The following is a 57,671-nucleotide window of genomic DNA, read 5'->3' as shown; positions in this document are numbered from 1 at the left end:
CTCCTACAGTGCAAATTTTTTATATATGATTACAGGAAAAAAACCAACTGAACTTGAAACGAAAATATTCGACCGCTCGCTCATCGCTTATATCGAACATGAAATGCCAAACTCTACATTTGCCGCCCGCGTCATATCGTCTACACATGCAGATTTGTATGGCGCTCTCGCCGGTGCGGTTTCCTCTTTGAAAGGACACCTGCATGGCGGAGCCAATGAAGCGGTGATGTATTTAATTGAAGAAGCAGGTACAAAGGAAAATTTTGAACGATTGATTAAACAAAAATTAGCAAATAAAGAGCGGATCATGGGATTTGGCCATCGCGTCTATATGAAAAAAATGGATCCAAGAGCATTGCTTATGAAAAAAGCATTGCAGCAGCTGTCCGAACAACGGGGCGATTTTCGATTGCTTGAAATATGCGAAGCCGGGGAAACCATTATGAGAGAGGAAAAAGGATTGTATCCGAACCTCGATTATTATGCGGCTCCTGTCTATTACATGCTTGGCATTCCGATTGATTTATATACTCCTATTTTCTTCAGCGCTCGAACAGCAGGCCTGTGCGCCCATGTGATCGAACAGCATAATAACAACCGTTTGTTCCGTCCGCGCGTGAAATATACAGGAAAACGCTCTTTGAAAGTACAACAGTAATGGATAGCTTAGGAGGTTGTAAAAATGGCAGAAGTACTAGTAAAAAATAATGAAAATCGACAAACAGACAAGCTGCTTGAAGAAATTGCCGATTATGTTCTAAATAAAGAAATTCAAAGTAAAGAAGCGTTTGAAACCGCCCGCTATGTGTTGTTAGACACGCTGGGCTGCGGCATACTTGCTCTTCGCTACCCTGAATGCACAAAGCTTTTAGGCCCGATCGTTCCGGGGACGGTTGTTCCAAACGGGTGCCGCGTCCCTGGCACTTCATATGTATTAGACCCCGTGCACGGTGCATTTAACATCGGCTGCATGATTCGCTGGCTCGATTATAATGACACTTGGCTTGCAGCGGAATGGGGTCACCCTTCTGATAACTTGGGGGGAATTTTAGCTGCGGCCGACTACATAAGCCGAACGAATGTGGCAGAAGGGAAAAAGCCGCTCAATATGAGGACAGTTCTTGAAGCGATCATAAAAGCCCACGAAATTCAAGGGGTGCTGGCACTTGAAAACAGCCTGAACAGAGTCGGGCTTGACCACGTGCTGTTCGTAAAGGTTGCTTCAACTGCTGTCGTTACGAAGCTTCTTGGCGGCGGAAAAGATGAAATCATCAACGCCCTTTCCAATGCCTGGATTGACAATTCAAGTCTTCGGACATATCGACATGCTCCAAATACTGGTTCTCGCAAGTCGTGGGCGGCTGGCGATGCAACAAGCCGCGCTGTACGTCTTGCATTTATGGCCATAAAAGGTGAAATGGGATATCCTTCTGCCCTATCGGCTCCGAACTGGGGATTTGAAGACGTGCTGTTCCGAGGACAGAAACTGAAGCTCGCCCGTCCTTTGGAATCATATGTAATCGAGAATATTTTATTTAAAATATCATATCCAGCAGAGTTTCATGGGCAAACAGCTGCTGAATGCGCCATTGAGCTTCATCCTGAAGTAAAAGATCGCCTTGATGAGATCGAAGAAATCACGATCACGACGCATGAATCAGCCATTCGCATCATCGACAAAACGGGACCTCTTCTCAACCCGGCTGATCGTGATCATTGCCTTCAATATATTACTGCCATCGGTCTTATTTATGGCGATTTAACAGCGGATCATTACGAAGATGAAATCGCACAAGACCCGAGAATCGATGCGCTTCGTGAAAAAATGACAGTTGTGGAAAATAAACAGTTCAGCAAAGATTATCTCGATCCGGACAAACGGTCAATTGCCAACGCAGTTCAAATACGGTTTAAAGACGGAACGGAAACGCGCCAAGTTGTGCGGGAATATCCAATCGGCCACAGATTCCGCCGTCAAGAAGGTCTGCCTAAGCTGATCCAAAAATATGAAAACAATTTGGCAACACGGTTCCCAAACAAGCAGCTCAAGCAAATCTTAGACGTTTCGCTTGACCAGAACGTGCTGGAAGAGACGTTTGTACATGAGTTTGTAAACTTATTTGTTATATAAATCCGGGGCAGATCACACGTTGTTTTGCATCAGATGCATGTTACTTTGGCGCAATTTCATTGTTTGGCAAGAAAAAACATGTTATAAACCTTGTAAGAACATTTGAGATAACTATATCGAGCTGGTGTGGCAATCGGCCACACCGAAAAATGTTCTGTAAAGCGAAAATTTTTTGGGCAGTCAAAAAGAACGAAAGAATCGATTTTGTACCAAATGACGGAAGTTAACAGACAAAAGATCAGGGTACAAAACAGACCGTAAGCGAAGCGTGGATACAGGGCGGCACCCTCGAGTAGACTTGACGAGGGCAGCGCTCGTTTAATGAAAAACGCGGCTTGCCTCTAGAAACGTAATTAATGGTTCTGTAAAGCTAAGATGAAATGACAGAAAAGAAGGTGATTCCATGGTTTGGATCGTTGAAAAAGAATCGACACAAGAGGAGTTGGCCGATCGGTTTCGAACGTTAATGAACGCACCGGAAATCCTTCAAATTCCTGGAGCCCATGATGGAATGGCTGCACTTATAGCGAGAAAAGCAGGATTTCAAGCGCTTTATTTGTCAGGCGCCGCCTATACCGCGAGCCAAGGGCTTCCTGACTTGGGCATCGTCTCGTCAGAAGAGGTTGCCCGCCGGGCGCGGGAAATCGTGCGGGCGGCTGATCTGCCGCTTCTCGTTGACATTGATACCGGTTTCGGCGGTGTTTTGAATGCCGCCCGAACAGCTAAAGAAATGGCAGAAGCACGAGTAGCTGCTGTCCAAATCGAAGATCAAGATCTTCCGAAAAAATGCGGACATTTAAACGGCAAAAAGCTTGTGTCTGTAGAGGAGATGATGCAAAAAATTAAAGCTATTAAACAGGCAGCGCCGACTCTTGTCGTTGTTGCCAGAACGGATGCCTATGCAGTTGAAGGAATTGAAAGCGCCATTGAACGCGCCAAAAGATATGTTGAAGCGGGAGCAGACGCTATTTTTCCTGAGGCTCTTTCAACAAAAGAAGACTTTTTAAAGGTGAGCCGGGCAATTTCAGCTCCTCTTCTCGCAAACATGACAGAGTTTGGAAAAACTCCTTACTATACAGCAGAAGAATTTTCGGAACTCGGCTATTCAATGGTGATTTATCCTGTTTCATCTCTTCGCGCCGCCGCTAAAGCGTATGAACGCCTATTCCAAACCATTAAATCGTCTGGAACTCAAAAAAGCGAGCTCGAGAATATGCAAACTCGCAAGGAACTTTATGAAGTGATTCATTACGATGATTTCGAAGCGCTCGACCAAACGATTGCAAAAACAGTATTGCCTGAAGATTAACCATCCACGGGGTTTGCCCCGTGGATGAAAAAGTATTTACCGGAAAAAATAGTAGCTGCTCACATTTCTGATTCATAAAACTTTTTAATCCCACAATCCTTTTTTCGTGTCCTTCCATTCCCATTGCTCCAAAATCGTTGTTGTTCTTGAACCCCATCCTTCCAATGCTTCATTAGCAAACTCTCTCTGTATATAAAAGTACTGTCTGTTATGCTCGCTTAAATAAATCTCGCCCGTTCTCGTCTGCTCTACATTTTCATAATGAAAGGAACGGAGAGACCAATCAGGTATATTTCTTTTCTCTTCTTCTTCCGCTGATAAAACTTTATAAGAAACATTTCCCAGCAATTCATCTGTAATGTAATTTTCCGCCTCTCCTAAAGATGTCCCTTTTGGAAAAAACATGACATCAACTTCCCCATATTTTTCATTCACCGCTATCAGCTTTGCTCCGATCAAATTTTTTTCTTCAATATATTCTGCCTGCCAACGATCCGGAATATATGTGGTAAAAGGTAGTTGCTTTATGTTTACGAGGTGATACAGCTCCTTTTCTTCCATTCCTTCCAATGAAATTGTCATTTCGATCGATTCAGGTCGGTTGATATCTCCTTTTTCTTCTTCCTTTTCTGCATTTTGAGATTGTTGGGGAGACATTAGTATGCTTTGTTGATCTGAATGCTGGCCGCCTTCTTTCGTCTCATTTGTTTGAAAAGGAGGAAAAATCATTAGAAGGATGCATACAGCTGCTGCGGCCGCAAATGAGAATACAAGCTGAAGCTTGCTAGCGGCTTTTTTCCTTCTCTCTTTATTTCTAGCTAATTCAATTCCGGCTAAAGCTTTTTGAAAACTTTTTTCTTTAAATTCATCTGTCGGTTCTATATAAAAGTGATGAAAAAGCTGTTTTATTGACTCTTCACGCTTTTCGCTATTCGGCGGTACGAGTTGTTTTTTCATGATCATTCACCTCGCTTTTTAAATGGGCTGACAATTTCTTTTTAGCCCTTGTTTGCAGCGATTTAACCGCCATAACCGTTTTCGACATTACCTTGGCTGTTTCTTTTATAGACATTCCTTCAAAAAATCTTAAATAAAGGACCGTCTTTTCATCCGGGGACAATTTTTCCATACTGGCTATGATCTGTTCTCTGAGCGAATATTCCAGAATATTTTGTTCTACTAAATGTTTATCCTGTTTATGCCCTAAGTCCTCAGGGCTTAAATAGACTGTGTTATTTTCTTTTTTATACTTGCGATGGTAATCGATAACAACCCGCCTTCCAATTGTAAACAGCCAAGTTTTAAAGCTTGATCTTCCTTGAAAGTTCGCTAAATGAACCGCCATTTTATACATGACATCTTGAGCAATTTCTTCTGACCGATGATAATCCCCCGTCTGCATATATGCATAGCGGAGCACTTGGCCAATGTAGCGGTCATGAAGCTCACGGAAGGCTGAATCGTCCCCCTCTAAAGCCTTTTGAACCAAATCTTCATCTCGCATGCCGAGGTGCACCTCTCTTTCTCGTACAATCAATTAGACGAAATGCTGGAGAAAAAGTATCGAATCATCAGATTCTAGTTGCAGAAATAGATTGGAGGAATTCCCATTTTCTCACAAAAAGCAAGAACTCAAATTTTGGAGCTTTTTAGATGGCAAAGTTTTGTAAAATAAGCCAACGATCTGCCCTGCATCAGTGGATCGTTGGCTTATTATATGGGAAGTAGCTGAAATGTAAGACGCTTTCTCCACAGAAGCTCAACCTTTGAAAATAGTAATCTAAAAACAACGATCATTGAAATTTTAATGATCTCTCTTGCATTTCTAATTTATATACAAGCCGATTTTCCAACCCCTTCTTTTGGTAGATGTTCCTAAATGGATTGTAAGCGTTTCATCAATGAATCCCGAAAGCTTTCCGATAGTTCGTCCACACGAAGAATTTGTTCAATTCCTTCTTTATTTGTTTTATCATGAAACATGATTTGATTCGCAAAAGAAACCGTTATGTTTAGCGGATGTTTTTCAATGAGCTGCAAGCTTGATTGTGTCTCCACCCAGCCTTCTTTCAGCACCCGAAAATAAAAACCGGTATAACCAGTATTTTGAACACGAAGCGGCAAGTCATTCACCCTGTGCTTTTTGGCAATCTTATGGCATGGCTGCCGAGGCTGGCTAACTTGCACAACCGCTTCCCCTAATTGGAACGTATCACCGATGCAAACTTCTGTTTCCAACAAGCCTTTTACTGTCAAATTTTCACCAAATGCCACCACATCCAGCTTTCTTTCAAGCTCATGCTCCCAATAGGCATAATGATCATACGGATAAACGCATACCGCTTTATCTCTACCGCCATGATGAACAAGATCTGCCTGACCATCGCCTGAAAAATTAAGAAATGACAAAAAAACCGGTCCATCAACAGGCTGCTTTTGAATTCCAGTGACGAATTCTTTGCCGTTATATATGAAATTTTTCGGTTTTCCTACATTTATAGAAATAATTTCATAAGTTTTTGCTTCCATTTTGATCAACTCCATTAATTCTTTAAGATCTTCCAACTTCGTTTGGGAGCAGCAATAGATTATCGTTAAGCGGCAAGTCTGCAGTTTGTATGATTTTCAAAAAATCATACAGGATAAAAAAATCTATTCCAGTGCTGTAACCTCCTAAAATGGTTAAAAAGCTGAATTGGGAACAACAAAACAAAAACTAGCATAGTTTATAGTGAGCTTTTTTATTGTCTACTAGATAGATGCGCTCTTTTTGAAGAAACTTCCATTTTGTCTATTTTTTATTCATAATAAACTCGTTAATGAGACGCTTCACTTTTTCAGCAGATTGTTGAAATAACTCTTTTTCCTTTTGTTCGATTTCCCATTCAAGGATGCTTTGGATGCCTGTATGATTCACTGTTAGAGGTACACCTAAACTAATGCCAGAAACGTCATATTCTCCGTTTAATACCGCAGAACCGATTGCTGTCGACGTTTTTGGTTGAAGCAGCTGATCAATCAGCCTTTCCATACCGACGGCAGACGTCCACCCGGTTGTTCGGTTTATGCCTAGGTCATTGAAGTTTCGAAACCAATTTGTCAGCTTTTCTTTAACTTGAATTTTCTGATCTTCTGATAAAAGCAGCGGCTTATAGTTTACTTTGACTTGGCTGAAAAGCGGAACTTGTGTTTCTCCGTGCTCACCTATAACAGGGCTTGATACTTTATCATTCTCGTGTAGCTTTAGAACTCGGCGAAGCGCCCATTCAAACCTGTAGGAGTCATTCATGGTGTATCCGATTAATTTTTTCTTATCAATTGGAAGCGGTGATAATCAAAGCGTTTGGGGCATGTTTTGCGACGGCTTCTCCGATTTGACGAAACAATTGCAAGTTTCCTTCTAAAAACTCATCTCTAGAAGAAATATCGGTTCGGTTTGGGATGCCTGCCGTAATGATGACGATATTAGAGTGCTTTAAATCGTGAAAAGTCCCTTTATAAATCGTTTTGGACGGATAAGCATTTTCCATATCCATTAAATGATTGAGCAGCAGCTTTTCATTTTGATCGATGAGACAAATTTCATCGATCGCTTTTTTCCCTGCTAATTTGAAAGCGATGGCGGCTCCAAGAGTTCCTGCTCCGCCAATGATCGTAATTTTGCACATTTTCTTTTCCCCCTTTGCAGCCGTTAAGATTCTACTCCACGTCAAACAGGCAGCATGACCCGTTTTGACATTGAATACACAAATTTCCCCGTCTTGTCAATGGATCATCTCTGAAAAAGTGCACCGTTTTAAAACAAGCTCGTCTCTTTTTGACTAAAATCACAAAGTCAGGCACTACTGATTTTGAATACCACGGACGATATTATGGTATTTTCCGCAAAAGTCGAATTAAATCTTGAATTTCTTCTTCTGTAAATGCGTTGAATTTGGAACGCATATATTGAATCAAGTCCTGTTGAACCGCTATGATGGTTTCTTCTCCTTTTTTTGTTAAAGAGATTTGGACAATTCGGCGGTCCTTCTTTGATCTATTCCGTTCGATGTAGCCTTTTTCGATTAGCTGATCAGTAATACCTGTGAGGAAACTGGGAGATATATCAGATTCTTGGGAAATGGTAGATAGTTTTTGAGGGCCGTTTTTCAGCAAAAACTTCATAATAAAAAATTCATTTCTTGACAAGCCATATTTTTTCCCCATTGTATAAAAATTTCGCAAATCACGAAAAATCCTTATAAATTCGTTCTCTAATTCCGTCATGGAGGAGGATGTCGGATTCATAATATTGCTTTCCCTTCCTTTCACATATATAAAGGGTGTCCTCTGCCGGACATCCCCGTTTCATTCATTATATCTTTGTTTATAACTCTTGGGAAGATGCTTCTGTTTTAACTTTTGCTGTTTCGAACGAGCTTTCCTGGAGCGTTTTCTTTGGTGTTTTTAAGAAAAAGGAAAGAACTAGCGCGATGAATGCCAAAACGGTCGCAATGTAAAATGCATCGTTGATCCCTTCGATGGTTGATTGCTGCAATGCCTGCCCTAACAGTGCCTGAGCACCAATAGTTTGACCAGCATGTGCAGAAAGTCCGGCTGATTGAGCCATACTGCTGCCAAGTGCTTGCAGCTGATTCATCAACATTGGATCAGTTTTTGACACAAGATTCGTATAATCTGATAAATGATTTGTTGATTGCTGTGTCATAACCGTTACTAATAATGCGGTTCCAATAGATCCAGCCACTTGGCGTATCGTATTCGACATGGCTGTTCCATGGGAAATCATCTTTAATGGCAGCTGATTCATACCGGCAGTCATGATCGGCATCATGATCAATGACATTCCGAAAGACCGCAGCATATATATTCCTAATAAGGTTGTGTAGGGCGTATCGGCCGTCAGCTGCGTGAATTCATATGTTCCATATGTTGTAATGGCCAAACCGACAATTGCTAATCCTCTTACACCATATCGATCGAAAATTTTTCCTGCTATCGGCCCCATTAATCCCATGATCATTGCTCCTGGAAGCAATAATAAACCCGATTCAATCGGTGTAAAACCGCGAATATTTTGTAAATAAATCGGGAGAAGCAGCATTCCTCCAAATAATGCCATAGTAACAATCGAGTTGATAATTAATGTGAACGTAAAGAGGTTGTACTTAAATACTCTTAGTTCAAGCAGAGGTTTTTCCACATTCAATTGTCTTACGGCAAAGAAAATTAAAAAAACAACTCCGACCATTAAGCTGATGATAACTTCCGCGCTTGACCATCCTTTGCTTCCAGCCTCGCTAAACCCGTATAAAATGCCGCCGAATCCAATACTTGAATAAACAATCCCTTGGATATCAAACGTCGGGCGAGTTAATTCTTTTTCTAAACGGAACCAAGCAAAGGCGAAAAAGATATCAATTAAACCGATCAAAGCCATCGCGTAGAACAAAAAATGCCAATCATAATTTTGCACAACCCATCCTGAGAGTGTCGGACCAATTGCAGGAGCCAGAATCATGGCAATCCCCATCGTCCCCATGGCTGTTCCTCTTTTTTCAGGAGGAAAAACAGTCAAAAAAATGTTCATGCCAAGCGGCATTAAAATTCCTGCACCAATCGCCTGAATAATTCTGCCAATCATCACCAATGGAAATGTTGCTGATACGGCACAAACGAGCGATCCAATTGTAAACGAGATCATCGCTGTAATAAACAGCTTGCGAAAACCGAAATTTTCAACTAAAAATGCGCTGATCGGTATTAAAATTCCGTTTGCAAGCATAAAGCCTGTCATCAGCCATTGTGCTGTTGTCGCATTGACATTTAAATCCGTCATCATGACCGGAAGCGCTACATTTAAAATTGTTTGGTTCAAAATCGCAATGAACATTCCAAACATTAAAACGAACAGCACTTTTCCAACCGGCACTTCCTTATCAAGTGCTTCCTCTTTTTTTGTATGCCAGTTTTTCTTTCTGACAAGGAAAACATTCATGACGATCAGCACAATCAGAGTGAAAAACGTATAACTGATGATAAACGGCATGCTTCCACCTCCTTCAGTTTATATGGTTAAATCATTTATTTATGGATGCGTACTTTTGCATTCATTCCCGGCATAATTCCTAGCCCTTTTGCATCCGCAATAGATATTTTCACAGGAATCACCTGTGTTACTTTCGTATAGTTTGCGTCCGCATTTTCACTTGGAAGCAATGAGAAGACGCTAGCTGTTGCTTTTCCGATTTGCTCTACTTTTCCCGAAAGTTTAGACTCGCTGTACCCGTCGATGTAAATATCAACATCTTGACCAACTTTTACATCCCCAATAATGGTTTCTTTAATATTGGCAGTGATCCATAAATGATCGAAATCATATGCATATGCCAAAGGGGTACCAGCTGCCACAAATGAATTTTCTACCGCATTTGTTTGGACAATCGTTCCGGACTGGGGCATTTGAATGCTGACAGGTTCATCCTCCCCAGGTACGGCTAATTTTCCAATGACTTTATCTTTTTGAAATTGTGCTCCAACCTTTCCATCAAATTTTGTCAAGACGCCGGAAGCAGGGGCGGCGATCACTAATTGCTGTCCGTCCACTTTTGCGTAATCCGTTTTAATATAGTTGACCGACTCATTGTAATAATAGAATCCGGCAAAACCTCCTAAAACCAAAACAACGAGAACAACAATATTTAATATGACCAACTTTTTCACATTCATTTTTTATCCCCCTTACACAAAAAATATTCACTAAATAAATATTTCATTTTGTGAAATATTTATAAACTGCATTATTTATCATATGACAATCGTTTATCCGAGTCAATGTTTTTCGTGTACCGAAATATATATAAAAAATGACCCAGACAGTACAATGGACTGTTTGGGTCATTTTGTCCAAAAAGCATAATCATGCTCCATTCGATTTTTGATAAAAAGCTGCTGAAAACAATCATAAAAGTCCAAGACAAACGAACGAAATCTCAAAAGAAAGCGGTTTAAATAAAACACATTGTAAAAATGCTGCATGAAAAGGAAAAGAGCAGCTATGATAAAAGCGATTCCCATCCCAAGATTTATTTTTCCAACTAGTGTAAAATTTTTTATTTCAACTCCTCCAAACAATCACGTTTTCAAACAAACGTTACATGACAGGCGAATTTAAACTTGAAATATCGACTTTTTGTTTCCCTACTTTTAAGAATACCATAGTCATATCATCTTTTTGCGGAACGCCTTCTGTAAATTTATGAATCGATTCCAGCACTTTTTTTTCAATCTCCCCGGCATTTTTATCCTGATTTTGTTTTAACGTTTCGATCAGCCGTTCCAATGTAAATTGCTCACCGCGTTTATTCTGCGCCTCAATGATTCCGTCTGTATAAAAGAAAATTGAATCATGTTCAAATAATTGGATCGATTCTTCATGGTAAATTTGATTAGGAAGACCACCAATCATAATCCCTTTCACTTTTGGAAGCTCATGTACCGCATCGCCTCTTATAAACAGCGGAAGATGATGGCCGGCATTTGCATATGTAAACGTTCCCGACAGCGGATCCCAATCGGCACAGAAAACGGTAACAAAAGATTTTAACTTTCTCAAATCATTGTATAACGCTTTGTTCATTGCAGTCAGCGTCTTTCCGGGGCTTTGCGTGCTTTCAGCGGCTGTCCGAAAGGCGCCGCGCGTTAAGATCATGAGCATCGCAGCAGGAATCCCTTTTCCCATCACATCCCCAATAACGATGCGCACTTTTCCGTTGACAAGCGGATAAAAGTCGTAATAATCCCCGCCAATTAATCGGGCAGGTATAGAATAGCCAAATACCTCTCCCTCTTCGATCGATGGAGCATCCCCGTTCAATAACGTTGTTTGTATCGTCCGTGCCAAGTTTATTTCCCTTTGCAGCATTTGTTCCTTTCTCTTAACATCTTCTATCGTATAGGAAGATTGCTGATACGTTAAAAAGTCTCTTTGCATCAAACAACCTCCCCTTGAATCGATTTTAAAATTTCGTATAATCCAACTGTTTCAAATAAATGGTTTGTGAAATCATTCATACCTTTAAAAACTAATTTTATGTTTTTTTCTTGAGATAAATAAATTAAATCGATGATTTCACCAATTCCGGATGAATCAATGAATTCCAAATAGCTAAAATCAATCGTCAATACTTGAAAATTGCCGATTTCATTAAAATGAGCATGAAACACATGAGCCGTTGAAATATCTAAAACTCCTTTAATGAATAATGTGAGGCTTTGATCTTGAATTTCCTTTTGAACCGTAAGACCCATACATACCCTCCTTAGCAGAAAAACTGAGCAATCATTTTCACCTTTATGTGTTTCATGATTCTTGAACTTTAAATTTATTTATTTTATTTTCTAAATCCTTTGAAAGGTTGTCTAATTGAATAATAATTTCATTCAATTGCTGTATCGCATCAAAAGAAGATAAATTCATTTCCGTAACTTTTTTGACATTTTGTTTCATCAAATCATTCAGTCTTATGAGTTGATGACTTGATTGAATAATAAAATTAGAGACATGATGGAATTCAAAATGATTCGCTTCTTTTAGTTTTTCCAGTTGTTGATTGATATTTTCATAGTTTTGTCGTATTTCTTTCACTTCTAATTCTATTTCGTGAAAAATTTCCCGCGATTCCTTCGTCATGGTTGTTGAAACTTCGTCCATGACATGAAAGTAAGAGTGCACTGTCTCTGATAAAACGTTTGAAACGAGCCTTAATGTTTCAATATCGTTTTTAATATCGACAATTAATTGGCTGATGCGGTCAGTCATTTCATTTAAATGGGCAGCAATATCACCGAATTCATTTTTCTGATCGACATGAATTTCTTCGGTCAAATCGCCTGCTGCAATTTTATTAATATAACGGTGAATAGTAGGGATCGGTGTTAAATACTTTTTCGTAATGACCTGCAAAACGAAAAATATAATGACAAAGGCAGCAACAAATGACAGGACAAACAAAAAAATGATATTATGAAAAAACTTTGTGCCAGCGCTTAAGTCGGTGACAATCGTAATAACCCTGTCATTTGGAATTGGCAGATAATATTTCCGATAGTTTTCCCCCAGTTTCACCGACTCCATTTGATTCTCTTTCAGAACTTTTTGAATATAAAAATGATCTTTTTCATGCTTATATGAATTTTTTCCATATAATATCGGCGCATCTCTTTCCGGTTCAATAATATCTCGATTTTCGCTCCGAAGCAGTACATTGGCATTTATAACCGCAATTTCTTCGATTTCACTTTCTTTAAATTTTAAAATGGAATGAATAAGCGCTTCAGGATCCGAATGCTTCGTTGCATGATAAATTTCAGAATCAAGAATATACGGATTAATCATAAATTCAGTTGTTCCGTCATAATAATAGGCATATTTAAAATATTTGTTTTCCCAGTCTGATTTGGAGATCGGACCAACCCAATAATGTTCTTGATAATAACCTTTCCCTACTGTTACAGGCTTACCTGACATCAGTTGTTGAAAAGCATCATACCAATACCCCCACTCTTTTGTGCTTAAACCAATTTCATTTGGGTCTGAAGATTGGGCAATGATTATATCATCATTTCTTCTTACCAATAAAGAAATATTGTACACATCATATTTATTGCGCAATGCAAATAAATCTTGCTGAGTCACTTCCTCGATCGTTTTCCCGCGCAATTCTTTTGCAATCTCTTTTGAAATTAAATGCAGCTTTTCGTCAATTAAACGTTCAACCGTTTTTTTGGAATTTTCGCTGATTTCAATCGCGCTTTTTAAAATGTTTGCTGTTCGTAACACATCATTTCTATGAAAATGATCAAATTCTTTCTCCATCTGCCTGACAAAAATAAAGATGAAAATAGAACAAATAATAATCGGAATAAGCGCAATCATTGTAATAATTTGACCAATGATCGTTTTATTCTTTAAGAAATTCATCCGCATTCACTCCGAACGAAAGGATCAAGTACTTGATTGCAAAATGATCTTTATCATAATGGAATGTTTTTTCTTCTCTCTATGAGTCGATCCTTTAAATCTACTTCTAAAATAATCGTCGTTCCTTCTGTACTTGTATATATTGAAATTTTATCCATCATTTTTAACATAATGCTGAAACCGTGCCCAAATGACCGTTTGCTGGAATAACCTTCTAACAAAATTGATTTTGGCAGTTCGCTTAATTTGATGCCATTTCCTTTATCTTCTACAATCACTTTTAACCAATCATGGTTCAAATAAACTTTCATTTTTCCTTCAACCGCATGCTTTAATACATTTGTTACAGCTTCAGAAATAGATAAGAGCACATTATATCTTTTCTTTTCTGAAATATGCCGATCTTTTAACAACTGGTCAATAAATGTTCTACATGCCGCAACATCATTTTTTTCAGAAACAGGAAATTCTGCAATTTTCTCACCTTGATTAAAGCTTTTTAATTCTTCCCGTTCAATCAGAGTCAATTTTCCTTGTGTGACGGCGTATAAACAATCACGGTAAATTGTACGTATCCTCAATTCTTGTTTTCTCTCATATTCTCGTAAATGACTTACATCAAACAATAGACATAATATTTTCTTTTCCAAACAGATCCAATGAACGTTATACATTTTCCGACTTGGAACATCTTCAATAAATTCATGTGCATATCCATTTTGAATAGGATGATTCGTAATCAGGCTTTTGATTTGTTGTTCACAAGGAATCTGAACTTTTTCGCCATTTATATGATAGAAGCTGCCATTTTGATAAAATACAGCTTGTACAACAGAAAAATCTTTCAGAAGCTTCGAGCCTTTATATTTTATATCGTGAAAGTGCTGCTGATTTTGAGCCTGAATCAATCCCGGATGATGATCTTTGCCTGCCTTTTTGAAATCAGCTATTTTTAAAACAATTTCTACTAATTTTGGATCAAGTTTTGTATTCTTTAAATTTTGAAAAGCTTTCTTTTGATTGATAATTCCAGAAGAATGCATCAATTTGTCATACTCATTTGCCGCAGCAATAATGCGGGCTCCCAATGGAATTTCTTCTCCTTTTTTTCCATCCGGATAGCCTTTTCCATCCCATTGTTCGTGATGAAAACGGACATACTGGGCAGCTTTTTCGATTCCCGATATTGCTGAAACCATCTTTGCCCCTAACTCGGAATGTTGTTTATAAAGCTTTTCTTCTTCAAGCGTAAGAGCCCCTCGCTTCTGAAAAATTTCATGCTCCATTTGTATTTTTCCAATATCATGCAACAAGGCAGCGTAATGAACAGCATCAACATGTTTGGGGCTTAACTTTAACTCTTCTGCGATGCGGCGTGCTAAATCTCCTACCCTTTTAGAATGCCCCTTAGGCAAATGAACTTTTTGTTCCATATACTGTGTAATATTTTCTAAGGTCGTCAAATGGTTTTTTCTATGACGAACTTGTACTTGAGCAATGGATCGAGCGAATAGAAAAACAGCGACGGCAAAGATCGTTTCAAACCAAAATGGAAAAGGCTGTTGATCGTAATCAATAGCAGCAAGCCGAAATCCTAAAATAAATGTCACAGCAAATGCTAGCAATGTATCATTCATCTCTGTTTTCAAAACATCCGAAAAATTTTGAGAGAAAACGAGACTCTTATAGATCATTGTAATGGCAAAAAAGATGAAAAAATATATAAACGTTGTGCATGCAAATGCGAAAACGGAGGTTATATATGTAAAAACGCCGAGTTTGCCAAAAAAATACTCAAATACAAATCCTGATAAAAAAACAGCAACCGCACATTGACTGGCCTGAAATAACCAAGAAATAAAGCTTAATTTGCTATTGTAAAATAAGAATAAAGAAGCGATGAGAACAACAATCACAGCTTCCGGAATTCCCATTTGAACAAGAACCACAATGTTAAAAATGCTTGAACAAGAAAGCTTCTTACCATTGCGGAGTTCGATAGGAAATATTTCTAATATCCCTGCAAGAATCGCTATTAAAATGGCAAATGGTATATGTGTTTTCTCTAAACTCCATAATTGTATTAGAATAATGGGCAGGCCAAAGCCGATGACAATAAGCATGAACCCTTTCTCTTTCAACAAGATCGGCATGTATGATACACCTTTCTTTTAAAAACTCGGGTCAGACATATTTTACGAATTGAATGAAAAATCCCCGAATAATTTTTAAAGCTTTTTCAATATAAAAAAGAAAAAATCCATTTTAGAACTTCTCCCTTGCAAATATCATGCCCTTAACAATCCGTGCACCTCTTGTATTTTCAATTTCGAAATGTAGGCAACTTTATCGCTTCCAGAAAAATGGGCGGCATACGTTTCGCCTTGTGGTTCAATTTTTATGATCTTTTTCAAATTAACAATATAGGAACGATGAGTTTTATAGAAATTACAAGGCAATTTCCCTTCTATTTCTTGCAGGGATTCGTTTGTTTCGTGTTGATGTTCTGCAGTATGAAACACCGTTTTTCTTCCGTTCTTCTCAATAAAAAGGATGTCGTCCGATGAGATGTAATGAAAGGTTTGATTCGATTTAATCGAAAGCTTTTTAATCTCTTTAAATGGATGCTTGTTTAATAATTTTTTCTCTATTTCAATCGCTTTTTTCGCCTTTTCAAGCGCCGTAAATAATCGAGTCCGTTCAATTGGCTTTACGATATAATCTGTAGCAGACAGATTAAATGCCTCAACAGCAAATTCATCATACCCAGTTGTAAAGATGACTTGCAAGGACGGATGGATTTCTTTACATATTTTCATAGCTTCCATTCCGTTAATTTTCGGCATATCGACATCAACTAAAACAATATCAGGAATTTTCTTCATAAATCGTTGAATTAATTCTTCTCCGTCAGCTGCCTCACAGACGATTTCATATTGGGGGAACAATTGAATAAAATGGGATAAAATCAGTCTTGAAGGGTGATCATCATCTGCAATAATCAGTTTGTATTTCTCCATAAATCTCCACCTCGTTGCTCTAGTTTGCGTGCCGTCTTTTTGAGTTTATTGTGTATTCTGCATGGATGATGATGTTCCTTTTCAAAAGGAAAGCATGAATTACGGATGAAACCGGCATCTTTCCTTGTTGGATGTCTCCATGATGCAGACAGCGTCTTCGATGTTTATCCAAGTACTTAAAATGCTGAAAAGCCGTTTTGCTTTATGAACTTCACATAAATATTTTCATAAAATAAGTTTTTCATTATAATCAAATTTTGTCGCCGAAAAGATGCTTGCAAGCTGCGAAAAAGTTGAAATGCGTCGATTTCTTGCAAGGATCGTTCTGCAATTCAAATCTTTTCCCGATATAAAACCACCGGGATGCCAATTTGAAATAAAAATTATTTTAACAGAAACATTATAGAAAAAATTTGATTTTTCCCCGGGCTCACAACTCAGTCTCAACAATCTGTAAAATACACAAAATGCTAATATTAGTATTTTTTTACATATCAAAAGGTAGAAATCGGCTGTTTTGCTGATTTCTACCAATACTGCATTGTCTACATGATGTTTTCTGCTTCTAAAATAGCTCTCATCCCACTTCATTATCGTAATACCTATACAAATACATTTTCTCCTAAAATTTTATCTAATTGGAGCATATCAAATACATCTTTCACTAAAGGTTGAACGTTTTTTATTTTCACTTGAACATCCAACCCATTCTTTTTGACTGTCTCGATTAAATTTAATAACAGTCCAATCCCGGTGGAATCAACGAAAGGAACTTCTTGAAAATCAAACTCAATATTTGTATAGGTTTGCAGAGCCGGAATAATTTCTGTTTCCATTAATTCCGCGACTTCAATATCTAAATCTCCGACAAACCGGACGTATGCTTTTTCGTTCAATTGATCGAGGCTATAAGAAAACATACAAAAATTCTTCCTTTCTAAATCATGCCTGTTCGTTTTGCTGAAAAATCTTTTAATAAACGGCACGTCCTTTTCAAACGTCAACTGTTTTTATGTCGCTAAAATACAAGATTTCCATTTTTATCTAATTTCGCTATTATGTTTCTTTTCCCTTCATGAAACACATGCTTCATTTTTCCTATTTCGATGATTGTCCCTTCATTGGCATGATCAATGATAATTTTTCCATTGCTTGGCACGCTGATTTTTGTCATAACCCCGCTTTCTGAACCGCTCTCTCTCACCATGACCTCTTTTTCGGAAAATATTTCCCCACCTCTGAGGACATTTTTTATGGCGATCGTTCCACCAGCATACACTTTGCTGTTAAAACAGCCTTGTCCAGTTATAAAAATGTCCCCTCGGGAATAAATGGTGCTATTTTGAGCATACTTTAGTTTGACAAAACAGTGATCATCTTGTTCATTTTTTTGCCGCTCTAACAGTTCAGTTATTTTTTGCATGAGCTGATTGATTTTTTCGATCGTATGGTATTCATTTACAGCAGGTGAAAGGAAACATAGTCTTAACTGTTCGCTAATTGTTAGCCATTCCAGCTCTAAAATATGACTCCCATTATTGCAGGTCGCAATATATTGCTTTACAAGCGTAAGCAAATTATTGAACTTTTTTTCAAGCAAAATTTTTATTAACGGCTGTAATCCTTTTGATGAATAGTCTGACATTTTATATGCAGGGAGCTTAATGACTTGATAAATGGATTTGATCAATTGATCCATTTGTTCTTGAATACTTGTTAATAATCGAATGAGCTCGGATGAATAAATATTTTGTTTTCCTGCTGAGATTGTGCTTTTAATAAAGCTTCCATGAACGACAATGGCATTTTTCGATGAAATTGTAGCTCCATATACATTTTTTTGAATCAAAATGTTTCCATCCGCCTCTACAACCATTCCCTCTTCCACATTGCCAAGAACGTCCAGATCACCCTTAAAACGAATGTTTCCTGATAATAAATTCACATCATGAGAATGTACAAGTTTTGGCAATATAGATACTCTGACGATTAATCCCCTTTGTTCAATGAGAGGACGCCCCGTTTCTGTAGCTAAAATTTTTTTACCTTGCTCGATAAGAGCGATTCCCTTTCCCGGCTGAATCGTAAGCGGATATGTCGGTTTAGGTGGTAAAGGTTCGTTCGTAACCGTAATTCCAGGTATTCCAGGGACAGGAGGATGTACAATAGCAATGACCTGCCCTTTTTCAACTGAAGGAAACTCCTGTTTTTCACGAAAATCGACGGTTCCGTCTTCTTTTTCTTTCACTTTTGCTCCTTTATTTAAATCAACGAGAAGCTCGATTTTTCCATTTTCCCCTTCTTTTGGTTTCATGCCAGATGCAATTGTAAATTTTCCTGGCCGGTCCGTATGAATTGCTTTAATAATCTCATTATGGTTAAATCCATGAATAACTCGCAGCTCTTCCAGTTTTTTTAAAATTTGATTGTAATCAACTGCTGGAATCGTTTCAACAATTTCTTCTCCTTCTAATACAATATGCTCACTAGGTTCGATATCTTTCACTTTATACGTTTTTCGATACCCTGGTTCTATTTGTAAAAAAACATGCAGCTTGTCAGAGTCGATCGTAATATCCCATTTACCTTCCGTTACAACTTCATCCGTTTGAATTTTATACTCATCCATTTCAGTTACGATGGTTGTTCCGGTAATGAGTTGACCATTTTTATACAACTTTATTCCTTTTCCAACAGTAACGGTCGGGTATTTATTTGAAGCTGGCTGGCAATATAATTTTCCATCTTTTATCCACACTTTACCTTCTAATGAATTTTCTTTTATTGGTTCAGAGCTTGCAAATGATTCGATTTCTAACGAATCAATGATCTGTTCTAAGGGATCCTGTTTTATAGAGCTTTGCTTAGAAGATGTTTCCTGATCATCCAGCTTTGTTAATCTGACGATCGCCTGTTTAGAACCAATTTTCCAAAATCCTTTGCCGCCTTTTTCGATGATTTCAATCGAAACTTTCTCCTTATCAGTCCCTAAAATACTCAAACCTAGTTCGATCGCTTCCTGTATGTTTTTTCCTTTCGCTAAAACTGACTGATTCATTTGCATCTACCTCTCCATATAAAATTCAGGAGAAACATGTTCATTCATCTGTCGGAGTGCTTATCGAAAAATATCTTCAATGGTGTGGACGGCTGATTTTTCTGGTTTTCCTAATAAATTTCCTTGGCCAACAGGAACTTTTAACAATTTTGCCTTAGCTAAGTCCATCTCCTTTTCGATTCCTTCCAAGATAATAGTGATTTGTTGTTTTGCATATTGCACTAAAAGCGAGACAATGTGCTGTTTTTCTTTAGAACGATATAATTCTTTAGTAAAATGCCGATCAAGTTTAATATAGCTTGCTGAAAAATCAACAATTTGTTGTAACACAGCCGTTCCATTTCCAACGCCATATAATGCTACATCAAAACCGTTTTTCTTTAACATGTTTATTTTATCTTTTAAATCTGGCAAGTCCCATATATGCTTTTCACTTGGTGTATGATTTATTTGAAATACAACTTTTTCTTGTATTTGAGGATATTGTTTCAATAACCGCTCGACAAATTTTTCGAATTGATGATGAATGAGTGTGGAAGGGAAAAGATTGACGAATATTAATGAATCATCCAAACGTTCAATCGGAAAACACGTAATCGCATTTAATATCGCCTTTATGTTCAGTTCATAAAGACATCCTTTTCCCCGTGCCAGTTCATATATTTTTTCTATGTCCATTTGGCCATCTGGAAAGGTTAAAAATGCCTCATATCCAAATACATTCCAATTATTTAAATCCCAAATCGGTTGATAAACTGATTCCATTTTATTGGCTGCACTGTTTCTCATCTTTTCCCTCCCTTGCCATGTTTTATGATATTTTTGTTCTATGTTCAATGTAACTGTATTCCAACTTATTGTCTAACCAGCCTCCAGCATGAGAGGAACGTATTTTGACTTAAGAAAAATGATAGAGGACAGAATATGTCAAAAATCCGACATTTTACGACTTTTTTATTCAAACTTACAAATATTGCCCAAATAGTTCTTTTGAACTAAAAACAATAGCAAAAAAGACCTATGACTAAATAATCATACTAAAATTATTTCATTTTTTTTAGCAGAAGTTTGAATCCAGAAGGAAAAGCTTCAGAATCGTCATTGTCTTGTATTCATGATTTTGTAACTAGGAAATTGTATTTATGAAAAAAAGAAGCTGCTATGATTAGCAAGCCTCCTGTTCAAGTATGAAATTCTTCTGCTTTTTCGACATTGCCGGCAAGTTTGACGTGTTCGTCTAATAAAGTTTTTTATAATTCTCATTTCCTGTATTTCCACAAGATGGTATCTTTTGCTTAAGAAAAGGTTTTCATTATCACTGGAATGAAAAAAGCTTTGATTTTCATCAAACCTTTTACTTTTGCATATTGAATATTGCAAAACACTTTGTAACAAGGCAACTGAACGATCAGTCATTAAATTCCAACATTAAACGGAACTCTTTTAACCTATTTGAACAAAATAACATTTTTCCCATAACTCATGCGGCATTTTCCGTAAACATAGAAAACAGTTTATATATATATATTAATGGTGCTGCCTGTGTTCTAGATCTTTCTTAACAGCATGATTCGTTTCTCGATTCAACATAGGCAGTTTAATCCAAAAGTCACTTCCTTCTCCTATTTTGCTAACAACCCCAAATTCCCCGTTCATCAGCTCTATCAGTTGTTTTACAAGTGAAAGTCCGAGACCGGTTCCTTCAACTTGCACATGTTGAATACGATAAAAAGGTTCATATATTTTTTTCAATTCTTCTTCGCATATCCCGATTCCGGTATCAATTATGTGAATAACTAGAAATCCGTTTTGACATTTACAGGTTATATGGATCTGTCCACCTTCAACATTATATTTAATCGCGTTATCTAACAAATTTAAAATGACTTGTTTTAATCTTAACGAATCAATGTGGATCATTTGATCCACACACTGATCAATGCTTTTGATGATTTTGATCCTTTTTTTGTTTGCCGCTGGCTTCATCAATGCTATACATTCACATATGACCGAATCAATTTGTACTTCGTCATTTGAAATTTTTATTTTTCCTGTTTCAATTCTGGAAAGATCTAAAATTTCATTAATCAAATTTAATAAATGGCGGCCTCCTTTTAAAATTTCTTCCACAAATGCTTGCTGCTGCTCCGTTAACGTTTTATCTAGTTCCAACAAATGAGAAAAACCAAGGATTCCATTTAACGGCGTTCTTAATTCATGACTCATTTTCGATAAAAATTCCGATTTCGCCATATTGGCTTTGACGGCTTCTTCTTTCGCCTGAATAATGCTGTTTTCCATCTTCTTTTGTTCTGTTATATCTTCAAACGTCCATAAATGGCCTTTCAGTTTCCCGTCCATATAAAAAGGAAAATAACTTCTTTTCAAGATTTTACTATTTTTGATGTTCACTTCATCAGAGAAATGCTTATAGGGCGTGAAAATCTTTGATACTTCCCCTGTGTTCTCTTCAACCTTTCGGCCAACGGCTGGAAAATAATTTGTGATGTTTTTCCCAATCAGCTGTTTTATTGGCTCATTGATTTGAAAAATTTTCAATATCGTCTTATTTAAGGCGATAATCTTCATTTCATGATCAATCACAACAATTCCGATTGGCAGATTGTCAATAATCGTCCGTCTTAGTGCATTCGACTCATTTAATTTCATTTCCTGCTCTTTTCTGACGGTTATGTCTACACAAGAACCGATGACTTCAACAACTTTTCCATTTTCTATAACCGGACTTAACACAGCCAAGTAATCATATCCGTTCAGCTTTCCCTCAAAATGGACAATCTCGCCATTCCAGGCTTTCTGATAAGCTCGAAGCTGCCTTTCAGCGACTTCTTTCGGCAAAAAATCCCGCAAATCCTTTCCAATAATCTCATGGGGAGAATAGCCAAGTTTATAGAGCAATTCCCCTGCACATAACGTATGGATAAACTGATCGTTTATTTTGACGAACTTAAATGTCATTCCTTGCTGGCGTTCTAATGTATTCATTAAATCTTTCTGCATTTTTCGAAGTCGTTTTTGATATTGTTTTAATTCTTTCATATCTTTGGCGATGACGAAAAAACCTTCATTTTTTCCTTCAACGATCATAGGGACAAACGTTAAAAGTAAAGGAATCCATTCACCTTTACTATTTTTAAACGAAACTTCCATTTCATTTTCGTTATGCTCCAACAAACGATTCATTTTCTGTTTTACCCTTTCGGCATCGTCTTGAGGCAAAAACGAAAAAATCGATTGATGAATCATTTGTTCTTTTTTTGCTTTTAAGATTTCTAATCCTTTAGGATTTATATTCGTAATCATTCCGTCGATATTAATGATGAAAACGATATACGAATTATACGAAATCAATGACTCGTAATATAGATTTGTTGTTTCAAACTTTCTTTCTAGCTTGTTTTTTTCTTTTTGAACAAATGCAAAAATCATAAAAATCATGATGATTGAAAGGAGAAGTTGATTTGCCAGCAATGTAGAAACCGAATAAATCTGCTCATATATGAATAATCCAGCTTTTTTTATTTCATTCATTACCGTGTATTGAAAAATGAAAATACCCAATCCCAAAACAATTGAAGGTATTATGATCGCTTTCATTTGAAGCTTTTGAGATCGCTTATTGTGATGGAAAAAGGCAATCACTGCTCCCGCTAAAACAAAAGCGATTAAGTTAGAAAGAACGGAATAAAATCCGTCATATTCATTCCCTTTCAATGATTTTATACCAATATAATATATTACAAAAATACTTAAACCCACTACAATCGAAATCGCCGCTGCATTAGAAACATTTTTTTGTTTATCTTTCATGGAAAAAGCAGCGAATGATGCAATGATCCCTAGCAAAAAAGATAATAACATATAGACGGTGTAATACGTTGCAATCAAATATAAATCATCACCGAGCATGTCAATAAATTGCATCGACCAAATTCCTAACCCTACCCATATCGTTCCTAACATTATGTATAACCACTTATCCTTTTCAGTAGACACCTGTATGTTCTGAATCATGTGAACAGAAAAAAAAGAAGCAATGATTGCCATGACGACAGATGAAATCACTAACTCCCAATTAAACAAAGCTTCCATGTTTCACACACCTTATCTTATTTGCTTACATCATAAACAAATAAAGAAGGTTAGACAATTATTTTTACTCTGTGGAACCATTTTGAACAGAACGGAACAGTTTTTTTAGTAAAATATTAAAACTGTTTTTTGAAGACGGTGGAGTAATATGCCAAAGAACTTTGCAGATAAGCGGGATACTTTTATTAAAAAGCGGAATTTAAAGCTTCATCCTAGTATTGAAAAAACAAAAAAAGCACCGAGATTTAAGAAATTTTATAGGTGCTATTGCTCTCAAACAATCATTCTATATGAAAAATTTCATAGAAGCAATTTTAAATGTTCTTAACAATCTTTGCATTTTATTGCACCTATTGATTCAAAAATCTCTTAGTGCAGCATTGTAAATGTTATATTTATTTATTTTTGTAAAATATAAAAATTCTTTTGATTTAAAGAGTACAACTACAGAATATGACTTGCAATGATTCGATCAAGCTTCCGAATATTCACTTTTTTATTTAATAATAATTTGAATTTCCCTGCCCTAGTCCATAGTTCGAGTTCTGCATTAAGGTCAATCTTTCCTCCATTTTCAGAAGAATACATGACAATCGATTTAAATGGAATGGTGTAGATTTCCACTTTTTTACCTGTAATTCCTTGACGATCGGCAATGATTATTCTTTTGTTCGTCACGACCGCAACATCTCGAACCGTTTTATACGCAGCTTCCGCAGTTTCCCCTTCAATTAAAATTTCCTCCACTTCTTTTGGAACATCTGTCTCTTCATAAAACGTCCAAGTCATAATAGAACCTACATTTGCCATACCTGATTTCATCCCCTATTTGCTTCATTTATGAACAATAAACATAATTTTGGCAAACTGTCTTGGCGCTTATCTTACAAATGTGATAAAATCAACGTTCACTGGTTCATGCCGTTCAGATCGCAGTCTCAAGTTGATCTGTCCTCGATGGTAATGTCCGTGCAAAGCGACATGAGTTAAAATTTCCCTTAATGTATTTTGAAACTCGATTCCTTTACTGTTTTTGTAAGTGACAATGTTGTCTAAATCACGATTCGTCAAATTTTTCAAAAACGATGTAATGCTCTGTTCATTTTGTTTTGCAAGTTCTGCACAGGCATCTATATGTACATCCTCCCAAATCGCAATGTGTGAGCTGTCCAATCCTTGTAATCTTGTAAACCATAGTTTTTCAGTTAAAAGAATATGCGAAAACAAGCGCAGCGCCCCATTATTTTCCCCTTCAATCTTTTGCAAAGTGTCTAATATACGCTCGTTCGCCCAATGCAAGTGCTCAAACATCTTTTGAATCGTTTCCAATAAAAATCCTCCTTCTTTACTTTACTATGTATGCAGCAAATGCTGCTCCTTTGAGTTAACTGACAATGATTAGGTTTTATCGTGCAAAAGTTCGTCAAATACACGGTATATTTTCCGAATATTCTAATAATTTATTGTTGGCAAGCTGATTTTGAATTCCTGTTTTTGACTGTTTTATCAAATTGGGAGATATCCAACCTTTTAAAACTTTTTGGGAAAGAAACTCCAAAGGTTGTTCAGAGTTTTGCATTCTGCCTCGCAAAATGACAAGTGTTGAAACAATTATAACATGAGTTCGCTTAAAAATTTAAACATTTTTTCAGTCTGCGAGCATAATTAAGCTCTCTATTATTAATCCAACTTCTGTAAAATATTATGCAAAATTACATATTCAATTTACCTGCTTGACAGCCGATTTTCTCATTGATTCGTTCAATCATTTCGCAAACTTTAAAAGTCGGATAGATCATATGCTTGCTGGACAGATCAAGCAATCAATAGTTTACTTTCTATCAGTTAGTATTTAATAATAGAAGAAGGAAAGGGGCATGCTGACATCAAACGACAAATAGTTAATATTTATATCTATAGAAGGAAAGAGGTTGTAATAGCCTGACTCTTCTTTTCAACCTTTTGAGGCATTGAAGCTCTTCATATAGAACTAGCAAAAGGAAAACCATCCCCTTTTAGGAGAGGATGGTTACTTGACATCGTAGCCTTGATCTTCAATGGCGTTTTTCATTTTTTCAACTGTTACTTTTTTGTCGTCATATTCTACCTCAACAGTTCCTTTTTCAAGTGATACTTCGACCTTTTCGACACCGTCCAGCTCTTTTAGAGCGTTTGTAACAGCCATTTTGCAGTGATTGCAAGACATTCCTTCTACTTGAAATGTAAGATTCATTTTCATTTCCTCCTTAGTATGATTTTAAGATATTCAGATTAAATCGTTGCAAATACTTTACAATTTTATTCGTTTTAAACGCAGAGCGTTTGTGACAACGGAAACTGAACTGAGTGCCATCGCTGCTCCGGCGATCCAAGGCTCCAAGAGGCCAAGGGCGGCAACTGGTATGCCGATTGAATTGTAGAAAAGAGCCCAAAATAAGTTTTGCCGAATGTTTTTCATCGTTTTTTGGCTCAAGGAAATCGCTTTTGGAATGTGTGTTAAATCGCCTCCGACCAAGGTGACGTCAGCCGTTTCGATGGCGACATCTGTCCCGGTTCCGATCGCCATGCCGATGTCGGCAACTGCTAGAGCGGGTGCGTCATTCATTCCGTCTCCAACCATCGCTACACGATATCCTTGCTTTTGTAGATCCTCCACGATTTTCGCTTTTTCCTCCGGAAGCACTTCAGCATATACTTGCCCGATCCCCGCTTCCTTCGCTACTGTTTCCGCTGTTCTTTTATTGTCTCCCGTTGCCATAAATATGTTGATTCCCATTTCCTTCAATGTTTGAATGGCTTTTTTTGAGCTTTCTTTAATAGTATCAGCGACAGCGATGATGCCGGAAAGCTCCCCATCAATTGCAACTAGCATAGCTGTTTTTCCTTCTGATTCAAGCTTCACCATTTTCTCTTCATGGGCTGAAGTTGCAATCGACCGTTCTTTCATCAGCTTTCTTGTGCCAACAAGTATATGTTTTCCATCTACTTTGGCTTCGATGCCATGTCCAGTCACGGCTTTAAAATGCTCCGGCTTTTGTATGTTGATGGAACGTGCTTTACCGAATTCTACAATTGCTTGGGCAAGCGGATGTTCAGAAGCGCTCTCAGCAGAAGCGGCATAATAAAGCATGCCTGTTTTTAATTCAATACAATCGGTCACTTCCGGTTTTCCTTTTGTTACCGTTCCCGTTTTGTCAAGGAGGACCGCATTGATTTTATGTGTTTCTTCTAGATGCTCTCCCCCTTTAAATAAAATCCCGTTTTCGGCCCCTTTTCCTGATCCGACCATGATCGATGTCGGCGTCGCCAATCCGAGTGCACAAGGACAGGCGATGACAAGAATAGAAATCGCTACTTCTAACGCTCTTGCCATATCATATGGCGTTATGAACAAATACCAAACAGCAAACATCACGATCGCAACGCCTACAACAATAGGAACGAATATACCGGATATGACATCGGCCATTCGCTGTATTGGCGCTTTCGATCCTTGCGCTTCTTCAACAATTTTAATGATGTTGGCAAGAGCGGTATCCTTCCCAACCTTTTCTGCCCGTATTGTTAAAAGGCCGTTTGTATTGATTGTGGAGCCAATTACTGCATCCCCTACTTTTTTCTCAACCGGGATAGATTCACCTGTGATCATCGATTCATCGACAGAAGACATTCCAGAAATGACCGTTCCATCGACTGGAATTTTTTCTCCGGGCTTTACGATTATCTCATCCCCTACTTTTACTTGCTCCAGCGGGATCCATTCTTCCTTCCCGTCACGGATGACCAGCGCGTCCTTCGCTTGCAGGCTTAACAGCTTGGAAATAGCTTCTGTCGTTCTACCTTTTGCAATCGCTTCAAAATATTTTCCAACGAGCACTAGGGTGATCAAGATTGCGCTCGTTTCAAAATATAGATGCGGCATATGATCGGAACGGCCGATTGATTTGATCGCTTCGTACAAACTATAAAAGTAGGCTGCTGATGTGCCGAGCGCCACGAGCACGTCCATGTTTGCGCTTTTGTTTCTTAAAGCCCGGTAAGCTCCTGTGTAAAATGAGCCGCCGATATAAAATTGAACAGGTGTTGCCAGCAACAGCTGAAACCACGGATTCATAAACAGATCCGGCACCGCAAGCCCCGTTTCAAACGGTAAATGGGCGATCATTGTATACAATAAAGGAAGTGATAATAAAATAGAAACAATAAGCTTTCTTTTTTTATGATGCAATTGTTCTTTTTTTCGATCCGATTGATGGGTAGTCTCGTCCCGAACTTGTCCTTTATAACCAAGCTTTTTTATTTTCTCTAAAAGATCTTCAACCGAAACAACGCCTTCCCTATATTCCACAACAGCGCTGTTTGTCGCTAAATTGACAGTCGCATTTACAACGCCTTCCGTTCTTTTCAGCCCTTTTTCAATACGTGCACTGCATGCGGCACACGTCATGCCTTCAATATCCAATGTTACTTTTTCCGATTCGACGCCGTAACCTAACTGTTCAATTTTCCGCTGGATGTCTAAAAGATTTTGTTTCGAAGGGTTATAATGAATAGTTGCTTTTTCCATCGCTAAATTGACAGTTGCCTCTACTCCGTCCATTTTATTCAGCACTTTCTCAATGCGCGCGGAACATGCAGCACATGTCATGCCGGTAATGTTTAATGTGACAAGCTTCTGTTCGCTCATTTGTTCCACCTCTTATTTAGAAAACTGTTTGATCACATCCATCAGCTCACGAATCGACTCATCACCGCTTCCTTCTTTGATCGCTTTCGCAACACAATGGCTGGCATGCCGCTCCAACAGGTTGAAACCTACTTTTTGCAGCGCAGCTTGAATGGCTGAAATTTGGACTAAAATATCAATGCAATAACGATTGTCCTCAATCATTTTTTGTACCCCGCGAACCTGCCCTTCAATCCGTTTCAGCCTCTTTAAAAGCTTGTCTATTTCATCAGAAGTTCTAGGAACCATTATTTTCTCGTGATCATGTTTTTCATTTTCTGTCACTGACACCCCTCCCCTCTTTCGTTTGTATACATTATACCCGTTACAGGTATAAAAAGCAAATGATTCATCTTTCTAGTTTTTTTACAAAGATTCAACTCTATCAAGTCGTGAAACACAATTTTCTGCAAAAGCTGACCGCATACTTAAGAGTGGACAATAAAATTCAAAAATTGGTAAGATTCGTTTTAATAAAAAATCAGATAGCATGAGAGGTGCCTTCATGAAATTGTTTTCGTTTATAAAGAGGATGTATTTTTATATTTTTCTCTAGAACTATCGCTTATTCCCCAAAAGGAATTTCCTCGTCCAAAATTCCTCTTACAATAAATCGGGGCTGTCTAATAAGTCGATTTTCCGGCTTATAGACGCCCCTTTAATGTTTTAGAAACACTGATATATCAATGCTTATGATGATGTTTCGTTTTCAGTGGATTTTGACTTTCTGGACAGCCCCTGTCATCATTAAAACGGAAATTGACGCTCTTTTTCTTGAACTGAAACCCATTTTGTCACGGTAAATTCGTCGACAACCCATGGATTTCCGAAACGTCCTAAACCGCTTCCTTTGTTTCCGCCGAATGGAATATTTGGAGCATCATTGACTGTTTGGTCATTGATATGGGTCATGCCTGAATCAATGGACAACGCAAGCTGTTCCCCTCTATTCAAGTCGCTGGTGAAAATAGAAGAACTTAAACCATATTCGGTGTCATTGGCCATTTCAATCGCTTCTTCATCTGATTCAGCCTTAATGATTGTCGCGATGGGCGCAAAAACTTCTGTTTGTGCGAGCTTGCTTGAATTTTTGACATTCGTAAAGACAAATGGAGTGAGGACGTTTCCTTCTCTTTTCCCTTCTAAGACAAGTGTTGCGCCTTCCTTCTTAGCTTCTTCAATGTAGCTTAAAGCTTTTTTCAACTGCGTTTCATTGATTAATGGTCCAATGACTGTATTGGGATCGGAAGGGTTCCCATAAGGAAGAGATTTTGCTCTGGAAACAAATTTTTCCACAAATTCATCGTAATGATCTTTATGAACGATAAAGCGATTGACGATCATACAAATTTGTCCTTGGTGGATAAACTTGCCGAAAACAGCGGCGTTCACTGCCTGGTCTACGTCGGCATCCGACAGCACGACAAACGGACTGTTGCCTCCAAGCTCCAGCGCAACCCGTTTCAAATTGCGGCCAGCAATTTCACCGATATGTCTGCCAACGGCGGTGGAGCCGGTAAAACTAATTAAGCGCGGAATCGGATTTGTCAACATTTCATCACCGATTTCAGGAATATCGGTTAAAATCATGTTGAAGACTCCTTTTGGAAGTCCGGCATATTCAAATGCTTTCGCAATGATCGAGCCTCCAACAAGACCTACCTGTATATCCGGTTTATGGACAACGCTGTTTCCTAATGCAATCGCAGGAGCGATTGTTCTCATCGATAAATTCATCGGGAAATTGAACGGTGATATTGATGAAATCACTCCGAGCGGAAGACGGTAAATTTTGTTCACTTTCCCTTCAATTGCACTTGGGACTTCCTTGACTTCATGTATGGCTCCTGCATAGTTCAAGGCTTCTTCGAGAACCTCCAGCGTCAAGTGCAATTCTACATTCGCCTTTAAAACAGTTCCGCCTGTCTCACGAGTGATAACGCTTACAATTTCATCCTGATGAGACTTTAAATATTCTGCTGCTTTTCGAATAACTTCCTTTCTTTCTTCAACAGACGATTTCGCCCATTTTTTTTGTGCCTGTTGAGCGATTTCAAATGCTTCTTGCACTTGTTCTCTTGTTGCTAAACGCACTTTTGTGATGAGGGAATTATCGTAAGGATTAACATCTTCAAATATGCTTTCGCTTTTTCCTTCAACCCATTGTCCGTTAATATAGCTTTTATTGTAGTTCTCAAATTTCTCCATTTGGTCCCCTCCTAAAAATTCCGAATTTTCAATCCAATTTTATTAGTTTATGGCGCGGCTGTCAATCATTAAACATCATTTCATATTTTTCGTCCTGCTGTCATTGTATCAATTTGCTTGGTCCGCCATGAAATTGGCAAGCTTCTAAAAAACCTTTCATTGAGAACTGTAAGATTTTCTAGGAAGCTGCATCAACATAGCAGTTATGCTCCGTTTTATAGATAAATATGTTTCGCTGCCGACTTCCATTCCAACTCAAATCCCAAATATTTCTCGCTTTATTACGACAATGTTTAAATGATTTTCGAGTCATTTTTATTGAAATGGTTCAGAAGTTCCATTTGATTATGCTTTTGAAAAGTGGATCAACTGTATATAGTTTTGTTCAAACATACTTTTTGGCTTCTTACATTCTAGCAAAATATTTTAAGCCGATGCATCAGCATGTTCCATTTTTACTGTGCATATAATACGGCAGTTACTTGCCTGGATCTAAAAAGCGGTGATTCAACTCTCCATAAAAATAAAATAAAGAGGATTCTCACCGCTTCCAAAAACTATCAAAACATGGTAAAATAAAAAGGAACATTTGTTCGTTTATTTTCGGTCTGCCTTTCGTCACGAATTCATGAAGGGATCAAGGGATGGAGGGTTATTTTTGAAAAGAAGATAAAAAAACATATAATGCTTTCTTTTGCTCATCATTTAAAGTAGAAAGAATATGTTCTACTTGATCATCAACAAGGGATATGTCCTCGTTATCGATCATTTTAAAAAAGCTTCCCATCGGTATATTAAATCTTTGGCAAAACTTTTGAATGAGGCTAATAGGAATTTCTTGTTCACCATTTTCGATTCTAGAAAGCCTTGGCTGAGAAATTTCCAAATCCTCGGCCAGTTGAACCATCGATATATTATACTTTTTTCGCACTTCTCTTATTTGTTCTCCGATTTTTTTATTGATTTCCATCTGTTACATTCCTTCTTTGCTACTTCATCTATAATATAGTTTAACGTTTTCCTATTTTACTTTCAATTCGTTTTGTATTACTATAAAAATGAATATTTTTTATTCATTTTTATCTTCAAAGGGTTGGGTGAGCATAGATGAACTTTGAGCAAGCTTTCAATGAATTCGCTTATAATCGAATTGAGCAAGCTTTGTTAAATCGACAAAACCGTGAGCTCAAAGCTCTATACAACGAGCTTGAAGAAAAGCTTAAAAAGCTGGGCATAGCCAAAAACGATTGCGATGATTTAAAAGGAACCATCTATTGTTTGATGGATACTCAAAATTTGCTAGTTTATAGGCAAGCACTTGCAGATGTCATTTCCTTTCTTATCAAACTGGAAGAAACAAAAGCGGGCACCGGCCAAAAATAAACAATTCTACGAAAATATTTCCCGTTCATGCTGATCAAAAGGGTTTTTGGGGGTCAAGATGTTGACAAATGAATTAAATCCTTCTTTCTATGAACATCGTAAATATTTTTCACTGCCTCTCTACATATTTAATAATGAGTATAAAAAAGACCATCATGAATCAATTATTGAACAGCATCTACATAAAAATGTAAAAAATAGGTATTTTCAAGTCCCGGAATTCGTTTTTAAAGAATTTGCCAAAGGAAATTTGTCTGAAGTGTGTGTCTGGATTTTATTGACTTGTTTTTATTTGCTCCATATAAACAAGAGAAACGGCTTTAGCGAAGGGGAAATTTTGCGGCTCGTAATGGAAGCGAGGAAAAAGACATGTTCTTATCCATCATTAAAAAAATGCTTTAAGCATTGTGTTGCGGAGTTAAAGAGAAGCGGATGGATCGAGCAGAAAAACAGGCTAATCTTTCTGAAAATTTTTTGAGTATTCATTCTCTTTTTTTTAATTTTCTTGTTTGAGAGAAAAGAAAAACGCGGTTGTGAAACCGCATTTTTAAATAAAAGGGCGAAAATTATATCGTTTCAAAAAGGATTGAAACCATCTGCTTATTTTACTATTAAATCGACACCGATAACCCCGACGATGTCTACGTTCTTATGAATGGGGAAGGAAATGGTGATGCACGGTTTTTTTGTAACAGCAGATGTATAGATGCTTGATATAAAGATTTTATTTTTACTAGCTTCGATAAACCAAGGACGGGCTTTTGCATTTATTAAGCCTGCAGGAGGGTTGGAATAAACGAATGTACCGTCCAGTCGATTCGACCAAATAGCTTCGATATGCGCGTTCTCCTCAAAAAATTGATCCAATGCTTTTTTATGAACATCCGCATCTAGTTCATACAATGGAAATTGTGATAAAAGATTCATCACTTTTTCTTTCATTTCATTGATTTTTGCCAAATCTATTTCTGTAATTTGTTGAAGCTGATCCCTTTTGACTAACGTTTGCAGCTCTTTAGAGGTTTGATCCAATGTCTCGCTGATGGCAATCATCTCTTCAATATGCTGGTGCTGCTTATCCATATCTTTTGAAACTCTCAGTGCATATGTTTTATTTTCATGAGCCATATCTGATATTTGCTTGAGCACCGTAGTAATTTCCTGTACATGATCACACTGCAATTCGACAGCGTCTTTCGAATCCGATACCATTGATGTGATTTTGCCCAACGATGTTTGAAAAGAATGGATAACATCAATTAAAGATAGTAATTCAGCCACATTCTTTTTCATCTGATCGTTTTCCGATTTTACCATTTTGGTCGAAAACTCAATTTCTGATTGAATCGAAGAAAGAATTTGATGTGTTTCTTCAACCGCATCATGCGTTTGGTTTGCTAAATTTCCAATTTCATTTGCAACGACCGAGAAGCTTTTCCCATGTATTCCGGCTCTTGCCGATTCGATATTTGCATTTAATGCAAGTATTTTTGTTTTTTGGGAAATCGCTCCAATCGAAGAAAGAATGTGATCCATTTGTTTGGAAAAAGAAACGAGCCGATCCATTTGATCAAGAATTTTCAAATGATTTTGCCGCAGCTGTTCCGTTTCTTCTTGTATTTTTTGCAGCTGCGTTTTCGATTTTACGAGCTGTTCATAAAATAATATACTTGAGGAATGTATCTCTTGGGAAGATGCTGTGATTTTTACAGCTGCCTCTTCAATTTTACGCATCTTTTCTGAAACGTTATTTGTGTCTTGCGCGGTCTGCTCAATATGCTCTAATAGCTGAAACGTGCTTTTTTTACTCGAGGAAGATCGTTCATCAAGGGAAACAGCGGTTAATTTCATTTGCTCAATGACGCCTTTTAATTGATCCGCAGCAACTTCCACCTGTGCCGCAAACGAATCCTCCATCTGTTTTTTTTGTTTATCTTCTTCATGATCCGCTGCTCGATTCCATTTTTTTAAAAACAGCATATTTATCACCTACTGTCTCCACTAATTTACTCTTTATTGTAACAAGCCGAACAAGAACGAAACATGATTTATGTCACATAATCTGACACAAAACATTTCAATATACAACCATTCGACAGATGCTACCTTTTTTCTCGTTTTTTCTTTATCATTGTTGAATTTTGCGCTTTCCCGAGAAATAATTTTTATTTACAAAAAAATACTCTCCTTCCGTGCATAAAAGGCGGAGAGTTTATCAAGCTGTTATTCTCTTTCATTCAAACTTTCCTGTTTGATAGTCGACGATTGCTTGCCGTATTTCTTCTTTCGTGTTCATAACAAACGGACCGTAAGCTGTGACAGGTTCATGGAGTGGTTCTCCCGCATATAGAAGCAGCCGGAGTTTGTCTGTCGCTGTGACGGTTATGAAGCTTTCCTCTCCCTCAGCACCCTTTGTTAAAAACAGCACTTGCCCTTTTTCCCCTTTTGTTTTGGACGCACCAAACAAGCCTTTTCCTTCCAATATATAAAGAAAACCATTATAGTTTTCCGGAAGATCTTGATGAACGGACGCATCAGGTTCCAGAATCATTTCTACCATCATGACAGGAACGTAATTTTTTAGTCGGCGCTTGAATACCTTTTGACGAACCAGAAAAAATCCGAATCAACGCTCCTTTTTCTTTTCTAACTGGCCTGTCAGCACTTTTCAAATTTTGATAGCGGGGAGCGGTCAGTTTTTTTGAACTCGGCAAATTAACCCACAGCTCTAGACTGTGAACAGTAGATCCAGGTGCAGGATCTTCTTGATGGATTACTCCTCTTCCAGCAGTCATCCATTGAACATCACCCGGCTTTAGCTTGCCATATCCATTTTTGTTATCAAAATGCTCTAAAATCCCGTCAATTACATATGTGACAGTTTCGATTCCCCGATGGGGATGAAGGTCAAACGTCCCTTGCTGAAAAATATCCTCCGCAAGCATTAAAATCGATCATATTCCTCCCAATTACCAGGTTCTAACATAAACCCATCGGATTATTCGTTTGGAACGCAACATTTTTAATTTTGCGTATATCTCTTTCCATACAAGCCTCCTTATCTATTTTCTGCTTTTTGCAAGTAATCAATAATCCCTTGCGCACAAATGCCCATATCGATTTTTAAATACTCGTGCACTTGATGATCTTCGGAAATATGTTTTTTCTTTAAGTAATCTTGCAACGTGCTGTACAATCTATCAGATAGAAGCTTTGATTTTTCTTCAAACGGCAAGCTTCCATGCTCTTTTACAACCGCTTTGCCTTGATCTACAAAAATGTCCAGCCAATATTTTAGCTGTTTATAAACTTCCTCTGGATGCTCGCTCATGCCAAAATGACCGAAAAATATTTTCGAAACGTTTAATGCTTCGATTCTTTCGCATGATTCAAGCATTTTATCCGGATCGAACTGGTTAGGAGAAGTAGACGGCAAATAAAACTCTAAGTCTGAATCTAAGAGCATTGAATAAAAAACCCCGATCGTGTCGCCGGTAAAGATGCCGTTGCTTTTGGAATCATGTATACAAAAATGGTGATTCGCATGACCTGGTGTGTGATAAAATGTCAGCACGCGATCATCGCCTACTTGAAGCGTTTCCAAATCTTCTTTTACAACTAGCTGGTCTTCTGGCACGGGCAAAATCGGGTCAAACAATTTTTGAAATTGCTCCTCTCCATACACCGTTTTGGCGCTGGCAATTAATCTCGATGGATCTTGCAAATGACGTTTCCCGCGGGGGTGGACGAACACTTTTGCTTTTGGGCAATGTTCAAGAAAAAGCCCGACACCTCCCGAATGATCTAAATGAATGTGCGTAACAATGATGTTGTTAACATCCTTCGGATCAATTCCTAAACTTTCAAGACCTTTTAATAAATATGGGACAGACGGGCTCGCGCTTGTTTCGATGATGGTCAGCTCTTTTTCGTGAAGAACGTAAGCCCCTGTTCTGTTTTCTAATCCTAAGTCAAAAAGATCAATTAATGTGATGTCATCGCCAATGTTTTGTACCTTCAATGTTATGTGACTCCTTTCTTTTATTTGCCTACTACATAATTCAACAAAAAAAGATTAATTTCCTTTTCCAAACTTTTTGTTGATTGGTTAAAATTTTTTGATGACAAATTTTTTATTTTAATATATAATATCAATGCTGACGTTTTTCGGGAAGTAGCTCAGCTTGGCAGAGCACCACGTTCGGGACGTGGGGGTCGCAGGTTCAAATCCTGTCTTCCCGACCATGGAGAAGTACCCAAGTGGTTGAAGGGGACGCACTCGAAATGCGTTAGGGCGGGCAACCGCCGCGTGAGTTCGAATCTCACCTTCTCCGTTTAAAAAACGCGCTTTTTAGCGCGTTTTTTTATTGCCGGAATTTGAATAATTGACCCTTTTAAAAATTTTAAAACAATTGATATTCTTATTTTCATAAAAACTGTTTCAGCAAGTTATGCAAAAAACCTGAAAAGCCTATTCAGTGCTTTTCAGGTTTTTTCTTATCATTCCTCGATTGGAGCTTTTCTTCTAAATTTGCTTAATACTTCATAGACGATCGGAACAATGATGAGAGTCAGCAAAGTCGAGCTGGTCAATCCGCCTATGACGGTTAAACCAAGTCCTCTCGAGATCATGCCTCCATCTCCTTCATAACCTAATGCGAGAGGAAGCAATGCTCCAACTGTTGCCAGCGCAGTCATTAAAATCGGTCTTAGACGAGTTGCCCCTGCTTCAATGAGCGCATCTCTTGTAGAAAGTCCTTCACGCTCTTTATGAATGACACGGTCAATTAACACAATCGCATTCGTCACAACAATACCGATTAACATGAGCGCGCCGATCAAAGCTGAAACGCTCAATGTTTCTCCCCCAAGCCATAGCGCTACAAATCCGCCGATGACGGTAAATGGAAGTGAAAATAGAATGGCAAAAGGCGCAAGTCCTTGACTAAACGTAACCACCAGCACAAAGTAGACAACAGCGATGGCAGCGAGCATAGCCAATCCTAATTGTGAAAACGACTCATTGATCTGTTCGGACACTCCACCTGTTTCAATGTTCACACCAGGCGGCAATTCTAAACCATCTATTTTCTTTTGAATGTTTGCATTTACTTGGCTAACGTCATTAGTAGTAATCTCTCCGCTGACCGAAACTGCAAATTTTCCGTCGCGTCTAGTAATCGTATTGGATGTTTCGCCTTCTTTTACTTTCGCTACATCTCCAATTTTCACATTCATGCCAAGAGGGGACTGAATGGTTTTCTTTTTCATCTCATCAATCGAATCAAATGTTTGCTCTTCCCCTTCAATATAAACTTCAATGTCTTGACCTTCTTTTTGGATTGTTGTTAAAACCGGCCGTTCATGGTGTTGGCTTAATGCCATCGCAATTTGCCCAGCGGTCAATCCTAGCTTGCTCATCTTTTCTTGATCAACAACAAACGTGAACTCATCATAAGTTTTCGATAAACCTGATTCGACATTTTTCAAGTTTTTTTCATCTTCCAAGATTTTTTGCACTTTTTGGGCGACAGGCTCAATATCTTCCATCGAATCGCCAAACACATGCAATGTGTACTCATTGCTTGCCATCATCATGTCAATGGTGCCCCAATCGCCTTTTTCGTTCGTTAATTCATTTAAGTCTTTAACAATTTTCTCCTTTTCTTTTTCAAAATTCGGTGTGTCATCTTCATACATAATAAAGAAAATGGCCTGATTTCGATTTCCAGGATTCATTGGATTTTCGCTTCCGACAGACAATTGAATCGTTTTTACATGATCACGGTCGACAAGGAAATCTTCTGCCTTCAATGCGATATCTTCTACTTCTTCCAGCGTTTGCCCTGGATCCGGATCATACGTTACGATAACTTGCTTTTCTTGTTCATTCGGCAAAAAGCTTACACCGATGACAGGAATTAAAAACAGACTGGAGACAAGAAGCAGGATCGCAATCAATGATGTTATCCATTTATGGTTCAAAGACCAATTTAATATTTTTTTATAGTTAGTAACCAAAAAGCCAGCTTCCTTTTCTTTTTCGCCTTTCCGTTTTACTCCTTTTTTAAATAAAACGTGAGCAAGTGCCGGCACAATAGTAATCGCCACTAAAAGGGACGCTAAAAGCGAGAATACAATCGTAAGGGCAAACGGCATAAATAGCTGTCCGACCATCCCTTCGACAAATGCGAGCGGCAAGAAAACCGCAATCGTCACAATGGTTGAGGACATAATAGGAATAAACATTTCTTTTGTCGCTGCAATAATCAGCTCTTTCCCTTTTAACGGCTCCCCTTTTAATGTCATCCGTCTGTAAATATTTTCAATGACGACAATCGAATCGTCAATGACGCGGCCGATCGCCATTGTGATAGCTCCAAGCGTCATCATGTTCAACGTGATGTCCATTTCACGCAAAATGATTAATGCAATTAATATGGAAAGCGGAATTGACACCACGGAAATCAACGTTGAACGAATGTTTCGCAAAAACAGCAAAATGACAATAACTGCAAAAATCGAACCGAACAGCGCTTTATTCAGCATTGTTTCAACAGATTTTTCAATCGGTTCCGCTTGGTCCAGCGTTGAAACGACTCCGAGGCCTTTATATTCGTCTTTTAATTCATCCAATTTTTCTTTTACTTCATTCACAACTTCAACTGTATTCGCATCAGTAGCTTTTACAATTTGCAGTCCGATTGCTTCTTTTCCGTTCGTTCTTGATACGGATTCAGCTTTTCCGACGATTTCGATATCGGCAATTTCTCCTAATTCGACTGTTGGCAATTCAATGCTTTGCTGCTGGATCGCCTGATTTGGCACTGCACCATTTGCTCCAGACAAACCGTTTGGCACTTGGCTCATTTGCGCCTCTCCAGCTTGCTGCCCTTGTGCTGATCCAGTGACTGGGATTTTAAGCTTTTTCAAATCGTCAATTGTCGTAATATTTCCGTCAACGACAACAGACTTTTCCGTGTCTTTAAATGTATAAAGACCTAATGGCGCACGGAGATCCGCACCTTGAATATAATCTTTTATTGTTTCCTCATTTAGCCCGAGCTCTTTTAATTTGTCTTGATGAAAAACAAGCCGCCCCTCTTCTACCTGCTGTCCAGAAGTTACAATGCTTTCTACTCCATCGATTCCTTTCAATTCAGGAACAATGATGTCTTCAACCAGTTCAGTTAATTCAGGAAGTGTTTTTCCTTCATCAAAAAAGCTCACTGTATAAACAGGGAAAGCGTTCATGCTAAATCTTGCAATTTTAGGCTCTCCTGCTCCATCCGGAAGTTCGACTTGTTCGATTGCCTTTTCAGCTTCCTCTTCTGCTCGTTCCATATCTTTTTCAAATTTGTATTCAATTTGAATAGAAGATGCATTTTCAAACGAATTAGAGCTGACGATTTCCACCCCGTTCAAATTGCGAACAGCTTCTTCAATTGGAACCGTCACTTTCTCTTGTACTTCTTCAGGGGTTGCACCTGGATATGTAGTCGTAACACTTATGATGGGAGTGTTTATGTCCGGGATCGTCTCCAGCTTCATATTAAATCCAGAAAATAGTCCCGCAAAAATTGCAATGACAGTTAAAATCCAAATAGCCAGTTTATTACGGAGCGAAAATTTAATAATGTTCTCCACCAAGTCCCATTCCTTTCATGAAGATTTGACAATTCTCCTTTTTTTATACATACTTATAATGAGTTGACTATATAGTCATTATAATTGACCGGTTAACTAGTAGTCAACTAAACTAATAAAATTTTTTCCGACAATAAGGGGATGTTCATGTGAAAGAAAAAGAACGTTTAATCATTGAAGCTGCGATGAAGCTGTTTGCTCGAAAAGGCGTTTCTTCCACCTCCATCCAAGAAATTACCAATGCATGTGGCATTCCGAAAGGTTCGTTTTATTTTTATTTCAAGTCAAAAGATGAACTGTTAATTAAAATTTTGGAGCAGTTTTTTAGTCAGTTAAAGAAAAAAACGGAGCAAATCGGGGCAAATTACGAAGATCCAAAAGAGCGGTTTATTAAACAATTGTCTGTTCAATTAAAAGAATTTTTGGCGCATAAAGAAATATTTATTACGCAGATGCATGAAAATTTAAAAGAAAATAATGAAAAAATTGATTCGTTGTTACAAAACCTAAGAAACGACTTTTTTCATTTTTTAACAAACAATCTGAAAAACATTTACGGCAAGTCAATTGATAAGTATATAGCAGATGTAAACATTATCGTTCAAGGAATCTTTTTTTCATTCATTCAGTTCCTCATATTTGAAAATAGGGTGAGAGTAGATGAGGAAAAATTGGCAAAATACATTTTGCAAACAGCAGATGATTTAGTTAAAGGAATGCTGGCAAAACAAAATGACCCCATCATTCCAGCTGAGATCATGACCAAAATGTTCAATCATCCTCAATCCCCCAGCCATCCGTTGAACATTTTAAGTGAGATAAAAGAAATGAGCCGTTCTATAATGGATGATGGACAGTTAAACATTACGATTGAAGTGTTAGAAGCTGAAATAACGGCTGAAAAGCCAAGAACTCCGGTCATTAAAGGAATGTTGTCAAATCTCCATGAATATCCTGAACTACGCTACTTGGCCAATCAACTAGCTGATTATTTTCAAATTAAATGAGCCTCTAAAGGGTTTAATTCCTTTAGAGGCTGTATTTTTACTCCAGCTCCAACGCTTTTGTTTCTTGTCCAAACAACAGAACAGCTAGTGCTCCAATAATAATGGCAGCGCAAAAAATTGAAAAAATGGCTACCATGGAAACTTTGAGAGCGGCTAAATAACCAACTAATAAAGGTCCGAAAATGCCACCAATTCTTCCGAACGATGCGGCCATTCCAGCACCTGTCCCGCGAATTTCTGTTGGATAAAGCTCAGGTGTATAAGCATAAAGCGCTCCCCAAGCCCCTAAGTTAAAAAATGATAAAAAGATTCCAGATATTAAAAGCTCTGCCGTTGTATCGGAAAATCCGAAAAAGAATGCGCTCAGTGCAGTGCCAAATAAATAAAGAGAAAGAACAAATTTTCTACCAATTCGTTCAATGAGCCACGCCGCACTAAAGTATCCCGGAAGCTGTGCAATCGTCATAATAAGAACATACTCAAAGCTTTGCACTAAACTGTAGCCTTTCATCATCACAACGCTTGGAAGCCATAAAAACATTCCGTAATAAGAAAAAACAACAGAAAACCACAACACCCAAAGTACAGCTGTTTGTTTCACATATTTTTTTGACCAGACAGCTGCGATATTTTTCCATACATTTGATTTTGTTTGTATCGATTTGAATTTTTTTGAATCCGGAAGCTTCATGCGCAAATAAATCGCATAAAAAGCCGGAAGAGCTGTTAAAATAAGGGCGAGACGCCAGCCAAATTGAGGGATAACAAAATAAGATATAATTGCCGCGATCAACCATCCTGCAGCCCAAAAACTTTCAAGCAGCACGACCATTCTTCCCCGATCCTTTGTCGGCGAGCTTTCTGATACTAGCGTTGATGCTACTGGCAATTCACCCCCCAGCCCCATGCCGATAAAAAATCTTAACAGCAAAAATACTGCTAATGTGGTTGTAAAAGCCGACAGGCCGCTGCCGATCGAAAATAACAATAATGTGATAATAAAGACAGTTTTTCTGCCAATTTTGTCTGACAAGAGACCGAAGAAAAATGCCCCTACAGCCATGCCGATCGAGTTGATGCTCCCGATCCAGCTCATTTGTTCTGCCGTCAAATTCCAATCTTCTTTTAACGCGGCAATGATAAAAGATAAAATGCCGACATCCATTGCATCAAAAAGCCATGCGAGTCCCGCAATGCCTAATAGCTTTTTTGTTGACATCTCTTTCATCTTGTCAACTTCACCTCTTTCTGATGTCTTTACATATGTTTTGTTATATGTAAACTATATCATATTTTACATAATTGTCATGTTTTTTGTTTTATAAACGAAACATAATATTGTGCCACCGGCATATGAATCCTATAATCGCAATTTCAGACCATCTTTGCAGCGTTTCATTTATTGCAAAAGGTACAATTCCTTGAAATTTCTACTTTCAGAAAAATCCTTAACAACTAAAAAAGATCCACAGAAATCATTTATATATTCTGTAGATCTTCGCCATTTAAAAAGGAATAGGAGACAGCATTTTGTCTATAAAATTTTTATTTTTTGTTTTTTGTCCCATCTTCTACGTTATAGGCTTGACCATATGCTTCACGGGACGGTTCATATAAGTCATGTACATCCGTTCTTCTTTCGAGTTCCGTTTGTTCATGTGTACGTTTTTTGTTTTTAAACCACTTCATTTTTGCTCACCTCTCATATATATCATCATCTTCTTATTTATTGTTGCGAAATTTTTTACGTTTATTCGAAAATATGCATGCCATTCGCCAACCAGTTCTTTTTTTCATTTATAATGAAATTAATCGATTATGTTAGATTGAAGGTGACAGTATGGAGATCGAAGATATTATAAAGAAGGTTAAAAATCATACTCCGACGATAATTGGGATGGATCGTTTAGTAAAATTTGCGGTATTGCTTCCGTTTATGCGAATAAATGATGAAGTTCATTTGTTGTTTGAAGTACGCGCCAAAAAATTAAAAAGGCAGCCCGGCGAGATTTGTTTTCCAGGTGGGAAAGTTGAGCCGACCGATCACGATGCAAAACATACAGCTATTCGCGAAACATCAGAAGAGCTAGGTATTTCAGCCGATATGATTCAGCATGTATATCCGCTTGATTATGTGATGACTGCCTACGGAACGGTTGTTTATCCTTTTGTTGGCATGATCGATCCTGACGCTTCGTTAGAGCCAAACAAAGACGAAGTCGGCGAAGTATTTACAGTTCCTTTTCAATTCTTTTTAGAAACGAAGCCAGAAATTTATGAAGTTCATTTTCGGGCAGAACCTGAAGAAAATTTTCCTTATGAAAGCATCATCGGGGGAAAAAAATATAAATGGAATTCACCGAAAATAGAAGAACATTTTTATTATTATAAAGATAAAGTGATTTGGGGGCTGACAGCCCGGATGATCTACTATTTTATCGATATGCTAAAGAGCGAGCCATCCCTAAAATAGTTTTATGGGATGGCTGTTTATTTAAGCTGTACCGTGAAACAATTCTTTTTTCCTCCACCCGCCGAGCCTAAAATATAAAAAGGCGAATAAGCTGGAAATAACAAAGCTGACGCCCATTCCGACACCGATGCCGTCTTCGCCGATCCAATTGGAAAAAAGGTATGTGAGCGGGTAACGCAGCACCCAAAACGAGATGATGTTTAAAATTAAGACTTGCATCATCGCACCAGATCCACGAACAACACCGTTTAACACAAAATTGATGCCAAGAAACGGATAGAAGAAAGCGACGATTTTTAAATAATTCACACCAAATTGCACCGCTTCTTCCTCCTGGATAAATAATTCCACACCAAAACGGGCGAAAAAGAGAATTAGCAATGATATCAAAACCATAATAGCTAAATTATACATCAATCCATATTGAGCAATTTTATAAACTCGATCCCATCGATTTGCACCAATGTTTATGCCTGCCAAGCTGTTGACAGCAGTTCCGAGGGCCATTGCGGGAAGCAAGATAATATTATCGAGCCTCTGAGCAGCGCCGAATCCGGCCAGCGCGTCTTCGCCAAAACTAGCTACAACGCTCATGATCGCCGTCACTCCAGCGGAAATGACCATCATTTGCATGCCGGACGGAACCCCGATTTTTAAAATAAGAGAAACTTCTTCTTTTTTCGGCATACGCGGCCATGTAAAAGGAACTAATTTGTAATGAATCGCCAAATATATTCCGAATAAAAAGGCGATCCCTTGGGAAATCACTGTTGCATAAGCCGCTCCGGCTATGCCGAATTGAAATCCAGAAATAAATAATGGATCTAAAGCGGCATTTAAAAGAACAGCCAAAACAACAAAATAAACCGGGGCTTTGCTTTCTCCAAGTGCACGCATCAATGTCGCCACAAAATTGTAGCCGAATAAGAAAATAATTCCAAGAAAATTAATTCGCAAGTATAAGGATGCATCTGCAATTAAACTGTCAGGTGTTCCAAGCAAAAATAAAATCCGTTCAGCAAAAATAAATCCAAAAACTCCAAGCAAAATCGATAATATAAACAGCGTGACAACAAAGGCATTCACATACCGTTTCAACCCTTGTTCATCGCGTTTTCCTTTTAATTGGGACAAAATCGTTAATGTTGCTTGGTTGATCCCGATAATGAAAGAAAGAATTGTGAAAATGACAGTTCCAGAGAGAGACACTACCCCTAATGCACGAGCCCCCAGCAAGTTTCCAACCCATAAACTGTCAATTATTTGATACGAAACTTGAAGCAAGTTCGTTAATAAAATAGGCGAGGAAAAAGTGATGAGCTGCTTTAAAATATTTCCTTCTGAGTAATCCGTCTGTTTCATCCAAGAATCACCTTTTTCTTTCATCTTACATTGACGCAGCCTTCGAATAAGCAAAGTGCCCCTCGTTGAAGGATTTACGACCACGTCCTGCTGAGAGCTTTTTTTGAACGAATGGGGCTCTCTTGCTTCCTTACCTTTTATCAAGATTTATTCTTCATATATCATTTTTTTCGTCATGCCGCCGTCAATAATAATATTTTCTCCCGTAATAAAATCGTTGTCGGGATGAGTTAAAAACAAACACGCTCTGGCAATATCATCCGGTTTTCCGACTCGCTTTGCAGGATGCTGTAGATGATCGCGCTCAGTAAGCAGTTCATAGTTGTTCGTTTCAATCCAGCCGGGGCTTATACAATTGACTCTGATTTTGTCTTCCCCCAATGAAATAGCTAAAGCGTGTGTTAAAGCAACGATGCCGCCTTTAGATGCAGCGTACGCTTCCGAATCTTTTTCAGACATGAACGCTCTTGTTGAAGCAATATTAATGATCGAACCTCCCCTTTCATTTTCTCGCATATATTTTGCCGATTCCTTTGCAAATAAAAATACGCTGCGAAGATTTGTTTGTAATATGTCATCCCATTCTTCAACCGTTAGCTCATAAAGAGATTTAAATCTTGAAACACCTGCATTGTTAATCACAATATCGATTCTTCCCGTTGTATGTTTGACCGTTTCTATTAATTTGATGACGTCCTTATGATTTTTGACATCCGTTTTGATAAACATCGCTCCATATTCCTCAGCTGTTTCCTTTCCTTTTTGTTCATTCACATCCGCTATCACAACTGTTGCTCCTTCTTTTGCATAGGCGGAAACGATCGCTTTCCCGATCCCTTGTGCACCGCCGGTTATAATGACTGTTTTTCCTGCAAAGACCATGTCGATTCCTCCTCTTATCGTTTTTTTAAATCCTGCTCTTGTTTTCGATTACTTCCGTTGGAAATAACAGGGTCAGCCCCACAATATTGAAAATTTTCATTTAAAGATAGACTTTTTTCGTTGAACGCAGAAACCGTCTAAAGATCTTTTATGCAAGCTTTTTCCCTCCTTTTAGCTTCGGCTACTTAAAAGGTTGGTTTCACCATCTTGTGTTCGAGCTACTAGTTCAATCTGGCTGCAAATCTGGAAGCTTGCAACCTTCCCCTCCCCTAAATCGAAAAAAGAGTCCCCCTTGAAACAGATTGACTGTTAGCTCAGAAGACACGCAGCCTGATATAAAAAGATCAACTCTACTCGCCTAAACGGAAGCGAATTAAGTTTTTTGTATTGCCTTTTTTCGGTTGCAGATTTTTACATTTCTTCTATTTAGTCGCTTTTAGATAGCTCACTCATTTATTATATCATTTATAAACTTAATCAATTGACAACAACGTGCAGCATACATAAAATACAATTAAACAGATCGGAATAAAAGTCAGAAAGGAGATACCTTTGGCAATTAAATTGACAACTGTTTCCATCTTTGTTTTCATGATTATCTCATGGCTGTTTGGCATCTATTCGCTGTCAAAGTTTTACACACCAACAATCATCATCCCGATTTTTAACAATTATTATTGGTCTACTCCATTTGTCGGAATGTTAGGTTTAACTGTTTTCTTTTCCATCTTATCAGTAGCAGCATTTTTTATCTTGAAATATAAAAATTTTAGAAAACGAACTGCGATCTATTCTATAGCCTCCATTTTATGGATAGCTATTATCGCTGGGCAATTTAAAATTTTACTGTTTAATCTCGGGATTTGCCATTAACTTTATGATATTATTAAACTTTAACTCATTCTAACTGGACCAGGAGTGAAGAAATTGGAGAAGAAGCTAGAGAAAGCAACATTCGCCGGAGGCTGTTTTTGGTGCATGGTAAAACCTTTTGACCAGTGGGACGGCATTGTGAAAGTCATCTCCGGTTATACGGGCGGGCATGTTGAAAATCCTACTTATGAACAGGTCAAAACAGGGACAACTGGGCATTATGAAGCGGTACAAATCGAATTTGACCCAACGGTGTTTCCATATGAGAAGCTCCTTGAAATTTATTGGCAGCAAATCGATCCGACCGATGACGGCGGACAATTCCACGACAGAGGCAGTCAGTACAGGACAGCCATTTTCTATCATTCAAATGAGCAAAAAACGCTGGCAGAACAATCTAAACTCGCCTTAGCCAAAAGCGGAAAATTCAATAAACCGATCGTAACCAAAATTTTACCGGCTGCGCCATTTTACCCAGCAGAAGAATATCATCAAAATTTTTATCAAAAAAATCCAGAAGCATACAAAAAAGATCGGGAAATTTCCGGACGGGATGAATTTTTGCGAAAGCATTGGAAATAAAAATGATCGAAACAGTAAAATCTTACAATAGATTTTACTGTTTTTTTGAATGGCCATCACTGATTATGCATTCATTCAGCTTCCTGATTTCCGGACATCCAAACGCATTTGTGTAAACGATTCCATTTTGTGTGTCAATGCAGCCTCTCACTTCCAAAATGTTACAAACGAAATTTTGAAAACGTTTAACAAAAATGATTGACTATTTTTTTAGCATAACTTATTATTGTAATTGACAAAAAATTACGAATATTACCAAAGAAAGGGGATGGTACAATGGAAACATTCGGAAAGGAAAAAGAACAGGGGGAGCGCATTCTCGATTATGAGAAAATTGTTGCAACGAGCAAATTTCAACAGTTGATTCAAAAAAAGCGGAATTTTATTGTACCCATTATAATCGTTTTTCTCATCACTTACTTTTTATTGCCGATTCTCACGGGTTATACATCCATCTTGGAGCATAAAGCAATCGGATGGATTACATGGACGTGGCTCTATTCGCTTGGTCTTTTTGTCATGGTTTGGGTGTTCGCTACGATGTATGTAAAAAAAGCGGAAACATTTGACCAATTGGCGGAAGAAATTATTGAAGAAAATATAAAATAAAATAAGGGGGCTGCACTTTCATGAGTGTACCAGCATTTATTCTGTTTTTAATCATCCTTTTAGTCACGTTATATATCACGTATTGGGCTGCAAAAAGAACAAAAACCGCAAACGAATTTTATACAGCCGGCGGAGGCTTGACTGGGTGGCAAAATGGACTTGCGATAGCTGGAGACTATTTATCAGCCGCATCATTTCTTGGTATCGCAGGCGCCATCGCATTGAATGGATTTGATGGTTTCTACTACAGCATCGGCTATTTAACCGCATATCTCTTCGTTCTATTCATCGTTGCAGAGCCTCTCAGAAATTTAGGAAAATATACACTCGCAGATATGATCAACTCAAGATTCAGTGAAAGAAAAGTCCGTGCAACAGCTGCTCTTAGTTCCATCACAATTGTTATATTTTATATGATCGCACAGCTTGTTGGTGCAGGTGCACTCATTAAATTGTTATTGGGGATTGAGTATTGGATCGCCGTATTGATCGTTGGAGTCATGATGACCATTTACGTATTATTTGGTGGAATGACTGCAACTAGCTGGGTGCAAATCATAAAGGCTGTATTGCTTATGGCAGGAACGGTCATTATTTCATTCCTAGTTTTATTGAAATTTAACTTTAATATCGTTGGCATGTTTAACGAGATGTCACAAGCGACTCCACACGGCGAAAACTATTTGCATTCAGGAATTGTATTTAAAAATCCGCTCGATTTACTTTCAATGATGCTTGCCTTAGTGTTGGGAACGGCAGGGCTTCCTCACATATTAATGCGCTTTTTTACCGTTAAAGATGCACAAGCTGCACGTGCGTCAGTAGTTAATGCAACTTGGGTTGTCGGAATCTTTTATGTCATGACAATCTTCTTAGGATTCGGTGCAGCCAAATTTGTCGGTTCAGAAACGATTATAGCCGAAAATCCTGCTGGAAATATGGCGGCGCCGCTGCTTGCGAAAGCACTTGGAGGAGATTTCTTAATGTCCTTTGTTTCTGCAGTAGCTTTTGCAACAATATTAGCTGTTGTTGCAGGTTTAGTTTTGTCTGGTGCGTCCGCATTCGCGCACGACATTTATGGACAGATCATTAAAAAAGGAAAAGCTACGGAAAGACAGCAAGTGTTAGCTGCAAGATGGGCTTCTGTAGGCGTTGCCGCATTTTCAATCCTGCTAGCCCTTGGCGCTCAATCATTAAATGTTGCATTTCTTGTGTCTCTTGCGTTTTGTGTAGCGGCAAGCGCTAATTTGCCCGTCATTGTTTATACGATTTATTGGAAAAAATTTAACACTGCCGGAGCGGTCACTGCCATGCTGGCTGGTTTAATTACAGCGATTGTATTAGTGTCAATCAGCCCAAATGTCATTCATCCTGAAGCTGGAAAAGCCTTTTTTGTCGGCGATCCTATTTTCCCGCTGACAAACCCAGCGCTCATATCAGTACCAGCAGGTTTTATCGGTGGTTTGATTGGTACGCTTGTTTCCGCCAAGCGGGATGAGAAAAAATATGCTGAAGTGACGTTTAAAGCCAATACTGGATATAAAGAAGCCGAAATGTAAGCGCTTGAAAAATAGATGAAGGGGGTGTCTGATAAGTCGTTTTTACGGCTTATTGACGCCCCCATTAATGTTTTAGAAACGTTGATATATCGGTGTTGTTTTCAATGGCGATTTGACTTTCTGGACAGCCCCCTTCAACTTTAAAACATGAAAAAGCCCATTTGAAATCATTAAAAAATGGGCTTTCATAATTTCCTAATGAAAAAAACAATCCGTTCTCGTGCTTCTTCTGAATCCTTTCTCTGTTTTATATGCGTCAAAACGAGATGAGCAGATCTTTGTTTCACACTTTCTGTATGTTGCTTCCCCTCATCTTTCCAGCAGTATTGGATCAGAAAAATTCGCCAAATCAAGTGAGATCATCTGAAAAATGCTAGAAAGACGCGGCAGTCGCTTCTTTCTAGAAATATGTGCAGCTATGAATAATATAGGAAAATCTGTCCAATTTTTAATTTTTTGAAAAAGGGGGCAGTTAGTGACGTCAAATTTTCATAATGCCGCCTGTGCTAGCAGATGTAACCAGTTTGGAATAGCGAGCTAAGTAACCGGTTTTCACTTTTGGCTCAAAGCCTTTCCATTCCGTTTTTCGTTTGTTCCATTCCTCTTCTTTAACATGCACATCAATCGTCCGTTTTTCAATATCGATCACAATACGGTCTCCTTCTTTTACAAAGGCAATCGGTCCGCCTTCCGCAGCTTCAGGTGATACGTGACCAATCGATAAACCGCGGGATGCACCGGAGAAACGTCCATCCGTGATGAGAGCAACTTTCGGTCCAAGACCCATCCCAACAATTTGTGATGTCGGCGCAAGCATTTCAGGCATTCCCGGGCCTCCTTTAGGACCTTCGTAGCGAATGATGACAACATCCCCTTCTTTTACTTTTCCTTTCGCAATTCCTTCAAGCGCTTCCTCTTGAGAATCAAAAATTACGGCAGGGCCGTCAAAATGAGTGATTCCTCCTTGAACGCCGCCTGTTTTAATGATAGCGCCATCTGGAGCTAGGCTTCCAAATAATACGGCAAGTCCGCCTTTTTCAGAAAACGGATTATCAATTGGGCGAATAACGTTGTAATCTTTTACTTCGCATCCGGCAATATTTTCACCGAGCGTTTTTCCTGTTACCGTCATGCAGTCTAAATGAAGAGTTCCTTCTTTTTTCGTCAACTCATTTAATACGGCGGAAACTCCCCCAGCTGCATGTAAATCTTCAATATGAACATCAGATGCCGGCGCAAGCTTTGCTAAATGAGGCACTCTTTCCGCCACTTCATTGATCCGTTCAAGCGGATAATCAACGCCTGCTTCATTGGCAAGGGCTAAAGTATGCAAGACCGTGTTGGTCGAACCACCTAACGCCATATCTAAAGCAAATGCGTTATCAATTGCTTTTTCCGTCACAATATCACGAGGTTTTAAATCCATTTCGATCAATTTCATTAATTGTTTTGCCGTTTGTTTGACAAGTTCTTTCCGTTCAGGCGAAACAGCTAAAATCGTTCCGTTCCCTGGCAGGGCCAAACCTAATGCTTCAGACAAACAGTTCATTGAGTTTGCTGTAAACATGCCTGAACAAGATCCGCAAGTCGGACAGCCGTACATTTCAAGTTCTTTTAATCCGTTTTCATCTATTTTTCCTGATTGATAAGCTCCTACTCCTTCAAAAACTGAAGATAGGGAAATTTTCCGGCCGTCGCTTGTTCTTCCGGCAGCCATCGGCCCTCCGCTGACAAAAATCGTCGGAATGTTAATCCTCATAGCTGCCATCAACATACCAGGCGTAATTTTGTCGCAGTTCGGAATGCAGACCATGCCGTCAAACCAGTGTGCATTGACGACTGTTTCAACAGAATCAGCAATAATTTCTCGGCTTGGCAGTGAATAGCGCATGCCGATATGCCCCATTGCAATTCCGTCATCGACACCGATCGTATTAAATTCAAATGGCACGCCGCCAGCTTCGCGAATCGCTTCTTTTACAAGCTTTCCAAATTCTTGTAAGTGAACATGGCCTGGAATAATGTCCACATATGAATTAACAACCGCAATAAACGGTTTATCAAAATCTTCTTCTTTTACACCAGCTGCGCGCAACAAGCTTCGATGCGGTGCACGGTCAAACCCTTTCTTGATCATGTTGCTGCGTAATTGCGCCAAAATAAATCCCCCCGCTTTTAATTCCTTTTTTAATTTTCAATTAATTTTAATATTTAAATATTATACTACTATTTTATTTTTTTCACAAAGGTTTTTATTATGGCCTTTTTCATTAAAAAAAGAGGAATCGTATGAGCCGCTTCCTCTTGTCATTGCAAATAATCAATCTCCATCAAATAAATCCCCAATTCCGCCTAAAATGCTGCCTTCATCTTTGCCTCCACTTTGCGCGGCCAAAACTCTGTCAGCTAAACGGCTGAAGGGCAATGATTGCACCCAAACAGAACCCGGTCCACGTACGGTTGCGAAAAACAGACCTTCGCCGCCAAAGAATGCCGTTTTCACTTTGCCGACAAATTCGATATTGTAATCAACATCTTTTGTCATTGCTACTAAACAGCCTGTATCAATTTTAAGTTTTTCTCCTGGGAGCAAATCCTTCTGGATAATCGTTCCGCCTGCATGAAGAAAAGCTAATCCATCTCCCTCAAGCTTCTGCATAATAAATCCTTCACCGCCGAAAAATCCTGTCCCTAATTTCCGTTGAAATTCAACTCCGACGGAAACCCCTTTTGCAGCGCAAAGAAATGAATCCTTTTGACAAATGACCTTCCCGCCGAATTCCTTTAAATCAAGCGGAATAATTTTTCCGGGATACGGAGCGGCAAAGGAAACACGTTTTTTTTCCATCTGATGATTTGTAAACACTGTCATAAATAAGCTTTCTCCAGTAATCAAACGCTTCCCTGCGCCAACCAGTTTACCTAATAAACCTTTTGATTGATTACTTCCGTCACCAAAAACTGTTTCCATTTCAATACCATCGTCCATCATCATCATGGCGCCGGCTTCTGCTATGGCGCTTTCGCCAGGATCAAGTTCAATTTCGACAAATTGCATATCGTCTCCATGAAGTTTGTATTCAATTTCATGAGCGACCATAGTTTCACCCCAATAATTGTAATTTTTTGAATATGTAATATACTCATCATAGCTCTTTTTCATCCATATTGCCATAATTTTTTTAAGAATCTCTATGACCATAGAACCAGTGCATAATACCACTTTGAGCAATCCGTTCGATTTCTTTTTTTAATCGGGCTTCGGTGCAATATGAATGTTTTGTCCTAGGCAAGGAAAAAGAATTGCTTGCAGCAAAAAAGCCAAAGGATTAACGGCTGCTCAGTTAAACGATATATCTACTTCATTTGCAAAATGCAGATGTAACATAAAGTTTGATAAATAATCGTCTTATATTAAATTGAAAGTTTGATCAAACATCCTGTTTATTTAGGATTTATCCTTTAACATTAGCATTGCATAAATATAGTTAGAATTTTCTGTTAATTAATTTTTGTGAATTTGTGCCAAAAAGACAAAACCTAAAGAAAGGTGGCACTGCCCATTTGGTAAATATATACAGTTAAACCAGAGCGACAACGACAAAAGGGAGATTATGGACTGGCTCGCCCATCAAATTTTCGCAACCAAACATAAGCTGGTTTCCACAGAGCTCTCTTTAACCAACGAGTAATTCGAAGTAGGGATTTCTTACTTTTCATCTCCAATTGAATGAGAACATGTAAGCAATACGTGATAAGGGCTAAGAAAATTTGATTTTGAATAGCTGTTTCACTCATTCCATAAAAGTGCTTAATTTCCACGTGTTGCTTGAGCCATTTGAAAAAGAGCTCAATAGCCCAGCGAGATCGGTAAATATCACTTATCTCTTCTGGTTTTAAATCAAATCGGTTGGTGATGAAACGAAGTAAGTTCCCTTTTGTGTCCATAACTTCTAGTAGACGATAGACATTTTCAGTACGATTTTGTGTGGTACCAATGTAGACCATTTTATCGGATAGAACGTGACAATCATCAGGAAGTGAAAATGTATAGACTTCACGAATGACTGCGTTTTTCTTCAGTCTTGAAACGAAGAAATAGCCATCATCTGTCATCCGATCAAAACGTTCATAGTCCACATAACCGCGGTCAAACACATACATGGCTTCTTGATCATCCACTAGGACTTCGAGTTGATTTCGGTCATGTTCTTTTGCTGTCGTAATCACTGCTTTTTCAGGATAGACGGTGTCTTTATCCATGAAAACGAGCCGTAAGTGTAGCTTTACACCAGCTTTTGTTTTACGGAATTTTGCCCATTTATAATGGGTCAAATTCAACGGGAGTGTACTTGAATCAATGATTTTCAGTGGCATATTCTTTCCGTTTTGATAATGGTGCCGTTGAATTTTCCAAACAAGATCCAAGAACAAATTTGCAAGAATGAGTGGGTTGATCTGATTGTTTTTTCGGGATAGCTGAGAGGCACTTATCGATTCAAATCCGAGTGCTTTTTGAAGATCTTCGTCTACAAGTGCATCACTCATTTCCTCTAAGCTCGTAAATTCGAGCAGCTGGGCTACCAATAAAAGTTTAATATAGGCTTCTGTTGTCAGCTTTTTTGTGTAATAGTCCTGTTTCAATTCTTTGACTTGTTCGCTAAGTTTTTGAATATTTATGGGTGAAACCCATTTACCAAATGATGAAATTAGTGTATTCTTGTCCATAACGCTTATCCTTTACGATTGGATTTGGACAGGAACCACCTGTACTTCCATTGTAAAGGATTTTTTTGTTTCGAAATCAATAAAAAATTGAACATTCTTATTATTTTGAATCATCAGATTTAATTACTGCAATGCTAGTGATCCTTTAAAAAAGCAAAACAGAATTTGATCGAATTTAATCGATTTAGGAGCGAGAAAATCAGCCTCTAAATCCGAAAAAACTAATGAGGTATTGGTACAGCTCGAACAGTTAATACAGGGCTGACCAGTTTATAAAGATAATATAAAAAGTTAATTGATGAAATTATCTGAGTAATAGATTTTCGAATAAACTAACATCACTGGATATGGAATATTCGTTCTGGATCGCTGCTGAAATAATTTCGCAGAAGCAATTTGAGAAATTATAGATAATACCTTTTATTAGGTGTATTTTTATTTTTACTTCAACAAAGGAAAGCAGCTGCAAATGAATCTTATCGTGCAAATAATATAGAATGATTTCTTGTCTTTGATAAAAATTCCTATGTAAAGCTGGAGAATAGTATGTGAAACATACACTTCAACAATTCGGGGCTTTAGTTGAAAACATCTGAGCCTTCATCGTAAAAAAATTAAAGATTGAAGAGAGCTTTTTCGCCAAAAACAAATGCTCAATCCCTATCATGTGCAGAACTTCCATTTTCGGATTCTCACTTATTTGATCACATTTACTTTCTCTGCAGCCGTGAAAGGCTGTAATCATAAATATCTTCATGTCAACACAAAGGAGGGCATCGAAACTTCCAGCGCTCAAAACAATTGATGTCCTCCCCTTCCTAGCTTTATTCAGTTAACTTTTTCCAATACTAATTCAAGACAAATCCGAGCATTCGCTCCTAAATTGCTCGTCATTCTTTGTCGATAACTTTTACGGTCGTAAAATCGGCAATATAATGGAGCCCTGAACAGCTCGGAATTTTCAGATCTATCAATCAACATCAAGTCCGTTGTTCCTCTAAAAGCCGTTTATGAATCCAAATCGCTGCTTGGATTCCATCCCCCATTGCGATTGCAGCTTGTTCCGAGTGAGCCGCAACGTCTCCGGCTGCCCAAACATTTTGGACGCTCGTTTCTTTCGTCCGTGCATGGATGACTAGATGCTTATTTTCTAATCGCTCGGCGCCGAGCTGAGCGGCAAGATCTGAATGAACGCGATTGCCGCCAAATCCGAGGAAGCCTCTATCCGCGAAAAGGCGTCTTCCGCTTTCCAATTCAACTCCCTTAAACCATTCACCGTCTCTCATCACTTTCGTTAACCGTTCTTTTATGTATTCGATATTTTTATTAGAAAGTTCATTTTTTAATGCAGCATTAATTTCTTCTCCATCATGATTCACGTACTGAATGTCTTTCGTCCAGTACGTTAGTGAGAGAGCCAGCTTCGCTCCTGCTTTTCCTGCCCCCATTACAATGACCGATTTCCCATCTACTTCATATCCATCGCAATCAGGGCAAACATATACCGAAATGCCTAAACAATGCTTTATTTCTGACAGCACTTCTGGTATGCGGTCGGTAACCCCTGTTGCAATCAGCAATTTTTTTGTTTTGTATATGCTGCGATCGTCCGTTTCGATAAGGAAATCTTTTCCTTGCTTTTCGACTTTTGCTGCCAGCTTTTTCAAAAATTTTACTCCGTATTTTTCTGCATGTTCTCTTCCAAGAGTACGCAGTGTCTGTCCGCTTACCCCGTCAGGCCACCCTAACAAATTATGATAGCTTCTGCATAGCGTCGATCTTCCGTTCATCTTGTCGATGACTAAAACATTATGTTTATACCTTCCAAGCATAATGGCCGCAGATAAACCGGCGATCCCGCCGCCAACAATGATGCAATCGTATGTTTTCACTTTTCCACCCTTTCAGTCAACCTTGCAAAAAAGGCGTTAATGTTTTGATCATTTCAGCTATTTTTTTTCTATTTTTTATATACATGTTTTTCGCTTCCGTATTTTCAGTTTGCAGAGCGTATAATTCAAAATCTGCCTCCACTTTTTTAAGGGATGAAAGAAGAAGCTGTTTTTCAACAGGTTCAGGCACTTTTACTTTATCATCATATAAATCAACAGTGAGTTGTCCATATGAATCGACTTGGGCTAAAAAAACATTCTCGACGGCGACTCCTAATTGATCGAGTTTTTCTTTCAGCCATCTTCGATTCAAACCGGTCGTTGAAAGAGCTTCGTCCATAATTTTTCCGTCCATTATGACGGTTTGCGGTTCTTTAACAGGGGCAACGTTCGTTTTGATATCTCCTACCGTTATAGGCTGTTTTTCTTTTTTTAGCAAAATACTCAGTTCACCAGTAGTTTCCAAAATAGCAAATTCCACATCACTGGCATGATGGACATTATTTTTCCTCAATTGTTCCAACAAAGCGGCCAAAGGATATTTTTCTTTCTTTAAATTTTCCTCCATGATTTTTCCGTTTTTAATAAAAACGGTCGGTTTTCCTTCAATAAATTGCTGAAACGACGGACTTTTCATGGAAATGAATGAAATAATAACCGGAATCATCACCCATATGGCAATGCTGATAATACCGTTTGTTAAATTTAAATTCGTATCCATTGACAGTGTCCCGGCAATGTCACCAATGGTAATGCCGACGACGTATTCAAAAAAGGAAAGCTTGGAAAGCTGTTTTTTTCCCAATAGTTTGGAAATGAAAAATAATCCAGCTATTATGGCAAGTGAACGAATAATGACTTCAACCCACTCTGGCATGTTCATCCCTCTTTTCAAAAGCCTTTATACTCAGGTTCCTCAAACTCCAGCTCTCCAATTCGAGACTTTACATCATTGATAATTTCTTCAGATATTAACATGTTTTCGTGAAAAACTCGTTTCGTTTCTTCATCAGTTGACGTAATGGCCAAGTTTTGCAATCCCGCATGAATGCTTTTTAAACTGGCCAGCGTTTGCTTGACCTGTGATGCTACTGTCAATCCAATCACCCCTTTGGTTTAAATAAAAGCGCTCCGATAAAACCAAAAATAATAGCTGCTGAAATACCGGAGCTAGTCACTTCAAACATACCTGTTAAAACGCCGATCAATCCATGTTTTTCTGCTTCTTGCAACGCTCCATGAACGAGAGAATTTCCGAAGCTTGTAATCGGAATGGTTGCACCTGCACCCGCAAAATCGATAAATGGTTCATAAAGCCCGAAACCGTCCAAGATGGCTCCAATCACGACAAAAGTACTTAATGTATGAGCAGGTGTTAAATGAAACACATCAAACATGATCTGTCCAATTACACAAATTAATCCGCCTATGACAAACGCCCAAAAAAATGACGCAACCAAATGTTTCACCCCCTGAATTCAATGGACACAGCGTGTGCAATGCACGGAATGGTTTCATTTTGCTGGAACGTTAGCGGAGAAAGCAGCGCCCCAGTTGCGACAGCGAGAATTCGCTTCAGCTCGCCTTTTTTCATCCGATTTAATAAATGGCCGTATACGACAATTGCCGAGCAGCCCGCCCCGCTTGCACCGGATAAAACTGGTTGTCCTTCCCGATAAATCATTAAACCGCAATCCTGAAATTTTTCCTCATCCATTTGAACTCCATTTTTTTCAAATAATTCAAGAGCGACGTTGCGTCCGATTTTTCCTAAGTCGCCTGTTACAATTAAATCATAGTAGTCCGCATCAATATTTAAATCGCGGAAATGCGCTTCTATCGTATCAACTGCTGCCGGCGCCATCGCACCGCCCATATTAAACGGATCAGACATGCCTAAATCGACCACTCTGCCAATCGTTGCCGAGGTCACGGCAGGTCCTTTCCCTTCATTGCTTAACAAAGCAGCTCCTGCACCCGTGACTGTCCACTGTGCAGTCGGTGGCTTTTGCCCACCGTACTCGGTCGGATAGCGAAATTGTTTTTCGATTGCCGTATTATGGCTGGCCGCACCAGTCAGTAAATATTTTGCTCCGCCGTAATTGACGATAAATGCGCTTAATGCCA

At 38.4% G+C, this 57,671-nt stretch carries 49 protein-coding genes, 2 tRNA genes and 1 pseudogene (2 of these 52 only partly in view); 12 read left to right on the top strand and 40 right to left on the bottom strand.

The window, feature by feature from the left end; translation table 11 throughout:
- From mmgD to prpB, 3 genes are all read left to right on the top strand, one after another.
- Positions 1-658, top strand: the 3' portion of a protein-coding gene (gene mmgD, locus NST97_RS02970; protein ID WP_063389557.1) for a citrate synthase. 452 nt of this gene lie to the left of the window's left edge; only the last 658 of its 1,110 coding nucleotides appear in the window; its start codon lies off the left edge, out of view; its stop codon occupies positions 656-658.
- A gap of 24 nt (positions 659-682) precedes the next feature.
- A complete protein-coding gene (locus NST97_RS02965; protein ID WP_066246660.1) occupies positions 683-2,131 on the top strand; it encodes a bifunctional 2-methylcitrate dehydratase/aconitate hydratase in 1,449 nt (482 codons plus the stop codon).
- 403 nt (positions 2,132-2,534) lie between these two features.
- A complete protein-coding gene (gene prpB, locus NST97_RS02960; protein ID WP_066246659.1) occupies positions 2,535-3,440 on the top strand; it encodes a methylisocitrate lyase in 906 nt (301 codons plus the stop codon).
- Positions 3,441-3,524: 84 nt separating this feature from the next.
- Here the strand turns inward: prpB and NST97_RS02955 are convergent, their stop codons facing one another.
- From NST97_RS02955 to NST97_RS02840, 24 genes are all read right to left on the bottom strand, one after another.
- Positions 3,525-4,397, bottom strand: coding sequence for a hypothetical protein (locus NST97_RS02955; protein WP_066246656.1), 873 nt, complete (start codon positions 4,395-4,397; stop codon positions 3,525-3,527).
- A complete protein-coding gene (locus tag NST97_RS02950) occupies positions 4,369-4,944 on the bottom strand; it encodes an RNA polymerase sigma factor (protein WP_339199836.1) in 576 nt (191 codons plus the stop codon). The genes NST97_RS02955 and NST97_RS02950 overlap by 29 nt, the downstream gene beginning before the upstream one ends.
- A gap of 371 nt (positions 4,945-5,315) precedes the next feature.
- Positions 5,316-5,969 (bottom strand): MOSC domain-containing protein, encoded by a 654-nt coding sequence (locus tag NST97_RS02945; protein ID WP_063389562.1) that lies wholly within the window; start codon positions 5,967-5,969, stop codon positions 5,316-5,318.
- 262 nt (positions 5,970-6,231) lie between these two features.
- Positions 6,232-6,729, bottom strand: coding sequence for a hypothetical protein (locus NST97_RS02940; protein WP_341342909.1), 498 nt, complete (start codon positions 6,727-6,729; stop codon positions 6,232-6,234).
- 25 nt (positions 6,730-6,754) lie between these two features.
- The gene (locus NST97_RS02935) at positions 6,755-7,108 is read right to left on the bottom strand and encodes a lactate/malate family dehydrogenase (protein ID WP_341342908.1); all 354 of its coding nucleotides are present in this window, start codon (positions 7,106-7,108) and stop codon (positions 6,755-6,757) included.
- Positions 7,109-7,310: 202 nt separating this feature from the next.
- Positions 7,311-7,727 (bottom strand): MarR family winged helix-turn-helix transcriptional regulator, encoded by a 417-nt coding sequence (locus NST97_RS02930; RefSeq protein WP_082829330.1) that lies wholly within the window; start codon positions 7,725-7,727, stop codon positions 7,311-7,313.
- Positions 7,728-7,806: 79 nt separating this feature from the next.
- Positions 7,807-9,438, bottom strand: coding sequence for a DHA2 family efflux MFS transporter permease subunit (locus NST97_RS02925; protein ID WP_445684589.1), 1,632 nt, complete (start codon positions 9,436-9,438; stop codon positions 7,807-7,809).
- Positions 9,439-9,524: 86 nt separating this feature from the next.
- Positions 9,525-10,169 carry an HlyD family secretion protein gene (locus tag NST97_RS02920; protein WP_063389565.1) on the bottom strand — a complete coding sequence of 215 codons (645 nt, stop codon included), beginning with the start codon at positions 10,167-10,169 and terminating at the stop codon, positions 9,525-9,527.
- 424 nt (positions 10,170-10,593) lie between these two features.
- Positions 10,594-11,364, bottom strand: coding sequence for a PP2C family protein-serine/threonine phosphatase (locus NST97_RS02915; RefSeq protein WP_341343166.1), 771 nt, complete (start codon positions 11,362-11,364; stop codon positions 10,594-10,596).
- Positions 11,365-11,432: 68 nt separating this feature from the next.
- Positions 11,433-11,750 (bottom strand): STAS domain-containing protein, encoded by a 318-nt coding sequence (locus tag NST97_RS02910; RefSeq protein ID WP_341342906.1) that lies wholly within the window; start codon positions 11,748-11,750, stop codon positions 11,433-11,435.
- Positions 11,751-11,802: 52 nt separating this feature from the next.
- Complete coding sequence (locus tag NST97_RS02905; protein WP_341342905.1) at positions 11,803-13,422, bottom strand: methyl-accepting chemotaxis protein; 1,620 nt, start codon at positions 13,420-13,422, stop codon at positions 11,803-11,805.
- Between the two features lie 53 nt (positions 13,423-13,475).
- A complete protein-coding gene (locus tag NST97_RS02900; protein ID WP_341342904.1) occupies positions 13,476-15,575 on the bottom strand; it encodes an HD domain-containing phosphohydrolase in 2,100 nt (699 codons plus the stop codon).
- A 135-nt stretch (positions 15,576-15,710) separates the two neighbouring features.
- Positions 15,711-16,442, bottom strand: coding sequence for a LytR/AlgR family response regulator transcription factor (locus NST97_RS02895; protein WP_063389570.1), 732 nt, complete (start codon positions 16,440-16,442; stop codon positions 15,711-15,713).
- Positions 16,443-17,044: 602 nt separating this feature from the next.
- Complete coding sequence (locus NST97_RS02890) at positions 17,045-17,362, bottom strand: STAS domain-containing protein (protein WP_063389572.1); 318 nt, start codon at positions 17,360-17,362, stop codon at positions 17,045-17,047.
- A 98-nt stretch (positions 17,363-17,460) separates the two neighbouring features.
- Positions 17,461-19,500 (bottom strand): FapA family protein, encoded by a 2,040-nt coding sequence (locus NST97_RS02885; protein ID WP_144597023.1) that lies wholly within the window; start codon positions 19,498-19,500, stop codon positions 17,461-17,463.
- Positions 19,501-19,560: 60 nt separating this feature from the next.
- On the bottom strand, positions 19,561-20,289 hold the full coding sequence (locus tag NST97_RS02880) for an EAL domain-containing protein (RefSeq protein WP_066246638.1): 729 nt from the start codon (positions 20,287-20,289) through the stop codon (positions 19,561-19,563).
- Between the two features lie 738 nt (positions 20,290-21,027).
- Positions 21,028-23,613, bottom strand: coding sequence for a PAS domain S-box protein (locus NST97_RS02875; RefSeq protein WP_341342903.1), 2,586 nt, complete (start codon positions 23,611-23,613; stop codon positions 21,028-21,030).
- 444 nt (positions 23,614-24,057) lie between these two features.
- Positions 24,058-24,423, bottom strand: a complete 366-nt coding sequence (locus NST97_RS02870) for a PH domain-containing protein (RefSeq protein ID WP_063389575.1) — start codon at positions 24,421-24,423, stop codon at positions 24,058-24,060.
- Positions 24,424-24,492: 69 nt separating this feature from the next.
- Positions 24,493-24,942 (bottom strand): DinB family protein, encoded by a 450-nt coding sequence (locus tag NST97_RS02865; RefSeq protein WP_063389576.1) that lies wholly within the window; start codon positions 24,940-24,942, stop codon positions 24,493-24,495.
- A 700-nt stretch (positions 24,943-25,642) separates the two neighbouring features.
- Positions 25,643-25,846 (bottom strand): copper chaperone CopZ, encoded by a 204-nt coding sequence (gene copZ / locus NST97_RS02860; RefSeq protein ID WP_066246633.1) that lies wholly within the window; start codon positions 25,844-25,846, stop codon positions 25,643-25,645.
- A gap of 57 nt (positions 25,847-25,903) precedes the next feature.
- Positions 25,904-28,300, bottom strand: coding sequence for a heavy metal translocating P-type ATPase (locus NST97_RS02855; RefSeq protein ID WP_130157246.1), 2,397 nt, complete (start codon positions 28,298-28,300; stop codon positions 25,904-25,906).
- Positions 28,301-28,312: 12 nt separating this feature from the next.
- Positions 28,313-28,588: a metal-sensing transcriptional repressor gene (locus NST97_RS02850; RefSeq protein ID WP_063389602.1), complete on the bottom strand. Its 276-nt coding sequence runs from the start codon at positions 28,586-28,588 to the stop codon at positions 28,313-28,315.
- Between the two features lie 498 nt (positions 28,589-29,086).
- Complete coding sequence (locus NST97_RS02845; protein WP_341342902.1) at positions 29,087-30,547, bottom strand: aldehyde dehydrogenase family protein; 1,461 nt, start codon at positions 30,545-30,547, stop codon at positions 29,087-29,089.
- Between the two features lie 652 nt (positions 30,548-31,199).
- Positions 31,200-31,517 carry a helix-turn-helix domain-containing protein gene (locus tag NST97_RS02840; protein ID WP_063389580.1) on the bottom strand — a complete coding sequence of 106 codons (318 nt, stop codon included), beginning with the start codon at positions 31,515-31,517 and terminating at the stop codon, positions 31,200-31,202.
- A 137-nt stretch (positions 31,518-31,654) separates the two neighbouring features.
- Here NST97_RS02840 and NST97_RS02835 point away from each other — a divergent pair, with 137 nt between their 5' ends.
- Positions 31,655-31,930 (top strand): hypothetical protein, encoded by a 276-nt coding sequence (locus tag NST97_RS02835; RefSeq protein WP_063389581.1) that lies wholly within the window; start codon positions 31,655-31,657, stop codon positions 31,928-31,930.
- 600 nt (positions 31,931-32,530) lie between these two features.
- Here the strand turns inward: NST97_RS02835 and NST97_RS02830 are convergent.
- The 3 genes and pseudogenes from NST97_RS02830 to NST97_RS02820 all read right to left on the bottom strand — a co-directional run bounded on the left by NST97_RS02830 (position 32,531) and on the right by NST97_RS02820 (position 35,957).
- Positions 32,531-33,910, bottom strand: coding sequence for a methyl-accepting chemotaxis protein (locus NST97_RS02830; protein WP_341342901.1), 1,380 nt, complete (start codon positions 33,908-33,910; stop codon positions 32,531-32,533).
- 253 nt (positions 33,911-34,163) lie between these two features.
- Positions 34,164-34,978, bottom strand: a pseudogene (locus NST97_RS02825) (pirin family protein).
- 10 nt (positions 34,979-34,988) lie between these two features.
- The gene (locus NST97_RS02820) at positions 34,989-35,957 is read right to left on the bottom strand and encodes an MBL fold metallo-hydrolase (RefSeq protein ID WP_445684588.1); all 969 of its coding nucleotides are present in this window, start codon (positions 35,955-35,957) and stop codon (positions 34,989-34,991) included.
- 141 nt (positions 35,958-36,098) lie between these two features.
- Between NST97_RS02820 and NST97_RS02815 the strand changes: the two genes are divergently transcribed.
- Positions 36,099-36,175: transfer RNA gene (locus NST97_RS02815), tRNA-Pro, on the top strand.
- 1 nt (position 36,176) lies between these two features.
- Positions 36,177-36,264: transfer RNA gene (locus NST97_RS02810), tRNA-Ser, on the top strand.
- Positions 36,265-36,430: 166 nt separating this feature from the next.
- Here the strand turns inward: NST97_RS02810 and NST97_RS02805 are convergent.
- Positions 36,431-39,577, bottom strand: a complete 3,147-nt coding sequence (locus tag NST97_RS02805; protein WP_341342900.1) for an efflux RND transporter permease subunit — start codon at positions 39,575-39,577, stop codon at positions 36,431-36,433.
- Between the two features lie 149 nt (positions 39,578-39,726).
- Between NST97_RS02805 and NST97_RS02800 the strand changes: the two genes are divergently transcribed.
- Entirely contained in the window at positions 39,727-40,584 is an 858-nt protein-coding gene (locus tag NST97_RS02800; protein WP_341342899.1) for a TetR/AcrR family transcriptional regulator, read from the top strand.
- Positions 40,585-40,621: 37 nt separating this feature from the next.
- Here NST97_RS02800 and NST97_RS02795 read toward each other — a convergent pair whose 3' ends face one another.
- Both NST97_RS02795 and NST97_RS02790 read right to left on the bottom strand, forming a co-directional pair.
- Positions 40,622-41,812 carry an MFS transporter gene (locus NST97_RS02795; protein ID WP_063389587.1) on the bottom strand — a complete coding sequence of 397 codons (1,191 nt, stop codon included), beginning with the start codon at positions 41,810-41,812 and terminating at the stop codon, positions 40,622-40,624.
- Between the two features lie 317 nt (positions 41,813-42,129).
- Positions 42,130-42,273, bottom strand: coding sequence for a hypothetical protein (locus NST97_RS02790; protein WP_158640157.1), 144 nt, complete (start codon positions 42,271-42,273; stop codon positions 42,130-42,132).
- Between the two features lie 151 nt (positions 42,274-42,424).
- Between NST97_RS02790 and NST97_RS02785 the strand changes: the two genes are divergently transcribed.
- Positions 42,425-43,057 (top strand): NUDIX hydrolase, encoded by a 633-nt coding sequence (locus tag NST97_RS02785; RefSeq protein ID WP_130157232.1) that lies wholly within the window; start codon positions 42,425-42,427, stop codon positions 43,055-43,057.
- 21 nt (positions 43,058-43,078) lie between these two features.
- Here NST97_RS02785 and NST97_RS02780 read toward each other — a convergent pair whose 3' ends face one another.
- Together NST97_RS02780 and NST97_RS02775 are read right to left on the bottom strand one after the other, a co-directional pair.
- Positions 43,079-44,419, bottom strand: a complete 1,341-nt coding sequence (locus NST97_RS02780) for an MATE family efflux transporter (protein ID WP_311067339.1) — start codon at positions 44,417-44,419, stop codon at positions 43,079-43,081.
- Between the two features lie 147 nt (positions 44,420-44,566).
- Positions 44,567-45,301 (bottom strand): SDR family NAD(P)-dependent oxidoreductase, encoded by a 735-nt coding sequence (locus NST97_RS02775; protein ID WP_339195488.1) that lies wholly within the window; start codon positions 45,299-45,301, stop codon positions 44,567-44,569.
- 552 nt (positions 45,302-45,853) lie between these two features.
- On the opposite strand from NST97_RS02775, the gene NST97_RS02770 reads away from it, so the two are divergent.
- From NST97_RS02770 to NST97_RS02755, 4 genes are all read left to right on the top strand, one after another.
- Positions 45,854-46,174: a hypothetical protein gene (locus tag NST97_RS02770; protein WP_339195486.1), complete on the top strand. Its 321-nt coding sequence runs from the start codon at positions 45,854-45,856 to the stop codon at positions 46,172-46,174.
- Between the two features lie 54 nt (positions 46,175-46,228).
- Positions 46,229-46,756 (top strand): peptide-methionine (S)-S-oxide reductase MsrA, encoded by a 528-nt coding sequence (msrA, locus tag NST97_RS02765; protein ID WP_341342898.1) that lies wholly within the window; start codon positions 46,229-46,231, stop codon positions 46,754-46,756.
- A 276-nt stretch (positions 46,757-47,032) separates the two neighbouring features.
- The gene (locus NST97_RS02760) at positions 47,033-47,365 is read left to right on the top strand and encodes a DUF485 domain-containing protein (protein ID WP_063389591.1); all 333 of its coding nucleotides are present in this window, start codon (positions 47,033-47,035) and stop codon (positions 47,363-47,365) included.
- A gap of 20 nt (positions 47,366-47,385) precedes the next feature.
- The gene (locus NST97_RS02755; protein ID WP_340733668.1) at positions 47,386-48,924 is read left to right on the top strand and encodes a solute symporter family protein; all 1,539 of its coding nucleotides are present in this window, start codon (positions 47,386-47,388) and stop codon (positions 48,922-48,924) included.
- A gap of 481 nt (positions 48,925-49,405) precedes the next feature.
- Here the strand turns inward: NST97_RS02755 and ilvD are convergent, their stop codons facing one another.
- The 8 genes from ilvD to spoVAD all read right to left on the bottom strand — a co-directional run.
- Positions 49,406-51,082 (bottom strand): dihydroxy-acid dehydratase, encoded by a 1,677-nt coding sequence (gene ilvD / locus NST97_RS02750; protein ID WP_340733667.1) that lies wholly within the window; start codon positions 51,080-51,082, stop codon positions 49,406-49,408.
- Between the two features lie 162 nt (positions 51,083-51,244).
- Complete coding sequence (locus NST97_RS02745) at positions 51,245-52,024, bottom strand: TIGR00266 family protein (protein ID WP_341342897.1); 780 nt, start codon at positions 52,022-52,024, stop codon at positions 51,245-51,247.
- A gap of 512 nt (positions 52,025-52,536) precedes the next feature.
- Complete coding sequence (locus tag NST97_RS02740; RefSeq protein ID WP_341342896.1) at positions 52,537-53,652, bottom strand: IS4 family transposase; 1,116 nt, start codon at positions 53,650-53,652, stop codon at positions 52,537-52,539.
- A gap of 980 nt (positions 53,653-54,632) precedes the next feature.
- Complete coding sequence (locus NST97_RS02735) at positions 54,633-55,544, bottom strand: NAD(P)/FAD-dependent oxidoreductase (protein ID WP_144597008.1); 912 nt, start codon at positions 55,542-55,544, stop codon at positions 54,633-54,635.
- A gap of 16 nt (positions 55,545-55,560) precedes the next feature.
- Complete coding sequence (locus NST97_RS02730; RefSeq protein ID WP_066246610.1) at positions 55,561-56,421, bottom strand: DUF421 domain-containing protein; 861 nt, start codon at positions 56,419-56,421, stop codon at positions 55,561-55,563.
- 14 nt (positions 56,422-56,435) lie between these two features.
- Positions 56,436-56,642: a DUF1657 domain-containing protein gene (locus NST97_RS02725; RefSeq protein ID WP_063389730.1), complete on the bottom strand. Its 207-nt coding sequence runs from the start codon at positions 56,640-56,642 to the stop codon at positions 56,436-56,438.
- Between the two features lie 5 nt (positions 56,643-56,647).
- Positions 56,648-57,004, bottom strand: coding sequence for a stage V sporulation protein AE (gene spoVAE / locus NST97_RS02720; RefSeq protein WP_063389729.1), 357 nt, complete (start codon positions 57,002-57,004; stop codon positions 56,648-56,650).
- A gap of 5 nt (positions 57,005-57,009) precedes the next feature.
- A protein-coding gene (gene spoVAD, locus NST97_RS02715; protein ID WP_063389728.1) for a stage V sporulation protein AD crosses the window boundary here: on the bottom strand, positions 57,010-57,671 show its 3' portion. 346 nt of this gene lie beyond the right edge of the window; the window shows 662 of its 1,008 coding nt (coding positions 347-1,008); the start codon falls outside the window, past its right edge; its stop codon occupies positions 57,010-57,012.

Source organism: Aeribacillus sp. FSL K6-1305 (genome assembly GCF_038050115.1).
Lineage (GTDB): Bacteria > Bacillota > Bacilli > Bacillales > Aeribacillaceae > Aeribacillus > Aeribacillus composti.
This window is presented reverse-complemented; position numbering and strand designations above follow the sequence as displayed.

Coding starts and splice junctions, on each gene's coding strand:
- NST97_RS02870 (WP_063389575.1), bottom strand. CDS start 24,423: ATGGCAAATGTAGGTTCTATTATGACTTGGACGTTTTATGAAGAGACA.
- NST97_RS02850 (WP_063389602.1), bottom strand. CDS start 28,588: ATGGTTCCTAGAACTTCTGATGAAATAGACAAGCTTTTAAAGAGGCTG.
- NST97_RS02755 (WP_340733668.1), top strand. CDS start 47,386: ATGAGTGTACCAGCATTTATTCTGTTTTTAATCATCCTTTTAGTCACG.
- NST97_RS02905 (WP_341342905.1), bottom strand. CDS start 13,422: ATGAATTTCTTAAAGAATAAAACGATCATTGGTCAAATTATTACAATG.
- NST97_RS02900 (WP_341342904.1), bottom strand. CDS start 15,575: ATGCCGATCTTGTTGAAAGAGAAAGGGTTCATGCTTATTGTCATCGGC.
- NST97_RS02740 (WP_341342896.1), bottom strand. CDS start 53,652: ATGGACAAGAATACACTAATTTCATCATTTGGTAAATGGGTTTCACCC.
- NST97_RS02885 (WP_144597023.1), bottom strand. CDS start 19,500: ATGAATCAGTCAGTTTTAGCGAAAGGAAAAAACATACAGGAAGCGATC.
- NST97_RS02950 (WP_339199836.1), bottom strand. CDS start 4,944: ATGCGAGATGAAGATTTGGTTCAAAAGGCTTTAGAGGGGGACGATTCA.
- NST97_RS02965 (WP_066246660.1), top strand. CDS start 683: ATGGCAGAAGTACTAGTAAAAAATAATGAAAATCGACAAACAGACAAG.
- NST97_RS02835 (WP_063389581.1), top strand. CDS start 31,655: ATGAACTTTGAGCAAGCTTTCAATGAATTCGCTTATAATCGAATTGAG.
- NST97_RS02945 (WP_063389562.1), bottom strand. CDS start 5,969: ATGGAAGCAAAAACTTATGAAATTATTTCTATAAATGTAGGAAAACCG.
- NST97_RS02785 (WP_130157232.1), top strand. CDS start 42,425: ATGGAGATCGAAGATATTATAAAGAAGGTTAAAAATCATACTCCGACG.
- NST97_RS02880 (WP_066246638.1), bottom strand. CDS start 20,289: ATGAGAAACAGTGCAGCCAATAAAATGGAATCAGTTTATCAACCGATT.
- copZ (WP_066246633.1), bottom strand. CDS start 25,846: ATGAATCTTACATTTCAAGTAGAAGGAATGTCTTGCAATCACTGCAAA.
- NST97_RS02745 (WP_341342897.1), bottom strand. CDS start 52,024: ATGGTCGCTCATGAAATTGAATACAAACTTCATGGAGACGATATGCAA.
- prpB (WP_066246659.1), top strand. CDS start 2,535: ATGGTTTGGATCGTTGAAAAAGAATCGACACAAGAGGAGTTGGCCGAT.
- NST97_RS02875 (WP_341342903.1), bottom strand. CDS start 23,613: ATGGAAGCTTTGTTTAATTGGGAGTTAGTGATTTCATCTGTCGTCATG.
- NST97_RS02935 (WP_341342908.1), bottom strand. CDS start 7,108: ATGTGCAAAATTACGATCATTGGCGGAGCAGGAACTCTTGGAGCCGCC.
- NST97_RS02940 (WP_341342909.1), bottom strand. CDS start 6,729: ATGAATGACTCCTACAGGTTTGAATGGGCGCTTCGCCGAGTTCTAAAG.
- NST97_RS02795 (WP_063389587.1), bottom strand. CDS start 41,812: ATGAAAGAGATGTCAACAAAAAAGCTATTAGGCATTGCGGGACTCGCA.
- NST97_RS02915 (WP_341343166.1), bottom strand. CDS start 11,364: ATGCTGCAAAGGGAAATAAACTTGGCACGGACGATACAAACAACGTTA.
- NST97_RS02780 (WP_311067339.1), bottom strand. CDS start 44,419: ATGAAACAGACGGATTACTCAGAAGGAAATATTTTAAAGCAGCTCATC.
- NST97_RS02920 (WP_063389565.1), bottom strand. CDS start 10,169: ATGAATGTGAAAAAGTTGGTCATATTAAATATTGTTGTTCTCGTTGTT.
- NST97_RS02930 (WP_082829330.1), bottom strand. CDS start 7,727: ATGAATCCGACATCCTCCTCCATGACGGAATTAGAGAACGAATTTATA.
- NST97_RS02925 (WP_445684589.1), bottom strand. CDS start 9,438: ATGAATGTTTTCCTTGTCAGAAAGAAAAACTGGCATACAAAAAAAGAG.
- NST97_RS02775 (WP_339195488.1), bottom strand. CDS start 45,301: ATGGTCTTTGCAGGAAAAACAGTCATTATAACCGGCGGTGCACAAGGG.
- NST97_RS02855 (WP_130157246.1), bottom strand. CDS start 28,300: ATGAGCGAACAGAAGCTTGTCACATTAAACATTACCGGCATGACATGT.
- NST97_RS02760 (WP_063389591.1), top strand. CDS start 47,033: ATGGAAACATTCGGAAAGGAAAAAGAACAGGGGGAGCGCATTCTCGAT.
- NST97_RS02790 (WP_158640157.1), bottom strand. CDS start 42,273: ATGAAGTGGTTTAAAAACAAAAAACGTACACATGAACAAACGGAACTC.
- NST97_RS02895 (WP_063389570.1), bottom strand. CDS start 16,442: ATGGAGAAATACAAACTGATTATTGCAGATGATGATCACCCTTCAAGA.
- NST97_RS02890 (WP_063389572.1), bottom strand. CDS start 17,362: ATGTTTTCTTATAGCCTCGATCAATTGAACGAAAAAGCATACGTCCGG.
- NST97_RS02955 (WP_066246656.1), bottom strand. CDS start 4,397: ATGAAAAAACAACTCGTACCGCCGAATAGCGAAAAGCGTGAAGAGTCA.
- NST97_RS02830 (WP_341342901.1), bottom strand. CDS start 33,910: ATGCTGTTTTTAAAAAAATGGAATCGAGCAGCGGATCATGAAGAAGAT.
- NST97_RS02910 (WP_341342906.1), bottom strand. CDS start 11,750: ATGGGTCTTACGGTTCAAAAGGAAATTCAAGATCAAAGCCTCACATTA.
- NST97_RS02840 (WP_063389580.1), bottom strand. CDS start 31,517: ATGGAAATCAATAAAAAAATCGGAGAACAAATAAGAGAAGTGCGAAAA.
- NST97_RS02730 (WP_066246610.1), bottom strand. CDS start 56,421: ATGCCAGAGTGGGTTGAAGTCATTATTCGTTCACTTGCCATAATAGCT.
- NST97_RS02845 (WP_341342902.1), bottom strand. CDS start 30,547: ATGGAGAAATTTGAGAACTACAATAAAAGCTATATTAACGGACAATGG.